This is a genomic window from Cryobacterium sp. TMT2-10, from assembly GCF_004403075.1.
Lineage (GTDB): Bacteria > Actinomycetota > Actinomycetes > Actinomycetales > Microbacteriaceae > Cryobacterium > Cryobacterium shii.
Genome location: NZ_SOGW01000105.1, coordinates 1 through 56,138, shown reverse-complemented (window position 1 = coordinate 56,138; position 56,138 = coordinate 1). Strand labels below are relative to the sequence as shown.

Annotated in this window: 51 protein-coding genes and 2 pseudogenes; 29 read left to right on the top strand and 24 right to left on the bottom strand. The window is 63.2% G+C overall.

Annotated features, from left to right (window positions below):
* Positions 1-1,735 (top strand): ATP-dependent RecD-like DNA helicase (locus tag E3T37_RS12840; RefSeq protein WP_166806108.1); only part of this gene is annotated, 1,735 nt, incomplete at its 5' end.
* A 345-nt stretch (positions 1,736-2,080) separates the two neighbouring features.
* Here E3T37_RS12840 and E3T37_RS12835 read toward each other — a convergent pair.
* Positions 2,081-3,338 (bottom strand): annotated as a pseudogene (locus tag E3T37_RS12835) (IS110 family transposase).
* 205 nt (positions 3,339-3,543) lie between these two features.
* Here E3T37_RS12835 and E3T37_RS12830 point away from each other — a divergent pair.
* Positions 3,544-4,101, top strand: coding sequence for a hypothetical protein (locus E3T37_RS12830; protein ID WP_134367384.1), 558 nt, complete (start codon positions 3,544-3,546; stop codon positions 4,099-4,101).
* Positions 4,102-4,323: 222 nt separating this feature from the next.
* Here the strand turns inward: E3T37_RS12830 and E3T37_RS17865 are convergent, their stop codons facing one another.
* A complete protein-coding gene (locus E3T37_RS17865; RefSeq protein WP_134367382.1) occupies positions 4,324-4,701 on the bottom strand; it encodes a DUF2690 domain-containing protein in 378 nt (125 codons plus the stop codon).
* 833 nt (positions 4,702-5,534) lie between these two features.
* On the opposite strand from E3T37_RS17865, the gene E3T37_RS12820 reads away from it, so the two are divergent.
* Positions 5,535-5,927 carry a hypothetical protein gene (locus tag E3T37_RS12820; protein ID WP_134367380.1) on the top strand — a complete coding sequence of 131 codons (393 nt, stop codon included), beginning with the start codon at positions 5,535-5,537 and terminating at the stop codon, positions 5,925-5,927.
* A 56-nt stretch (positions 5,928-5,983) separates the two neighbouring features.
* Positions 5,984-7,030, top strand: coding sequence for a YhcG family protein (locus E3T37_RS12815; RefSeq protein ID WP_134367378.1), 1,047 nt, complete (start codon positions 5,984-5,986; stop codon positions 7,028-7,030).
* Positions 7,031-7,566: 536 nt separating this feature from the next.
* On the opposite strand, the gene E3T37_RS12810 is transcribed toward E3T37_RS12815, so the two are convergent.
* Positions 7,567-8,124, bottom strand: coding sequence for a hypothetical protein (locus tag E3T37_RS12810; RefSeq protein ID WP_134367376.1), 558 nt, complete (start codon positions 8,122-8,124; stop codon positions 7,567-7,569).
* Positions 8,125-8,173: 49 nt separating this feature from the next.
* Positions 8,174-8,584, bottom strand: a complete 411-nt coding sequence (locus E3T37_RS12805) for a hypothetical protein (protein ID WP_134367374.1) — start codon at positions 8,582-8,584, stop codon at positions 8,174-8,176.
* A 557-nt stretch (positions 8,585-9,141) separates the two neighbouring features.
* Here E3T37_RS12805 and E3T37_RS12800 point away from each other — a divergent pair.
* On the top strand, positions 9,142-9,594 hold the full coding sequence (locus tag E3T37_RS12800) for a hypothetical protein (protein ID WP_134367372.1): 453 nt from the start codon (positions 9,142-9,144) through the stop codon (positions 9,592-9,594).
* 83 nt (positions 9,595-9,677) lie between these two features.
* Here the strand turns inward: E3T37_RS12800 and E3T37_RS12795 are convergent, their stop codons facing one another.
* The 3 genes from E3T37_RS12795 to E3T37_RS12785 all read right to left on the bottom strand — a co-directional run bounded on the left by E3T37_RS12795 (position 9,678) and on the right by E3T37_RS12785 (position 10,916).
* Positions 9,678-10,175 carry a hypothetical protein gene (locus tag E3T37_RS12795; protein WP_134367370.1) on the bottom strand — a complete coding sequence of 166 codons (498 nt, stop codon included), beginning with the start codon at positions 10,173-10,175 and terminating at the stop codon, positions 9,678-9,680.
* Complete coding sequence (locus E3T37_RS12790; RefSeq protein WP_134367368.1) at positions 10,172-10,372, bottom strand: hypothetical protein; 201 nt, start codon at positions 10,370-10,372, stop codon at positions 10,172-10,174. Before E3T37_RS12790 ends, E3T37_RS12795 begins: the two co-directional genes overlap by 4 nt.
* Positions 10,373-10,511: 139 nt before the next feature.
* The gene (locus E3T37_RS12785) at positions 10,512-10,916 is read right to left on the bottom strand and encodes a hypothetical protein (protein ID WP_134363889.1); all 405 of its coding nucleotides are present in this window, start codon (positions 10,914-10,916) and stop codon (positions 10,512-10,514) included.
* 229 nt (positions 10,917-11,145) lie between these two features.
* On the opposite strand from E3T37_RS12785, the gene E3T37_RS16910 reads away from it, so the two are divergent.
* Positions 11,146-11,289 (top strand): hypothetical protein, encoded by a 144-nt coding sequence (locus tag E3T37_RS16910; protein WP_166806107.1) that lies wholly within the window; start codon positions 11,146-11,148, stop codon positions 11,287-11,289.
* Between the two features lie 765 nt (positions 11,290-12,054).
* On the top strand, positions 12,055-13,299 hold the full coding sequence (locus E3T37_RS12780) for an IS256 family transposase (protein ID WP_134367366.1): 1,245 nt from the start codon (positions 12,055-12,057) through the stop codon (positions 13,297-13,299).
* A gap of 323 nt (positions 13,300-13,622) precedes the next feature.
* Here E3T37_RS12780 and E3T37_RS12775 read toward each other — a convergent pair whose 3' ends face one another.
* From E3T37_RS12775 to E3T37_RS12730, 10 genes are all read right to left on the bottom strand, one after another.
* Positions 13,623-14,141, bottom strand: a complete 519-nt coding sequence (locus E3T37_RS12775; RefSeq protein ID WP_134367364.1) for a hypothetical protein — start codon at positions 14,139-14,141, stop codon at positions 13,623-13,625.
* 323 nt (positions 14,142-14,464) lie between these two features.
* Complete coding sequence (locus E3T37_RS12770; protein WP_134367362.1) at positions 14,465-14,872, bottom strand: DUF4913 domain-containing protein; 408 nt, start codon at positions 14,870-14,872, stop codon at positions 14,465-14,467.
* Positions 14,865-16,607: a type IV secretory system conjugative DNA transfer family protein gene (locus tag E3T37_RS12765; RefSeq protein WP_134367360.1), complete on the bottom strand. Its 1,743-nt coding sequence runs from the start codon at positions 16,605-16,607 to the stop codon at positions 14,865-14,867. Before E3T37_RS12765 ends, E3T37_RS12770 begins: the two co-directional genes overlap by 8 nt.
* Positions 16,608-16,683: 76 nt before the next feature.
* Positions 16,684-17,757 (bottom strand): hypothetical protein, encoded by a 1,074-nt coding sequence (locus E3T37_RS12760; RefSeq protein ID WP_134367358.1) that lies wholly within the window; start codon positions 17,755-17,757, stop codon positions 16,684-16,686.
* Positions 17,758-17,759: 2 nt separating this feature from the next.
* Positions 17,760-19,319, bottom strand: coding sequence for an ATP/GTP-binding protein (locus E3T37_RS12755; protein WP_134367356.1), 1,560 nt, complete (start codon positions 19,317-19,319; stop codon positions 17,760-17,762).
* Entirely contained in the window at positions 19,316-21,019 is a 1,704-nt protein-coding gene (locus E3T37_RS12750; protein WP_134367354.1) for a hypothetical protein, read from the bottom strand. The genes E3T37_RS12755 and E3T37_RS12750 overlap by 4 nt, the downstream gene beginning before the upstream one ends.
* Positions 21,019-22,170 carry a hypothetical protein gene (locus tag E3T37_RS12745; protein ID WP_134367352.1) on the bottom strand — a complete coding sequence of 384 codons (1,152 nt, stop codon included), beginning with the start codon at positions 22,168-22,170 and terminating at the stop codon, positions 21,019-21,021. Before E3T37_RS12745 ends, E3T37_RS12750 begins: the two co-directional genes overlap by 1 nt.
* Before the next feature lie 257 nt (positions 22,171-22,427).
* Positions 22,428-23,153 carry a hypothetical protein gene (locus tag E3T37_RS12740; protein WP_134367350.1) on the bottom strand — a complete coding sequence of 242 codons (726 nt, stop codon included), beginning with the start codon at positions 23,151-23,153 and terminating at the stop codon, positions 22,428-22,430.
* A gap of 36 nt (positions 23,154-23,189) precedes the next feature.
* Positions 23,190-23,504, bottom strand: a complete 315-nt coding sequence (locus tag E3T37_RS12735; RefSeq protein ID WP_241994574.1) for a hypothetical protein — start codon at positions 23,502-23,504, stop codon at positions 23,190-23,192.
* A gap of 5 nt (positions 23,505-23,509) precedes the next feature.
* Positions 23,510-24,730: a ParA family protein gene (locus E3T37_RS12730; protein WP_134367349.1), complete on the bottom strand. Its 1,221-nt coding sequence runs from the start codon at positions 24,728-24,730 to the stop codon at positions 23,510-23,512.
* Between the two features lie 343 nt (positions 24,731-25,073).
* On the opposite strand from E3T37_RS12730, the gene E3T37_RS12725 reads away from it, so the two are divergent.
* From E3T37_RS12725 to E3T37_RS12690, 9 genes are all read left to right on the top strand, one after another.
* The gene (locus tag E3T37_RS12725; RefSeq protein WP_134367347.1) at positions 25,074-25,376 is read left to right on the top strand and encodes an ArsR family transcriptional regulator; all 303 of its coding nucleotides are present in this window, start codon (positions 25,074-25,076) and stop codon (positions 25,374-25,376) included.
* Positions 25,377-25,503: 127 nt separating this feature from the next.
* On the top strand, positions 25,504-25,827 hold the full coding sequence (locus E3T37_RS17860) for a helix-turn-helix transcriptional regulator (protein ID WP_104170610.1): 324 nt from the start codon (positions 25,504-25,506) through the stop codon (positions 25,825-25,827).
* 58 nt (positions 25,828-25,885) lie between these two features.
* Positions 25,886-26,122, top strand: coding sequence for a hypothetical protein (locus E3T37_RS12715; RefSeq protein WP_104170609.1), 237 nt, complete (start codon positions 25,886-25,888; stop codon positions 26,120-26,122).
* Between the two features lie 225 nt (positions 26,123-26,347).
* Positions 26,348-28,264, top strand: coding sequence for a hypothetical protein (locus tag E3T37_RS12710; protein ID WP_241994573.1), 1,917 nt, complete (start codon positions 26,348-26,350; stop codon positions 28,262-28,264).
* A 456-nt stretch (positions 28,265-28,720) separates the two neighbouring features.
* Positions 28,721-30,127 carry a ParB/RepB/Spo0J family partition protein gene (locus E3T37_RS12705; protein ID WP_134367345.1) on the top strand — a complete coding sequence of 469 codons (1,407 nt, stop codon included), beginning with the start codon at positions 28,721-28,723 and terminating at the stop codon, positions 30,125-30,127.
* A 525-nt stretch (positions 30,128-30,652) separates the two neighbouring features.
* Positions 30,653-31,573 carry a DNA-processing protein DprA gene (dprA, locus tag E3T37_RS12700; protein WP_134367343.1) on the top strand — a complete coding sequence of 307 codons (921 nt, stop codon included), beginning with the start codon at positions 30,653-30,655 and terminating at the stop codon, positions 31,571-31,573.
* A gap of 339 nt (positions 31,574-31,912) precedes the next feature.
* Entirely contained in the window at positions 31,913-32,065 is a 153-nt protein-coding gene (locus E3T37_RS16905; protein WP_166806106.1) for a hypothetical protein, read from the top strand.
* 17 nt (positions 32,066-32,082) lie between these two features.
* On the top strand, positions 32,083-33,018 hold the full coding sequence (locus tag E3T37_RS12695; protein WP_134367341.1) for a DUF3560 domain-containing protein: 936 nt from the start codon (positions 32,083-32,085) through the stop codon (positions 33,016-33,018).
* 375 nt (positions 33,019-33,393) lie between these two features.
* On the top strand, positions 33,394-33,813 hold the full coding sequence (locus E3T37_RS12690) for a DUF3846 domain-containing protein (RefSeq protein WP_134367339.1): 420 nt from the start codon (positions 33,394-33,396) through the stop codon (positions 33,811-33,813).
* Between the two features lie 211 nt (positions 33,814-34,024).
* Here the strand turns inward: E3T37_RS12690 and E3T37_RS12685 are convergent, their stop codons facing one another.
* Positions 34,025-34,891: a hypothetical protein gene (locus E3T37_RS12685; protein ID WP_174776832.1), complete on the bottom strand. Its 867-nt coding sequence runs from the start codon at positions 34,889-34,891 to the stop codon at positions 34,025-34,027.
* 893 nt (positions 34,892-35,784) lie between these two features.
* Between E3T37_RS12685 and E3T37_RS12680 the strand changes: the two genes are divergently transcribed.
* The 5 genes from E3T37_RS12680 to E3T37_RS17430 all read left to right on the top strand — a co-directional run bounded on the left by E3T37_RS12680 (position 35,785) and on the right by E3T37_RS17430 (position 39,556).
* Complete coding sequence (locus tag E3T37_RS12680) at positions 35,785-36,438, top strand: ParA family protein (RefSeq protein ID WP_134367338.1); 654 nt, start codon at positions 35,785-35,787, stop codon at positions 36,436-36,438.
* Complete coding sequence (locus tag E3T37_RS12675) at positions 36,438-36,857, top strand: hypothetical protein (RefSeq protein ID WP_134367336.1); 420 nt, start codon at positions 36,438-36,440, stop codon at positions 36,855-36,857. Before E3T37_RS12680 ends, E3T37_RS12675 begins: the two co-directional genes overlap by 1 nt.
* A 66-nt stretch (positions 36,858-36,923) precedes the next feature.
* The gene (locus tag E3T37_RS12670) at positions 36,924-37,361 is read left to right on the top strand and encodes a hypothetical protein (protein ID WP_134367334.1); all 438 of its coding nucleotides are present in this window, start codon (positions 36,924-36,926) and stop codon (positions 37,359-37,361) included.
* The gene (locus E3T37_RS12665) at positions 37,362-37,748 is read left to right on the top strand and encodes a hypothetical protein (RefSeq protein ID WP_134367332.1); all 387 of its coding nucleotides are present in this window, start codon (positions 37,362-37,364) and stop codon (positions 37,746-37,748) included.
* A 32-nt stretch (positions 37,749-37,780) separates the two neighbouring features.
* Positions 37,781-39,556, top strand: coding sequence for a DNA methyltransferase (locus E3T37_RS17430; RefSeq protein WP_370292520.1), 1,776 nt, complete (start codon positions 37,781-37,783; stop codon positions 39,554-39,556).
* Between the two features lie 56 nt (positions 39,557-39,612).
* Here the strand turns inward: E3T37_RS17430 and E3T37_RS17855 are convergent.
* Positions 39,613-40,074 (bottom strand): annotated as a pseudogene (locus E3T37_RS17855) (competence protein CoiA family protein); the annotation flags it as partial.
* Between the two features lie 417 nt (positions 40,075-40,491).
* Between E3T37_RS17855 and E3T37_RS12645 the strand changes: the two are divergent.
* Complete coding sequence (locus E3T37_RS12645; protein WP_134367325.1) at positions 40,492-40,800, top strand: hypothetical protein; 309 nt, start codon at positions 40,492-40,494, stop codon at positions 40,798-40,800.
* Between the two features lie 141 nt (positions 40,801-40,941).
* Here the strand turns inward: E3T37_RS12645 and E3T37_RS12640 are convergent, their stop codons facing one another.
* On the bottom strand, positions 40,942-42,312 hold the full coding sequence (locus E3T37_RS12640) for a hypothetical protein (RefSeq protein ID WP_134367323.1): 1,371 nt from the start codon (positions 42,310-42,312) through the stop codon (positions 40,942-40,944).
* A gap of 639 nt (positions 42,313-42,951) precedes the next feature.
* Between E3T37_RS12640 and E3T37_RS12635 the strand changes: the two genes are divergently transcribed.
* Both E3T37_RS12635 and E3T37_RS12630 read left to right on the top strand, forming a co-directional pair.
* Positions 42,952-45,102: an NACHT domain-containing NTPase gene (locus tag E3T37_RS12635; RefSeq protein ID WP_198416042.1), complete on the top strand. Its 2,151-nt coding sequence runs from the start codon at positions 42,952-42,954 to the stop codon at positions 45,100-45,102.
* Positions 45,103-45,402: 300 nt separating this feature from the next.
* The gene (locus E3T37_RS12630; RefSeq protein ID WP_134367321.1) at positions 45,403-47,481 is read left to right on the top strand and encodes a restriction endonuclease; all 2,079 of its coding nucleotides are present in this window, start codon (positions 45,403-45,405) and stop codon (positions 47,479-47,481) included.
* 50 nt (positions 47,482-47,531) lie between these two features.
* Here E3T37_RS12630 and E3T37_RS12625 read toward each other — a convergent pair whose 3' ends face one another.
* Both E3T37_RS12625 and E3T37_RS12620 read right to left on the bottom strand, forming a co-directional pair.
* Positions 47,532-48,290, bottom strand: coding sequence for a hypothetical protein (locus tag E3T37_RS12625; protein WP_134367319.1), 759 nt, complete (start codon positions 48,288-48,290; stop codon positions 47,532-47,534).
* Positions 48,291-48,435: 145 nt separating this feature from the next.
* Positions 48,436-48,720 (bottom strand): hypothetical protein, encoded by a 285-nt coding sequence (locus E3T37_RS12620; protein WP_134367317.1) that lies wholly within the window; start codon positions 48,718-48,720, stop codon positions 48,436-48,438.
* A 107-nt stretch (positions 48,721-48,827) separates the two neighbouring features.
* Between E3T37_RS12620 and E3T37_RS12615 the strand changes: the two genes are divergently transcribed.
* Positions 48,828-49,043, top strand: coding sequence for a hypothetical protein (locus tag E3T37_RS12615; protein ID WP_134367315.1), 216 nt, complete (start codon positions 48,828-48,830; stop codon positions 49,041-49,043).
* A gap of 38 nt (positions 49,044-49,081) precedes the next feature.
* Here E3T37_RS12615 and E3T37_RS12610 read toward each other — a convergent pair whose 3' ends face one another.
* Positions 49,082-52,396 carry a DNA polymerase III subunit alpha gene (locus E3T37_RS12610; protein ID WP_134367313.1) on the bottom strand — a complete coding sequence of 1,105 codons (3,315 nt, stop codon included), beginning with the start codon at positions 52,394-52,396 and terminating at the stop codon, positions 49,082-49,084.
* Between the two features lie 477 nt (positions 52,397-52,873).
* Between E3T37_RS12610 and E3T37_RS12605 the strand changes: the two genes are divergently transcribed.
* From E3T37_RS12605 to E3T37_RS12595, 3 genes are read left to right on the top strand one after another with little or no spacing between them, the layout of a single operon-like run.
* Entirely contained in the window at positions 52,874-53,137 is a 264-nt protein-coding gene (locus tag E3T37_RS12605) for a hypothetical protein (RefSeq protein ID WP_134367311.1), read from the top strand.
* Between the two features lie 12 nt (positions 53,138-53,149).
* Positions 53,150-53,686 carry an LPD29 domain-containing protein gene (locus E3T37_RS12600; protein WP_134367309.1) on the top strand — a complete coding sequence of 179 codons (537 nt, stop codon included), beginning with the start codon at positions 53,150-53,152 and terminating at the stop codon, positions 53,684-53,686.
* 16 nt (positions 53,687-53,702) lie between these two features.
* A complete protein-coding gene (locus tag E3T37_RS12595; RefSeq protein ID WP_134367307.1) occupies positions 53,703-53,921 on the top strand; it encodes a hypothetical protein in 219 nt (72 codons plus the stop codon).
* Positions 53,922-54,215: 294 nt separating this feature from the next.
* Here the strand turns inward: E3T37_RS12595 and E3T37_RS12590 are convergent, their stop codons facing one another.
* Complete coding sequence (locus E3T37_RS12590; RefSeq protein WP_134367305.1) at positions 54,216-54,551, bottom strand: hypothetical protein; 336 nt, start codon at positions 54,549-54,551, stop codon at positions 54,216-54,218.
* Positions 54,552-54,850: 299 nt separating this feature from the next.
* Here E3T37_RS12590 and mobF point away from each other — a divergent pair.
* A partial coding sequence (mobF, locus tag E3T37_RS12585) for a MobF family relaxase (protein ID WP_166806105.1) occupies positions 54,851-56,138 on the top strand: 1,288 nt, incomplete at its 3' end.

The window sequence follows — 56,138 nt, the reverse complement described above, 5'->3', positions numbered from 1 at the left end:
CGCGCACGTGCGTCTGATCGGTGACGACCGTCAGCTCGCAGCCGTCGAGTCCGGCGGGGCGCTGCGCCTCCTGGAACGCGAAGTCGGCTCCGTCAAGCTCGAGGAGATCCACCGGTTCACGTCCCCGGCCGAGGCCGAAGCGACAAGGCAGCTCCGCGACCCGGCCACGGTGGGGGACCCTTTCCGCTGGTACGTGGACAACAACCGGGTCACCGGTGGCGGCATCGACCGGATGACCGACCACGTCTTCGCCGCCTGGCAGCACGACGATGAAGCCGGCAAGAACGCCGTCATGCTCGCCCAACAGAACGTGACCGTCACCGACCTCAACACGAGGGCCCAGGCCTACCGGATGGGCTCCGGCCTCGTATCCGGGAAAAAGTCCTCGCAGCTGCGCGACGGGCTGGCCGCCTACCAGGGCGACCGGATCGTGACCCGGTTGAACGACGCCACCCTCCGCACCGGGCGCGGAACCGACCGGGTCAAAAATGGTGACGTCTGGACGGTGGGGAAGGTGCAGGCCGACGGGGCGTTGAGCGTCACCCATGCCGGGCACGGCGGCCGCATCACCCTTCCCGCCGAGTACGTGCAGAACAACGTCGAGCTCGGCTACGCGTCCACCATTCACCGCGCCCAAGGCATGACCGCGGACACCGCCCACGTCCTCGCCGACTCCTCCACCTCCCGCGAGCTCGTCTACGTCGGGTTGACCCGTGGCAAGGAAGCCAACCACCTCTACGTCGAGACCGAAGACGCCCAACCCATGAGCGACGTCCTGGCCACCATCGCCGGCCACAGCGACGGGATGCTCTCCGCCACCGAAACCATCCGCGCCGAACAAGCCCGAGTCGACGACCTGACCACCCTCATCGACCAATACGGCGACGTCGCCGAACGCGCCAACACCATCCGCTTCACCCAACTCGTAGGCCACACCCTGGGCGAGCAGGACGCCGGGAACCTCACCAGCTCCGAGAGCTGGGGAGCCGTCACCGCCGCCCTCACCCGCGCCGAAACCCAGGGCCTTGACCCGGCCCTGGTGCTGCGGGACTCGTGGAACGAACGAGAACGCGGCACCGCCGACGACGTCGGCGCCGTCCTCTCCCACCGGATGGAACGACGCATCGAAACGGCACCCGCCGACCAGGCGCAGACAGCGGCGACCGAGCGTCCGGCGGTGCCGGCGTGGATTGCCGATCGGCGGGTGCTCGACGCCGCCGGCACCGACCCCGCGTGGCGGGACCACCTGGCCGAACGGTACGAGTACCTGGCTGTGCGCCTCGAGGAACGCGGCACGGCGATCGCCGTCGAGCAGCCCGAGTGGGCGCAGCAGCTTGGCGACCTCCCGGATGAAAGCGCCCGCCGGCAGGAGTGGGTGCGCCTCGCTGCCGAAGTCGACGTGTTCCGCGACCGGTACAAGGTCGACCCGGCCCAAACGACGGCCATTCCTGAGGCATACCGTGAGCGCACCGCAGGTGCGGATCTCGCAGCCCGCGTGACAGACATGCGGGATAAGCAGGCTCAGAGCACCTTGCAGAAGACCCCCGAGGCGGGCCGTCAGAAGCCGGTGACCGCGCTCGACGCGATGCGCGCTGCGAACCGGGCCGCGGCGGACCGGCAGCGTGAAGCGCGGCACGCCGCCGGCCTCACCGTCAGGGCACGCCAGGTCACGCGGAGCGACCAGGCCACGCATACCGATGACCCGCGTACTCGCGGTGACGACCGCGAGCGGTAGAAGAGCGAGTACCCGCCAGTTGCGCACTCCTTCGGTAGCGAGGTATCGGAGGCGCAGGCGCAGGCGCTGCCGATTTCGCCGACCGTGTGCGTCGTTTTGGCTCTGCGGAGACGGAAGATGCTGGTCCGTCCCACCCGAGTTCGGCGCTAGATCGACTGAGGTAAGCGGGATCTAGGCGTTCTGCGAAGTTTTCGATTCCGTCCGGCTGCGCTGGGAAACGCGCACTCAGAATCGCCCATACGTGTCTAGGTTCCTCGCGAGCGCATCCTGACAAACGGGGGCTGTCCGAGCAAGTCCGTAGATGCCGGCAAGGCCGTACTCGGGGGGGGTACCCCTATGTTTTTGTCAAGCCGCGAGTTGATCGTCGGTTTGATAGAGGGTGCCGTCGCGCAGCATGGCATAGAGAACGTCGCAGCGTCGTCGGGCGAGGGCGATGAGGGCTTGGTTGTGGCGCTTGCCCTGGGCGATCTTGCGGTCGTAGTAGGCCCGTGAGACCGGGTCGCGCAGGGCGGCGAAGGCCGAGAGGAATAGCGCCCGTTTGGGGACTTTGTTGCCGCGTCGTGAGGGGTGCTTGCCTAGGTGGGATGATCCGGAGCGTCTGGTGACCGGCGCCAGGTCGGCGTAGGAGGCGAGGTGGCCGGCGGTGGCAAACTCTTTGCCGGAGATCTCGGTGATGACTCGGGCGGCGGTCCTCACGCCGACGCCGGGCATGCTCGTGATGATCGGTTCCAGTGGGTTGGCGTCGACGAGCTCGGCGACCTCGACGGCAATTTCGGTGCGTTGGCGGTGGAGCGTGCTGAGCTGCTCGGCGAGGCGCGGCAGCACGGCGCGTGTGGCGTGGGTGCCACCAACGATGACGGTCTGCTCGGAGAGCGCCTGGAAGATTTCCCCGGCCAAGCGGCGGCCCATCCGTGGCGCGAGCTTGATGAGGCGGTTGCCGACCCGGACCCTCCCGGCGGCCGTCAGTGCTGTCGGTGTCGGGTATTTCTGGAGGAGATCCAGGACGGCCGGGTGGTCGAGGTGCGGGCCCAGTACGCGCTCCAACGCTGGGTGGATCTGCATCAGCAGCCCCCGGACCCGGTTGCTGGTGGCAGTCATCTGGCCGACGATGTCATCGTCGAATCCGCACAGCATCGACAGTTCAGCGATCTGCTCGTCTTCAAGGCGGAGCGTGCGCAAAGCGTGCGGGAAGGTGCGGGCAGCTTCGGCGATGATGGCCGCGTCGCGGGCATCCGTTTTCGCTTCGCCAGCGTGCAGATCGGCGATGCGCCGCATCGCCAAACCCGGCAAATACCCGACAAGGATGCCTTCGGCATAGGCGACGGCGACGGGCAGAGCGCCGACTGTTTCGGGCTGGTCGACGACGAGGAGGACCTGCCCGCGGAGCTTGAGCTTCTGGATCACGGCGCGCAATTTGGCTTCGTCATTGGGAAGCGATTTGTCATAAAGGCGTTTCCCGGAGCGGTCGAGAGCGACCGCGTGATGTTCGCTTTTTCCAACGTCAACACCTATGAAAACGTCAACCCCGGCGTAATTCTCAATCATGAGTTTCCCGTCAGCCATGCGGATCGGTTGGCCTGTCCACGGCATCAAGTCTCGGCATCCACGTTACGTTCGACCCAGAAACGAGTTCCAGTCGAGCCCCTATTAGCGATCACCCAATGCCAGTCAGGCCCGGTGACAACACCCCCCGGATCATGAACGACTGGGGGCAGCAACCATGCCGGTTCTAACAGGCCAACACCCTAAGAAGCAAGCTTCAAGGGCTACCTACAAGGTAACGGGGGGGGGGGATCTCAAACATTCAAATGCTTGCACTTTCTCTTCTGAAGGTCCACGATATCGGTGATCGCTTCATCCCGATAAAGGCGAAAGGACATCCCATGAAGTATTTCCGGCCAACGAATGACGATGACAGCACATCAACAAGAACACGTCGTCGCGTTCTCCGCGCCACCGTTGCCTCCTTCCTGGCGATCGCGGGGGCGATCACCGGAAGTGTAATGATTGCAGCGCCTGCAAGCGCCGCGGTTGGCAGTTGTACCTATGTGTTCGGGAGCAATGGCGTCAGTACCTCGGGATATGCACGGGTTTGCCTCGGCAGCGCTTCCACGTATTCGGCTGGAGTCAATGTTCCATTCCAGACACGAAGTAATGCCCCGGACAACGTTTATGTGGTCGCCGCTTTCAACTATGGGAGCTACAACACCGGCTACTCACGCCTCGGTCCAAACTCGCCCTCGACCTACTCCGCCACGAAAAGCACCAATATCAGCGGTTGGGAAGGCGTCAACTTCAAGCTCTGCTACGATAAGCCGTTTCAGACCGACCCGTGTTACGCAGCCAAGGTGATCTGGCGCTATTAGAGCAGCGAGATTAAACGAGGGCCTCGACTCCGGGGGGCGATATAGCTTGCACCTATTCGTTGACGCTCCCGCAGTCGGATGCGGTTCTCACCAGTTCTGACGTGCGGCGCCCTGATCGACGTCTCCGCGAAGCGCCGAGGGTTTGAACATGGAGTTGTGCACCATGCCCAACCCCCGTCACTCGTCATCATCTCTAGGGGTTCAAGGGCTGGTGCATGCCGCTCAGCAGATACGAAGCGGTGCAGTAGCGTTCCATGTCCCGGGCCAGCCGCTTCGTATCGATGCCTGGACGGTGATGCAGGTGCTGCCTGGTGCGTACACCTGGTTGCTCCAGTACACGCTGTCTCCGGGGTTCACATACTTCTCAACAGGCACGGATGGATTCCAGTCGGATGTGATCTTGAGCCATCCGGTCTTCGCGTTGTTCGAGAAGCGCAACCAGTTGGTACCACATTTGGGCGAGTAACGGACGTCAACCCAGGTCGTCGCGTCCACGCCAAAGGTCCTGATTGTTCTGGCATCAGTCGCGCAGCCGGTAGAAACCGGACCGGTGTTGTGATGGCTTGGTGCCGCGTTGGCGGAGGAGACTCCTGCGGTCATGGTGAATAGGGCAGTTAGACCAAAGGCAATCCCCTAGAAGCGTTTCTTGCGGAGAATTCTTTGAGTCTCAAGTCGATCCTTCAACGCACGTCCCTTCCGATCAGGGGCGGTTGTCGCGAGTAGCCTAGGTACGTAATCCCCGTTTGGCAGATTTTTCCCGTTTCACCTGAGAGCACTTTGATGGCGAAAGTATTGAGCGCCGTGAACGCAGAGAACAGGCAAGCTTGTAGCGCGTCTCTGGATTGACGGGCAAGGCCCAGCTGTTCATCACGGGCACCCTTCGATACAGTCCGACGACCCGACGCGGAATCTATCGTCTCTTGCCCAGCCCGGGGAGGCCGCCACCGACCGCGGCGATGGAGTGGTGCGTTCTATCGAGGCATTCGGGGAGCCTTAATGCAATCTCCTTCTCAGAGAGAAGAGCGTTCGCACTACTGTGGGCGATCCGCGCGTACTCGCTGCGCGGCATGAGCTGGACCAATCCGTAGTTTGGCACTTTGCGGTCTGCCGGCCTTCCGGTCGCGAGATGCAACGTATCCCGCCATCCTTGTGTGATTTGAACAGCAGGCCGGCTGTAAGGGCGACGACCTTTTCGCAGGAGAGGCATTGGATTCTTGTTGGCACATTCCATCTAATCGTGTCCTCGTTTAGGGGGGCACTGTGATGTTGCAAGGCGCGCCACCCCGCGGTCCTGTCCCGGCGCTTGGGGGAGGTCGACCGAACCGGCGTATTCGCACCCAATGCGAAGATGTCGGCTACCTACTGACATAATAACCATTATCGGTCATATCGCCCGACAAATTGCCTGTCATAATACCCGGTAGCCTCGGTTCATGATCAATACGTCAACCGAGGATGGTTCTCGTTCTGGTTCTGATCGCGCGGCGCACGAACGCTCCGTGGGTCTGAGCATTGCTGAGATCGCAGCGATGCTGCAGGCGCAGCTGGGCCAGGTGCTGCTGGGCGTGATCGTGGGTAAGAATCCCCGGACGCTGGCTCGCTGGGCACACGCAACGGTGCGGCCGCCGCAGGCGAGTGAAAAGCTCCTCAGAGACACATTTCAGGTGTTCGAGATTCTCAGCTTCGTTCATCCGCCTGAAGTTGCCAGAGCGTGGCTCATGGGCATGCATCCGGAACTGGACGATGCTTCGCCGGCCGAAGCGCTTTCGAATGGACGCTCCCGAGAGGTCATGGCCCTGGCGCGGTCTTACATCGCCGCCAGCTAAGCCTTTCTGTGGTCAGCCGCGACGATCACCGACCACAGCCGGGAGACAATTGGGCCATGGCCCGTGATGATATTGCTCTTCCCGACGGATACCCCGAGTTCCTCGGCTCGCTCAAGCTCCGGGTCCGCGAGGCTCAGGTGCGGGCGCAGCGCACGGTCAACACGCAACTCATCGAGCTGTACTGGTCCATCGGTCGCTCCATCCTCTCCGAGCAGGACAAGCAGGGATGGGGCGCCGGGGTTATGGACCGCCTGGCGCATGATTTGCGCGTGGAATTTCCGAAGATGACCGGCCTGTCCCGCAGCAATCTGTTCTACATGAGGGCCTTCGCGGCGGCTTGGACGGAGGAGCTCCCAATTGTCCAACAGGCTGTTGGACAATTGCCATGGGGTCACATCACAGTCCTCCTCGACAAGCTCGAGGACATCGACACCCGCGCCTGGTACGCCGCGGCAGCCGCAAAGAATGGATGGTCGCGGAATGTTTTGCTCAACCAGATCAAGAACCGCACCCTCGAGAGAACTGGGGCTGCACCCTCGAACTTCAGCGCCGAGCTAGCACCCGCTGATTCCGACCTGGCCCGGCAGATCGCCAAAGACCCCTACGTGTTCGATTTCCTGGAACTGACCGAGGACGCAGCCGAACGCGACCTAGAACAAGCCCTCATGGACCGCATCGTAGATACGCTCCGGGAGCTGGGAAAGGGGTTCGCATTCGTGGGCCGTCAGGTCCACTTCGACGTCGCCGGCGATGACTTCTACCTCGACCTGCTGTTCTTTCACGTCGAGCAACTTCGGTACGTCGTCATCGAGCTGAAGACCGGAAAGTTTCAACCCGAGCATGCCGGCAAACTTGCCTTCTACGTCTCCCTCGTCGACGACAGGCTCCGACGAGACGCCCACGCGCCCACGGTTGGCATCCTCATCTGCGGTGACCGAAACGATCACACAGTCCGCTACGCGCTTGGTCGCTCGGGCTCCCCCATGGCCGTGTCCACCTACACATATGACGCCCTGCCGCCTTCCGAGAAGAACGCACTCCCAGATGTCGACGAACTCACCTCAGCTCTGGGTTGGGATGAAGCACCGCAGCAGCTCGACTAATTCCTCGCGGACAGCGAGCTATGGCGCTGCGGGGGGAAGGAACGAAAAAGCCCCGGCATGTATCGCCTGGGGAAAGACGAGCATGAAGACCGGGGCTAATCGTCGGAGTGGGGGGACTCCGAGGCACAACGCTACCGGAGCGTTACCCGCTGGTAATCAGGCGCGCCCAGCCGATCTGAGCCAGCTCCTTACAACCAATTGGAACGATGCTTGCCCGGCAGGCAGGGTGGTCCATATTTCAGGCCTCGAACTGGTCAGCGTTGGCGGATCCGCCAATATGGTTCCGAGTGCTGTGCCTCCATCGATCGCAGAGAAGTGCTGATGCGTTTCACCCAGCGAAGCGCGAATCCGTTCCGGGCGGGGTAACCGGGACGGCCCTTCGGCGTGAGCGTCGCAGTTCTATCGAGGGGAGGGCGTGAGCGGTTGGGGTCCCCTTTTTGCACACTTTCATGCTGAGAGGTGTTCGCTTTGTGTATCAGTTCTGTTGTCGGTGGGACATAACCATCAGGAGCTGGTTTGAGTCGTGGGTGGGGTCGTCATGTGGTGAGCGCAGTTTCAAGCAGGGCGAATGAGTCGCGGGTGGGGAAGAAGATCCAGTCGCAGGTCTGAGCCGGAGCAACCGTGACCCGAAGTGTCACCGCATCGTGCAACACGGCAACCGTGAGTGCTCTGGCGTTGAAAACAAGCGCCGCATCGTCGGCTGGGTCAATGCTTTGCAGTTCAGACCTATCCAGTCGCGCCGTCATCACGGGCTTCGTGGCGGATCCATCCCAGAAAGTCATGGACTCGGAGTCCAGAGTGAGGACCGCGTACAGGGTGCGCTTGTTCCACGCGGCGCCTTTCAGCGAGATAGGCAAGGTGTCGATGTCAGATTGGAGTCCGATGGTCTTGAAGACCGCGAAGGCTTGGCCCGGATACCTCCCCTCCAGAACACCCAGCAAGCCCTGGGTTGTCCGGGCCAGTCGCCGGTACTGTCGCGCCACGATCATCCCGACCACGCATAACGCGGCGATGAGGCTGCCGAAGAACGCCAGCGCCTTCACGGGATCATCACCCGCAGCCTGCAGGAAGCGGTAAGTCGTCAGCCCCACCATCGCCAGAGCGAACCCGCCCAGTGACATGATGAGGCCCCACCGCAGGGAACTAGCTTTCACGAGACCCCGCCCGGGTCGCCTTGTATGCCAGCACACGATCCCGGCGCACCTGCCGGCTCAGCAATGGTTCCCCCGCCGCCCGCACGACCAGGCCCGTGGATTCGTCCACCTGCTCAAGGTTGGGGTATCCCATCCTGCTGGTCGTGTACCCCGCAGCGAACTCCCTTTTCATCTGCTTCGACATCCAGGAGAGCAACAGGAAGCAAACGAGAGAAACTGCCACCATGACAAGGAACAAGATGCCCGCCACGGTGGTGTCATGCGTTACGACGATGGAGAGAATCGCGACCACCATCACCACGAGCACCACACCGACAAACAACATTGCCACCACAATCAGTCGCCACATCGAAGGGCCTGGCACCCTGGATCGAGTGCGGATCTCGAACGGTTGGCTCACTATCTCCACCTCTGGTACTCCCCGCCTACTGTTGTCACGGTGCCGAGCGTATCGCTCGGAGAGCGTCTTCGATTTCCGACTCCTGGAACCCAGCCGCCTGAAGCGAATCGCGAATCCGCGCATCGGAAAGCTCTTGCCTTCTCCGGGCCCGCTCTGCAGAGCGAGTCAGCCGCCAGTATCTGAATAGCTTGGTTGCCAGGATCACCGCATAGAGCGCAATTCCAAAGACGACCAGTGAGAGCACAGCCCCAGCGAATGCGGTCACAATCTCCACTGCGAGGATCCTTTCTTGAGCTCCGCCCCGGCCACATCAAGTAACTGTTTTGAATAGGTGGGATGCGAGCGGAGGACCCAAAGCGATTCCCCGATGTCCCCCTCGGTAGCCACAGCCTATTGCTGCGGCCCTGCGTACCCAACCCAAGGCTCCGGCTCCGGCTCCGATCCACCATCAAACGCCCGCCCAAGGTTCCCCTTCAGCGGCCGGGCCTGACGTTCGCCCGATACGATGCAGGCAGCTGCGCTGGGCAGCCTGTAACGAGGCTCATTGGGGGGATGGCGTGAAGATTCTTGGTGCGATCTTGATTGGCGTCATTGTTCTTGCTGTGTCTGCGTTCTTCATCGTCAGGTCCCTTGAGGACCGGGTCACTGACGAGCTCGTTTCGCAGGTGTCACTGCTGGCAATCCCCGAGGGCTGGAAGCCGCTGGGCGACATTGTCCGCCGTGAGCAGTTCCCGTGTTTGAGTACTAACCCGTGTCCCAGTATCCACCGGCGTTGGCAGGCGGACGGGGCCGTCACTGTGCAGGATCTGGAACAGATCGCTGCCCCGGCGGGTCTGACGCTTGCTGTGGAGGGACCGTGCCAGCGGCCGGCCAACGTGATCGGGATCGCCTCGTTATGTAGCGGGCGGGCAGTCAAGGGTGGCTATGACTATCAGCTGACGGTGACTAGTGACGCCCCAGGGGAGCCCGAGCAGCTATCGCTGTCCGTGCGTCCGTCCTTGACTCCTTAGGTGCGCCGTTCATTGACCATTGATTGACTCGGCGCGACACGGGTCCCCACGACGGTGCGCTTCGCTCCCGGCGCGTCAGTTTTCTACTCCTTGACGGCGATGTGAAAGCCGGCCTCGCCCCAGAAGGCAGCGAGTTCTCCTTCGCGCGGCAACTCAAGGTCAGAGCAGCCGGAGACCCCACCTCCGATTCGCTGCTGCCAGTAGCAGATGGCGTACTCGCCCGACGGGGCGATGATCCGGAAGTCGCCGTCCTCATCGATGGGAGACACCGTGCCGCCCAGCTCCGAGACATCCGCCTGACTCAGCGTCACCCCCAGGGTGGCCCACTCCCGTGGATCGGCGAGCGGCTCTCCTCCCGTCAGCTGCCAAAAGGGCGCATCCATGACGGCGATCGGGAGGATCGCTAGTCCCCCTCGACCGATCGCATAACCACCCGGCAGCCCTTCCACGTCGGACGTACCCGTCAAGCGCCCGACCAACCCGCCCGATCCGGCAGGATCGGGCCCGCAGGCCGTGAGGAGACCCAGCGCGAGCGCCAACACGCCGCCCGCGATAGCCGCGCGGCCTGCAGCGGGGATCATCGGTAGACCACGTCGAACTCATACGCAGGAAGGTCGTCGCGCCCTGGATAGGCCTCCCAGTCAGCAGTGACCGCGTCCACGTTGTCGGCCAGGTACGTTGTCTTCGGCGAGGAGGAGCAGGAAGTCAGCGTGACTGCGATGGACAGCGCCACGATGTTCGGCGCGCCTGCACCCGCTTTCAAGGCTCGACTTCCCACGGTGACAATGTAGCGCGCAGGCTGAAGTGGCCTCGGGAACGGCGCGTTCCCGACTACGAGCGACGGCCGGGACCAGCCGGAAACCACCAACAGGTCCCACGTCTGTCCCGGAAAGCGTTCCCTTTCGGCGATGCTGGACCTACTGGTCCTTGATGCGGAGGTTCTCGCCTGCTTTGCTCCAGCCCTTTCGATTGGGCATGCCATCCTGAACAACCATGACTTCAAAGCTTGGCGACTTCATGGTCGTCATGTTCGAGCCGCACGCTCCTTGCCAGTCAGTGGCCGTCCTGTAGGCGAGCAGGCACACCGGGTAGTCGCGCCCTCGTGCCAAGTACAGCCGGGTGCCGTCAACGGCATTTACAAACCTCAGGCTGCCGGGGTCGAAATCGTCTAATGCGTAGTCAGGAAGGCCGCTTGGGATGGCATCCTCAGCACTGGGCGTTCTACTCAGGTCGGAGAAGCCATTGGCAGGCGAACAGCCCATCAGGGTGAATACCGTGGCCGACACGACGACCAACCACACAAACGTCCACTTGTCGGCCATATATCTCCCCCAATTTAGGCAAACCTATCGGTTTACGAAATCGGGCCACAAGGGGTTCGACCACCGGACGCGGGAATCGAACGCCGATACTCCGTGAACAACCGGGGTCTCGATATGAAAGACCCTAAGTCGGACGGCCTCTCCGGTACTTGGCCACCATCAGGTAATAAACATGAGATTGTAAGAGAGTCAGGAAAGTATCATTTTCCGAATCTAGAAGGAGACAGTAATGGCGCGAACACCCGGCGCGACGAATAGGACCGCGAGAGAACTCGAAACCGCGGCAGCGCATCTCATGGACAAAGCCAGACTCAAACGCAAGAACGAGAAGCTGACGAAGAAGTTGAGCGAGTCGAAGAAGAAAGCCAAGTAGGCCGAGGCGCTGCGGCACTCGCGTCCCAAAATTAGAAATTGAGTTAGAAGAGAAAATGACCTGATATGGAGGTCGACACCGGTCGGGGTCAGGATCGCTTGACTCCTGACCGGTGTCGATTGCCCGGCTTACGCGAGCTGGATCAGCGGCAGTCCTAGGTCTTTCATTAGCCCGATGAATGCGCCAACAGTGTCGATCAGCCTTCGGATGTCAGGCAGCATGGAAATCACCGTGCGCAGCCACCGGAAGCGAGGCGCAGCGGAAGCACCATTTCCCCGCAGAACGTGGGATTCCTTCCGATCTGAGGTACCGTTAATCGAGTAATACAGTGCCTTGCTTGATCCGTGATCCTTCAAAATAGGTGTGTCCGTCCGTATCGATAAATGAGCGGGTGGTCAGGTAGAGCAATCGGTGGGCAAACCGATTTGTATTGCATTGCTTCGTACACGGCCCAGGATTTCCAAGTCCTGGGCCGTACCAGTTCAACAGTCACATCGGAGCGGAACTGCTTTTCGGGGCTGGTCCCATTTTAGCTGCGGCATTCCCGGTGGGAATTGGAACAGTGCTTCACCGAGAGCAGCCTGCCTCAAAGGACGTGTGGGAGCGCACTTCCTCTCTGCGCGACACTAGATTCGGTCCACACGGTGGTTACGTCCCTGTGAGTGGTGTGGTTTCCGGCTTCTGAGTGTTGCTTCGTCAACGTGAAGAGCCACCGTGGGATGGTCAGTGAGTACCGATCAAAGAACTCACAAAGGACACCACACGATGGCTCTAGACCAGTCTGCCCTGCTTGACCTGCTGGGAGAACTCAAACTCACCGATGTCACCGACCGCATCCGCGTCGCGACCGAAACCCTGTATCAAGAATTGATCGATGCGGAAGCGACCGCGTTCATCGGTGCCGCCCCATTCGAACGCTCCGGCGACCGCACCACCCACCGCAACGGCACCCGGCCGCGGACGTTGAGCACCACGGCCGGGGACCTCGACCTGAAGATCCCGAAGCTGCGCGCCGGGTCGTTCTTTCCCGCGCTGCTGGAGCGTCGCCGCCGGGTCGACCAGGCGTTGTTCGCGGTCGTGATGGAGGCCTACGTTCACGGTGTCTCGACCCGGAAGGTCGACGACCTCGTCAAGGCGCTCGGCGCTGACACGGGGATCTCGAAGTCGGAAGTGTCCCGGATCTGCGCGGGCCTGGACGCCGAAGTCGCCGAGTTCCGCGACCGCACCCTCGCCGCACAAGACTTCCCCTACGTGTTCCTTGACGCGACCTACTGCAAAGCGCGCGTCGGCCACCGGATCGTGTCCCAGGCCATCGTCGTCGCGGTCGGCGTCGCGGCCGACGGACGCCGTGAAGTACTCGGTTTCGACGTTGGTGACAGCGAGAACGAGGGCTTTTGGTCCAGCTTCCTTCGGTCGTTGAAGACTCGAGGTCTGGATGGGGTCAACCTGGTCATGTCTGACGCTCACACCGGGCTGAAGAAGGCCATCGGGACCGTCTTTCAAGGCGCTGGCTGGCAGAGATGCCGGGTGCACTTCATGCGCAACGTCCTCGCCGTGGTGCCGAAGGGATCGCAGGAGATGGTCGCCTCAATCATCCGCACCATCTTCGCCCAACCGGACCGCGAACACATCGAGAAACAGTTCCGTGAGGTGACCACGATGCTCGGCCGCTCGCACCCCAAGGTCGCTGCCATGCTCGTCGACGCGCAACCCGACCTACTCGCCTTCGCCGGGTTTCCGCGGCGACACTGGCGCCAGATCTGGTCGACCAACCCGCTGGAACGGGTCAACAAAGAGATCAAACGCCGCACCGACGTCGTCGGAGTGTTCCCCAACTCCGCGGCCCTGTTGCGCCTGGCCGGGTCGGTGTTGATCGAGCAACACGATGAATGGGAGGCCGGCGAACGACGCTACTTCTCCGAAGCATCAATGCTCGAGCTGGCCACCATGAACAACCCCATCGAAGTCCTCGACGAGGCGGTGATCCTGCCCGAACTCGCTGCCGCCTAAACTGGAACTACTGACCCGCACGGTGACGAGGAATTACACCACCCAGCGGGACGTGACCCACACGGTCCACACGGTCGACATTTCCCGTAGACACACAGTCAAGATTCCCTGTAGAGACGACATAGTCGTGCGCAGTTCGGCACGAATCCGAGCAATTCGTGGCGGTTGTTTCGCACACCGAACTGAGCCACGGGCCAAAGGCGCTGTTCGAACCGGTTTTTTGATTGAACGCACGTGGGCGTGTCGGATCCCAGAAACACCTACTCGCGGCGCGTTTGACTCGGCCGGACACTTCTTGCTTCCGGACAGACAGAGAGCGCTCCTTATCGCGTGGATCGTTCTCGCTCGTTAGCAAGGCGAGCAGCGACCCGACGATCAGTCAGGGTCTCCTCGGCGTAAACGTACTTCTCCGACTCAGTAGGGTCGTCCTGCATATCTGGCACACGCAAACGCCGGGCTGAGGACTCAGGTGTGGAGCACACCATCACCTGCAACGCGCGGTCGCGCTTGTACTGCCTCGACGCCACGGCAAACTCCGAGCCTACGTCGCGGCGGGGTGCTGAGACTTCGAATGACGCTTCCTTCACGGCAGGAGTGATCATTAGTCGAGGATCCGAGAACAGCTTCTCAAGGATGTTTGCTAGGCGCGGCGAGACGAAATTCGCGACCACATTGGAGTCCACCGGCCAATAGCAGCGTAGGTCCCCGGTTCGCTCAACGCCCATCGATTGGAGCCAGCCAATGATGGACACCAAAGGTGTGTCATGCGCCTCGATAATCATGTCGACCAAGTCTTCGTAACTGACGCTAATGACCCTCAGCGGTTCGCCTATCTGTTCCATAGGGCAAGCGTAGAGGTCGACGAGACCATGGCCGGGCGTCGCACAAACGCTGTCCCGACACCGATTTGGGAGCCGAACGGCCGAGCCACAGACCGCCATGCCCTCGAGTTTCTTCGCCCTGACACTCGCGGAGGAAGACGCAGCGGAGCACCAGACGGCCCTACGGCCGTGGACACCAGAGAGACCGTGCGCGGCATCAGAAACAGCTCCATGCACGCTGAGCAATCGTCGATTAATGATTAATTTCTGTCGGGGAACGGTTTCGGCCACGTTGTTGACGTGGCGAGAGCGTCCCCGCGGGACTCTTCGTCGGACCCTTTCGCCTACAGCTCGACGTCGTCAGGAGGCATCGACGCAGGCACGATCCTGGCGGTGGTGTCCTTGCGGCGGTGGAGGTGTCCTTGGTCGGGGTCGCAGTCGCGGAACGGCCCGTTTCCTTTGTCGAAGATGACGGCGGCGTGGCGGTCCCAGTGGTTGATCCACCAGGAGGACACGGCACCGGCGTCGCCGTCCATGACGCTGGCTTCGGCTTGCATGCTGGCCTGCCAGAGGGCTTTGAACCGGGCGACGACCTCGGGGTGTAGCCACCATTGGGTGCACCACGGCGTGGGTTTCGTGCCGACGACCTCGACGGTGGCGAGGTGACCGGTCAGCCAGTCGAGGAACATTTGGCGGACGTCGACCGCGTCCTCTTCAGGGCCGGTCGAGTCGTAGTCGTCGTGCTCAGCCATTGGCTGCTACCTCCGCTGCAGTGGTGTCGTCGGGAACCGCGACCGGTGCCGGCCTGGGGTTCGGTGTCCTGGGTGGGGTGCGGTTGATGGTGGTGGTGAGGGTTTTGTCGCGGAACCAGGGGACGGTGTTGACCATGACGGGTCGGCATTTGGAGCTGAAGACGATGGCGCGCCATTCGGGGAGGGAGCCGAGGGCGGCGATGTCGAGGGTGTTGACCTTGCGGGTGTTGGTGGAGGTGGATTGGTGGCCGTCTTTGCCGGTGGAGCTGCCGTAGGTGATTTCATCGTGTTCGCCAATGAGGGCCGCCAGCGAGCGGAGGTAGTCGTCGTCGCCGGATCCGCCGCCAAAGACCCGGGTGGCGGCGGCGTCCCAGAGGGTCTGCCAGCCGTCTTTCCCGAACGCGTCGATCGCTTGGGCCCGGGATTGGAAGTAGGAGTTCAGGATGATGCCCATCGACCCGTAGAACGAATACACGGAGGGCAGTTCGGGCCAGCGGACGATGTTCGCGCACTCGTCGAGCTCCATCACCAGCGGGACCGGGAGCCGGCCGCCGTTTCGCTGCGCAGCGGTCTCGGCGGTTTTGCAGATGGCGCGGATGAGGGCGGTGAGGATGGCGCCGCCGGATCCTTCCCCGTCTTTGGAGAGGAGCACGAGGGTGTCGGTGCTGGTGATGAACCCGGCCGGGTCGAACCGGCGAACCCCGGACGTGTCGGTCCAGGCGAGCAGATCGTCGTCGGCGAGGGCCGACGCCATCCGCTGCGCGGTGGCGTAGACGCTGCCCTTGGTCTTGTCCGGCCAGCTCAAGATCCCCTCGATCGTGGAGGAGGGCCCGGTTTTCCCGTGGCGGGCGAGGATCTGCTGCACGTCGTACCCCTCAGCCCGGGCAATCCACGCGAACACCTGAGAGAGGGGTTCGTGCTCGAGGGCGGCGGCGTAGAAGAAGTACGCGAGCATGTCCCGCCCGGCGGTATCGAACTGGGAATCGCCGCCCCGGTCGGAGGCTTTCCGGGTGGAGGCTTCGAAGATCGCGGCGAGTTCCCGGGCGTCCGCGGCGCTGTGAATGTAGTCGAGGGGGTTGAACACGAAGTCGGGCTGCGGGTCGAGGCGGTAGATGCGGTTGGGGTCGAAGATGAATTCCTGGCCGTGGCTGGCGCGGCCGGCGAGGGTTTCGCGGACGCCGTCGACTTTGTTGGAGGTCATGATGGCGGCGCCGGGGGCTTCGAGCATGTGCCGAATGACGAGGGCGGATGTTTTGCCGCGGCCGGTGCCGAACACGTACACGCCGAGGTCGCGCCACCCCTGATACACCCACCCGTTCCGGCGCCCGACGAGGCGGCCGACCCGCTCCCCTGCCGGCAGGTTCACCGCGGCCGGGTGCAGCTGCGCGGCTTCCTTCGCCCGCAGCTTCTCCCGCAGCACCGCGGATTGCCGGGTGGTGGCCATGTGCCGCAGCGCCACGTTGTTGCGCTTGGTCGACGCCCATTGGGCTTGCTTGGCCAGGATGAACGCGAACAGGCCCACGGCGAGGACCAGGGCCACCACGCTGGTCCAGGTTGCCGCGGGCGGCCACGGTGCGTCCCGGAACAGGAAATCCCCGGCGAGGGCGGCGGGGTTCCACGGATAGGTCGTGCCGGTGGGGGTGATCATCGCGCCGACGTGCACGGCTACGAGCAGTCCGAGGGCGGCGAGGAGGGCGAGGAGGCCGGTCATGATGCGGGCTTTCCAGTCGATCATCTGGTTCTCCTTGCCCCCGAGAAAACGGGTGCCTGTCTGGTTGTCGAGGCGGCGCAGTGCGCACGGGATTCGGGCATCAGTTGGCGAGTTTCATGGGGTCGGTGGTGTTGGGGTCGACGGCGATGTGGACGTGGTTGCAGTCGTCGCGGAATTGCTTCATCGACAGGTCCAGGGTCACGCCGGCGTCGGCGCGGCACTGGTTCTGGCCGGCGCCGGACCCGGCGGGCATGACCGGGCTGAGCGCCTTCAGGAGCTTCAGGGCGTTGGCGTCGGCGCCGGTGGTGGGCATCCGGTCGAAGGAGTAGAAGTCGACGGCGTGGCCGCCGCCGTTCGCGGAGTGCGGGGAGGAGAGGCCTGAGCCGAGGATCTGGCCGGTGCAGGCCCGGTTGATGTCCGAGATCCCGACTGCGTCGAACATGTTCGTGGCCATGGTGATGACTTGCAAAATGCGGGTGTCGATGCCGCAATTCGGGCGGGTTTCGCCGTCGGCGATCCACCGGATCTCGCGCAGGTGATCCGGCGACAAACCCGTGATCGCTCCCGCGTCGATCTTGACCACCAAAGCAGCCGCCAACACCCGGGCGTCACTGCCAACGCCGGCCGCACACGCCGCGTCCCCGGTCGTGAGAGCCGTCACGACCTCTTGCGCCTGGTCGTAGTAGGTCGTGTAGTGGTTCGGGTCGGCGTTGATCTGCACGGCGTGCGCCGCCTGGGTGGGCGCCAGCGTCTCCCAGTTCGGCACGGTGACGAGGCGCTGGAAGAAGAACCCCGCAGCTTGGGCGGGATTCATGCGCTCGGCCAGGGTGCCCCAGGTGTCGCGTTGTTGGAACAGGCCGCGGGAGTCGGGGCCGACGGTGTCGCCGTAGGTGAGGTTGCGGAGCGTGGATTCGCCCATGGCGGTCATGACGGCAATGGTTTGCCCGTGCACGTTGACGCCGGCGGTGGCGCCGGCGTTCATGATCAGGGCGGCGTTGACGAGCTGGTCGCCCTGGTACCCGGCGACCGGTGTGCGGTCGGCGGCGCCCTGCGGGTTCGCAGCGACCGCGGCGCAGGCCCCGGTGCCGGGGCCGCCGCCGGTGACGAGCAGCAGCCCGGTGAAGAGGACCACGAGCAGGAGCACCAGCCCGGTGCCGAGTATGCCTTTCTGCACGGCTAGGAGGTGGCGTTGCCGGCGGCCATGGCGGAGTCGGTGTTGGTGACTTCCACTTCCCAGTCCGAGCGGATGTGGCGGATGTGGGTTTCCGGGTTGGACCCGTACTTGAACACGCAGTGCCCCGGATTCAAGCCCATGAGCGTGGCGGCGGTGTCAGGGGCGAAGTTGAAGGTTTCTTGCGCCCAGCGGGCGTCTTCGGGGCGGTCTTGGCGGAACGCGTACACGGTTTGGGCTTCTTGGACGACGGTGTAGCCGGGGCTCTCTGGCGGGATGTCGGTGCCTTTGTGCATGACGAAGACGTTGGAGATGCCCAGGGATCGGGAGAGTTTCTGGTTCGACTTCACCAGCTGGGCGGAGGGGCCGCCGATCATGTGCCAGCCCTCTTCGTAGATCACGTTCGTCACGAACCCGCGCTCCTCACGCAGCCGCCCCATCAGCCACATGTTCCCGATCGCCATCACCGTCGGGATCGCAGGGCCGGAGTCGGGGAGCTGGGAAATGTCGAACGTGGTGAGCTTGTGAGAGAGGTCGACGCGGCGGCTGGTTTCGCCGTCGAAGACGCCCGCGTAGGTTTCGAGGAGGTTCTGCAGGCCGAACCTAATCGACAGGCCCGCCTGGTGGAACCGCTCCGACGCCTCCCCCGACAGCCCTTGATCTGTTGGCACCAACCCGAGGAACGGCATCAGATCTGTGGTGGTCGCGGCCCGGCGGGTGTCCTGGAACTTCTCAAACAACAGTTGCAGGGCGTACCGGGTGGCTTTCTCTTCCCACTCCGTCGCGGCGGTGTCGCCCCGGGCGATGCGGGCGACAGCGTTGATCAGCAGCATCTGGCCTTGCAGGCCGGTGCCTTGGGCGATGAGGGGGTCCATCAGGTTGAAGCGGGTGCCGGACCCGTCGGGGTCGAAGCGGAGGGGCTCGGTGCCCATGCGGCGGGTGACGCCGGCGTATTCGCCTTCGCCGCCCTCGTCTTTCTTGTCGAACACCACGGCACGGTGGTTCTTCAGCAGCAGGGGCCGCATGACCATGACCGTTTTGGTGAACGAGGACTTCCCGGAGCCGACGGTGCCGATGATGAGGACGTTGGGTGAGGTCAGTTTCCTGGGGGTCGCGTTGTACGCGGTGGGGGCGTCGTGACTGATCATCGTCGACGAGAGCGTGTCGGTGCCATTGACGACCCCGTCAATCCCGGTCGGCGCCCCAATGATGCCCGTGTTCAGGATCTCAGCCTGCCTGGTCGTGGACGGCGCCCCAGCCAGGCGAGGCGCATACCAACCGCGCGCCGCCGCCCCAGAGGAGGCCCGCAGCACCGACCCGGGCCGCTCGAACGGCGGCACATCCACCGGCCGCCGCGACGACATAGGTGCGTCAGAAACCGCAGCGTCAGAACCCGCAGCGGGTGCGGCTGCGTCTTCTTCGCCCGTGAGAACGGGCGACGTCGCCACCGGGGTGAGGAAGATTTTCAGTCCGGGGACGGTGCCGTACCAGGGCTTCTTCGTAACGGTGCGTTTGCCGTGCGCGGTGTTGGTAGCCGCGGGGGTGGCGGGGTTGGGGTGGGTCATGAGATGGCTTCCTTGTCGGTGCGGCCGGCGAGGCGGTTGATGGCCCGGGTTGCCAGGGTCGCGCCTGCTGGGCGAAGGCCCCGGCCGAGGGGCCAGGTGGTGCCGGAGGCGGCGGATTGGAAGGAGTCTTGCCAGTCGAGGTGCTCAATGCCGAGGCCGGTCGCGCAGGCTTCCTCGAGCTGCCGGGAGGCATGACCGAGGTCTGCCCGGGTGGGGGCGGAGATGGTGACGAAGCCGATCCAATCGACACCGTGGTGGTGGGATCCGGCGGCGAGGTCCGCGGAGCGGCGCTGCGCTGCGGACATGCGGGTGGTGCTGTCGTCGGAGATGAGGCGGCCCTTCTGCTGGTCGGCAAGGACCCCGGCGAGGTCGCGGACGACGTCGGCGCGCGCTTTCGCTTTCGCCTGACCCGCCGGAACCAGGTGCAGGTGGAAGGACACCGACCGGACAAAGGTCAGTTCCCGCCCGATGAGGAGGTCGAGACACCAGAGGGGGCTGCGGCCGGCAACGGCGAGGTTCTCCCCGTGGATGGCCGCGGTGCGGTGCCACCACGTCACCGGCGGCGCGGCAGGTCCGGTCTCGGTCATGACGAGGGAGGTGGGGTCGACGCCGTCGACGATGTGCGCGGAGAACTCGTCACGGGACGCGATCCCGGACAGGAGCGGGTCGACGTTCCGGGTGAGGTCGATGGGCAGGTGCGGGTTCTGCTGGTGCAACATTAGCGCCGTGGTCTGCTTCGCAGTCAGGGCCTGCACGTCGCCCATCCGGGCTTCGTTCAAACCCAGTTCGGTGGCCTGAATCTGCCCGGCCATCAACGCCCGCCACGCGTCGCGGCCCGGACCGTATTTTGCGGCTGCGTCGGTGAATTGCTGGGTGAGGGGCCAGGACACGACCACGTAGTGGCGCTGCACCATCGCATTGGCACTGGACTTCCGGATCACTTCGTCATAGGAGAGCTTCTGCGCCTCAAACGACGCCCGCTGCTCCGCCGTCCAGGTTTCCTGCACCGGTTCCAGGCGGGTCTTCACCCACTGCTGCTGCCGGGCCGAGTCCGGCGGCAGAACCCGGGTGAGGGTTTGCACGTTCCGGATCAGGGAGGAGGGTGCGGCGCGGCGGGCCAGGAACTTGCCCCACGCGTTCGCCGCCCGGGTGAGGGCGGCGGCGGTTTCCATCCCGCGCAGCTGCCCGGAAACTGAGAACGCGACCGACAGGTGCGGTTGCTCACCGATCGGGGCGTGCCAGGCGATGCCGGGCATGTTGGAGGCGTATTGGAGCCAGCCCATGCCGTCGGCGCCGTCCGGGTTCGCCCGCATCTTCACCGCCGCGCGTTCCGCGGCCTGCTTCTCGGTTTTGGTGCCGCGGAGGATGGCTTCTTGGAGCTGGTCCCACGCACCGACCTCGTAGGGCACGAACTCGTCCGTGCCAAGGCGCTTCCGGGCCCGGGCGCGGGCTCGCTTCCGGCGCCGCTCGAGGACGGTGCCGCGGTGGGTGCGGGCGGTGGTCAGCATTGTGATGCCGACCCCGGCGACGGCCACGATCAGGGCGGGCAGGCCGAGGCCGAGGACCATGCCGGCCATGCCGCCGGCGATGAACACGGTGAGGAGGATCATCCGGGTTTTGGAGGCGGTGCCGCCGAAGAAGCCGCGGTGGCCGGACTCGCCGCCGAGGTAACGGATGTGGGACTCCGGGGTATCACTCACTAGACGGAGTCCTTTCCATAATGTTCGTCTTGGTCCTCGACCGGTGACACGGCCGCGTCGGTCACCGAATCGGTGACCTTCTTCGTCGCCTCAAAACCTGCCATGGCGCCGGCGACGATCATCGTGGGGACACCGATCGCAGCCCCGGCACCGGTCGCGGATTCGGCTGCGCCGGCGGCGGCGAGACCGCCTTCGGCAGCGACCGCACCGCCGCCTGCTGCCGCAGCGCCAGCACCGGCAGTGGCCCCGCCAGCGGAGCCCACGGATGCGGCCTCAGAGATCGACGACGTCGCCGCCTCACCCTCACCAGCCGCCGAAGCGCCACCTGCACTGCTGCCTCCGCCGCTGCTGCTCGAGCTGCCTGTGGACGGGGAGCTGCCGCCGCCGGAGCTTTCGGGGCCGTTGTTGCTGTATTTGGCGTCGGCTTGCTGCATGGACTGGGATCCGATGTTCGGTCCCGCGGGGGCGGCGCCGCCGCCACCGGTGGGGATCACGGGGGCGAACTTCGTCAGGGCGACGGGGGCGAGGCCGGCCATGAACAACGCCAGGATCGACACGACCAGGGTCACTGTTTTGGCGAGGCTGGGGGTGTCGGAGAACGCATCGACTTGGGCGCTCATCATGCTGTACGCGATCGCGAGCAGGAAGAACAGCAGCGGGTGGGAGGCCAGGACCCCGAACCAGAGGTACGCGATCTTTGACCCGAACTTTCGTTTCTGGGGGTCCACGATCCACACGAACCCGAGGGGGAAAAGGACGCCGGAGAAGTACAGGGTGATGAGTTGAACGATCAGCATCAGGAGCACAACGAGCAGGCCCAGGATCATGAAGAACATCAGAATCACACCGAGGACGGCGCCGCCGGCGAGGCCGGACCCGTCTTCCTCGGAGAGCATCGTGGAGAACTTGGCCACGATCGTTTCGGAGTTGCTGGTGACGCCCCACGCGATCAAGGAGTCAGATAGGGCGCCGAAGAACTTCACCAGGAACGCGCCGAGCGCGGGACCGAACATTGCCCCCAGGATGAACGCGGGCCCATAGAGGGTGAGGGACTCCCCCAGCTCCCGGCCGGACTGGTGGCCGCGCGCGGTGCGCACGATCTGCGGGATCAACAGGGCCACGAACACGAAGATCGCCAAGGCAAACGACACCTGGTACGCCTGAATGAACCAATCCGCCGTCAGATCTGGAAGCGTCGCATGCGTCAACGCCGGCAACACCGTATCGGAAAGGCCCTTAGCCGCTCCCTGCAACAGCTTGAAGGAGTTCCCGGCCGGGTCGGACCAAAAGTCCGCCACACCCGCAGCTGTATTCACGGCGTTGTTGACGCCGCCGACAGCACCCGAGACTCCATCAGCGACATCTTCTACGCCGCAAACGAAGAAGTTGCTGTTGCAATCTGCGGCCATCAGCAGCCGCCGGTGTAGCGCGTGCCGCCCGCGGCGAGTTTCGCCTGATCGGGAGTGCCGGCGCTCTGGATGTGCCACGCGTTGTCCTCCCAGACCAACGTCTGGGAGATGACTGCCGTCTTGGTCGGGCTGAGTTCGCCGTTGACCACGTACCCCGCCGCGATGTTCACTTCGACTTCGTCAGCACTGGATCCCTCCGAGATCATCCACAGACCGTTTGTGGTGGACAAGTGGAATGGGGTGTTCGCTGGGACTTGCCCGGAGGTAATGTCGGTGTTGGCCATCGCCGAGTAACCGGCGGCAAGGTCGCTAAATTCCTCATTGGCCGTGGACGACATGATCGCTGCACTCACTGTGTTCGCGTCGGCTGTATTTGCTGCTGGGTTCGGGGATTGCCACAGCCACCGATAGAACGTGGTGGCGAGCTCCACCGCTCCGTAACTTGTGTGTTTGGCGTCTGCCTGGGCGGCCAGGACCATGTTGACGTTGCGGTCCTGTCCGCCGAGGCACCCTGTGGGTGCGACGTCGTCCCCGATATCTCCGGTGCCGGTGCTGCCGGTTGGAGTTGGCGTTGGGGTGGCTGTCGCGGTGCTTGGTGCGGCGTTCGGTGCGGCGGTAGGGCGGGTGGCGGTGTAGGCGATGCCTCCGCTGATGGCGACGACGAGGGCGGCGGCCCCGATGACGATGGGCCAGCGGCTACGGCCGGATGCTGTGACCATTCGCATGGTGGGACTCCTTGGGGTGCGCGTTGGTGGTGTGGGTTAGCCGGCGAAGGAGAGGACGGCGCCGACGATGATGGCGAGGCCGGCGAGGGCGGCGAGGGAGATGCCGGCCCAGACGGCTTTCCGGCGTCCTTGGGCGTGGGCTTGTGGGTTGGGGTTGGTGTCTCCGGAGGCTCCGGCCATGGCGACGATTCCGAAGATCAGGTAACCGATGGAGACGAGGATGCCGATGGCCCAGAGGGCGGCGATAAGTTTTTGCCAGAGTGCGGTGAATTCGGCGCCGCCGAAGGAGAAGTCGGGCAGGATCCCGTCGAGGGGGTTCTCGATCGCCGCGTGGAGCAGGAGGTCGTGCATGGGGGTTAGGCCTTCCGGTTCTGTGTGGGTGCGGCGGAGACCGCGGTTTGCAGGGACCGGACCACGCTGGCGGCTGCTGCCACGAACGCGTCCCGGGTTGCAGGATTGAGGCGGGTGAGAGTGAGTTGTCCGCGTTCGGCAATGTGGGAGTCGTAAGGGATCTCGTGCAGGGCGGACACGCCCGCCTGGCTCAGGAGCCGTGCGACTTCTTCTCGGACGGTGTCGTTCTCGGGGCGGCCGTCGGTGAGGCGGATGGCGATGGCCCGGTTGGCAAGCTCCGCGGAGGGCCCGCCCTCTGCCCGGAGCTCCTCGAGGAGCTGGATGGCTTCGAGGACGGAGTCGCCAGCGTTCATCACGGGGATCACGAGGACGTCGGAGACGGACACGGCGCCGCGGAATGCGGAGGAGGTGGGGACGTTGCCGGAGTCCATGACGCGAATGGAGTAGAAGTCGTCGATGACGTTGGAGACGGCAACAACGGATTCTCCGGTGAGGCGGTCCCGGCGGCCGGTAGATCCGATCACGGACGCGAAGGATGTTTGAGGGGCGGTGTATCCGGCGAGGCGGCCGGCGGTTTGGACGTGGTCGACGTCGCGGACCAGTTCGCCGAGGCCGAGGAGGGGGTTGCCCTCGGCGCGGAAGTTCAGGGCGCCGGGGTCGTCGGAGACTTCGAGGATCGCAACCGATCCGCCGCGGATCGCGGCCAGCACTCCCCCGAGGAGCAGGGCGGTGGGAGTCTTGCCCGTTCCGCCCTTGGGGTTGTTCACCAGGACCGAGACCGCACGCGTCCAGGTCGCCTGCCGCACCGTGGTCTCGTGAGCGGCCTGCAGTTCCGTCCGGAGCCTCTCCCCCAGCTCGGCTGCGCCCGGTCCGACCGGCAGTCCCAGGCGGGCCAGAGCGCCACGGAACCCCGTGGTGGCCTTGGTCGGGGGGCTCGACGCGGACGCGAGGCCAGCGGCCGAGCCGCCAAAGAGGACAGAGGTGCTGGCTAGGTCGGTGGGCGTTTCGGACGGCACCGACGGGGCTTCCTGCATCGCAGGGGCCTCCCCCGGGGCGGGCGCGGAGGCTGGTGCTTCGAGGACTGGGCGGCGAGCGGACGCGGTGTTGTTGGCCTTGCGTCGTGGGGGCGCGGGGATCGTGTGGAGGGTGTCTTCCTCGATGTAGTCCCCGGCGCGGTCAGCCGCTCCAAAGACCTCGCTGGGGGCGGTGCGACCGGTGTCACTCATGGGCGGTATGTCCTCTCGAATTTCCACTAACTGGCACAGGGAATTAGGGAACCCCCGAGGCCTCGACTAGTCTCTCGTCTTTTTTCTCTTGTACCCTCCTGAACGGGGGGTGTGTTCCGTCTTTGCGTCTGGTTATACGTGCCTGAATCACTGGGGGCGTGGGTCGAATGGCCTGATCGCACGGAGCTTCGAACGTAACGTCGGCCACCGACATCTGCGGGTCGGTGCAGCTTGCACAGGTAAATAGATGCGTTTGCATTAACTCGAGTGCGGTCGTGGCGCACGTGCGAGAGGGGTGATCCACGCCAGAATTGATTGCATGGCCCGTGACGACAATTTGATGATGAAACATGCACCTGACCGGGTGGCATTGTTCCAGGAACTGTTTTCCGCGCCCTCCCGTGTCCTGGTGCTCCGCGCCCTGCTCCGGAAGCCACTCAGCTATGCCGAGTTGTTCGACGTCATCGGTGACACCATGAGTCGGCCCGCGGTGCATGCTGCCCTGATCGATCTCCGGGGTATGGGCTATATCGAGGACGATGCCCCCGATGGGGTCGTGCGCCGGCCTCAGGGGACGAAGTTCACCGCGCGGCGGGACCTCGTCACCCGCGACTTCGGGCAGGTCCTCGAGTTCGTCCTGGGCTGACAACTCCCCCCTCGCGCGAGAGCATCGGGCCAGCGTGGTGCTCGACTTCGTCATAAGCTAATCATATAATGATTAGGGTTGACTGAGTCAACGATGGAAGAGGGCGGAGGTCGGGCAGAATGGCAGGATGCCCCGCTACGTGCGTCCCCCTCACGATGAACTCGTGGAGGCTGCGATCGACGCATTTGGAAATCGGGCTCGAGTGGCAATCCTCAAGCACATCCGCGAAAACGGGCCATGCACCCGCGCCGATGTCGCAACAGCGCTCAGCATCGCCCCGCCGACGGCGTCAAACCACCTGGCTGCCCTTGAGACTGCGGGACTCATCGAGTCCACTCCCCCGCGAAGCGAAGCCAGAAGCGGCCAGTGGGTGCGCTACACAGTCATCCCGGAACGCGTCACGGAGCTCTACGTCGCTCTTGGCGAATTCCTCGGACAGTCAAGACTTTAATCAAGCCGCTCCCGCGCGTCGCGCGCTCTTGAATGGGTTTAACGACAAGATCGTTTCCATGGCCGTTGCAAAGGGAAGCAGGATTCGTCGGGACCACACCCCCACGGTGTTGTTCCAAACACGAGTCGACCCCGCGATCCGCGCGGAAGTCAATCAAGCCGCAGCCGCAAGCGGCGTGTCCACCGGTATCTACCTGGAAGCGTTGTTGCGCCTAACTCTCGCGGACCAGGGCCAACTGCCTGTCCTCGACCTCATTCGCGACCCCAAAGAGGAGTTGCTCATCCCAGCCGCTTAAACGAAAGAGCCCGTCGCTTTCGCGACGGGCTACTGCAAGTTTCGTAGCTCAAACCCTCTGTGCTTGCCGGCCCGAGGTTCGAGCTAATCCAGATCAACAGCCCTCACGGGAGGTTTCTCTATGTCCCAGAGCATAGCGCACGTACTCCAGAATGCACCCGGAATTGTGTCCGGCGTGTCTGGCGTGTCCACTGAAGCGTGGACAGCCTGGGCTTTGACGCGCCGGATGAGTCCGCGTGATCAGGTGCGCGTGATGAAGCGGGACGCGTACGGGCGGTTGGACGAGAACAGTTACCCCCTGATCCACCGGGTTGGACCTACTGAGCCCACGACACCGTGGGCGATGAACCTGGCCGATGAGACCGGGTTGTTCCGGGTGCTGTGCTTTGACTTCGACGGTAAGGACAAGCACGGCGTCGACGCGGAGCTGATGGAGGAAGCCGTCGACGAGTGCGATGTTCTCTCCCGCACCCTGGATGCGCTCTCGATCGAGCACGTCGTGTGCCAGTCCTCGGGGACGGGTGGCCGCCACATCTGGCTCGCCCTCCAGGGCGGAGCCCCGAAACTCGCCGTCGCCCCGGTGGCCAGTGCTGCGCGAGCGAATTTCCGCCGCTTGGACCACGGCATGCTCCTCAACGCTGTCACGGGTGCCGCGCGGCCGCCGTTGTCCCCGCACCGTGATGGCAGCTACTCCACGGTCCTCCGCGGCAACCTGAACAGCTTGATCGTCCCGTCGACCACGCTCGCGGACCTGGCTGCTCTGGCCGCGGTGCTTGAGGCGCGGAAGCCGTCTCTCCGCTCTGAAGACAGCGCCCCGTCAGGGCCCATCACTGCACACCACCAGGCGCATCGGCGCCTGAGCACTGCCGGCACCGCCCATATGGCCACTATCGATGGCGGCAGCAACCCGAGCTGGACCGGGTTCATGTGCCTGCTCTCGGCCGCGAACGCGGGCTGGCAGCTGGTCGACGTCGAGCATGCCATCAAGACCGCACCGGGGATGGAGCACTTCCGGACGAAGAACACCGGCCGCGGCGACCGCCGCCCCCGGGCCGCCGCCGAAGCCCGGGCCCGGTTGGGTCGGCAGTGGGACAAGGCACAGCAGTACGCGGCCCTCCAGCGCCCGCTGCCGGCGGTGCGGGAGCCGCAGGACCTGTCGGAGCTGGACGCTATCGTGACCGACGTCGAAGCCCTCCTCACCCGCTTCCTGGTCAGCCCGGGCCGGTGGGGCCGCACCGAGGCGTCCTCGAACCAGCAGACCATTCTCCGCGCCCTGGCCTACCTGACCCTGCAGACCGGCAAACGCACGGTCGCCGCCGCCATCCGGGACCTGGGACCGATGGGCGGCCTCGGCCGCACCACCGCAGCCGACGCCCTCACCGCCCTCGCCAAGGCCGGATACGTCGAACGCGTCAGTGCGAGCGACGACGGCAACGCCGCCGAATGGCGCCTAGCCTCCACGTTATCCACAGGTCCCAGTACAGTCCGGTCACAACCACTTAATAACCCCCGCCCCCCGCCCGGAATCCCGTCGTCTCCAGGTCGTTCTGCAGCTGAGCTTTTTAACACCCGCGCCCATCTCGTGGCTCTGCTCGAGGAACAACTCACCGACCAACGCCATGACCTCTTCACCCGCCGTGGCCTGGGACACCTCGCCGGCAAGCTCTACGCCCTGCTGCGCCAGCACCCGTCCCTCACCATTGACTCCGCAGCTCGTCTCCTGGGTGTTACGGCCCGGCACACTGCCACGATCTTCAGTCGCCTCCGTCGTCACAAGCTCCTCGTCGTTCACCGTGATGGGTGGGCGAGGTCGAAGCAGGATCTTCGGAACCAGGCAGCCCTGCAGCTCAACGTGTTGGGGACACTGCTGGCTCGAGCTGAGCGGTATCGGATCGAGCGGGAGGTGTGGGCGTGGTGGCAAGCCGAACTGACCACGATGATGACCACGCCCAGGTCTCGGCCGCGGCGCCCGCATGTGTCGAGCCGGCCGTTGTTTGAGGCGAGTACGCCGGGTGAGAGGGTGTGGCCGCGGTATCCGCGGGCCAGCACCAACCTGGCCGATCACCGTTCCGCGCTCGAGCTGGTGGGCGCGGGGCTGCTCAACCCGGAGAACCGGTGGCAGTACCTGGGCGAGGCAGCGTAGCCGCGACCCTGCCCTGAGGCTGTTGGGCTGTTGGGGATGCTTGGCGGTGGTGGGGAGGGCCCCCGGATTCAGCGTAGGTATCTAACATCTTCACCAGTCACGGAGGCCCTCCCCCGGCACGGTAGCGCGATGGTGGCCATCGTGGGGATAGTGCGTTTCATCCGGTGCCCCGCCGGCCGTTGGAACCGTGCTGGTTTCACGCGTGGCCTTGTGGGAGGACAACCCACCTGCGGTGAGCCCTGCGGGCCTGGGAACCGCTGCGCGGTCGGCTTCTTTCAATTTTTTTATCTGTCTGGCCGTTTCACCGTAGTTCGCTTTCGTGCCTGCGTTGCGGGCTTTCGCGGCATATCCTCGCTGCGCTGCGGTATTCCACGACCCTGCACTTTGGCACTCCCGCTCTCTATCGATTTCTCTTGCCAGACAGGCAAAAAAATCAGTTGATGGAGAGAGAACCCAATGACTAACACCACCGCCACCGTAGGCACCATCGAGCACATCGACCCCAACCTCATCGTCGTGGAAGCGAACGTGCGCTCCGAGGCTGCGCTGGGCCGCGAGTTCGTGGCCAGCATCAAGGCAAACGGTGTTCTGACGCCGATCCTCGCCCGCTGCGACGACCAGGGCAACATCATCGTCCGCGCCGGTCAGCGCCGCACCCTCGCCGCCCGTGAAGCCGGACTGGCCACCATCCCTGCCTACATCGTCCAGTCTGACGAAACGACCGTCGAGCGAATCGTGCAGCAGATGGCCGAGAACGACCACCGCGAAGCCGTCACCGACGCCGACCGGGTCGCCGCGTTCCAGCAGCTCGCGTTCGAGGGTCTGACCCCCGCCGTGATCGCCAAGCGACTGGGCAGCAAGCCCGCCACAGTCAATGCAGGAATCGCTGTCGCAGAGAACGCCGTCGCAGCATCCGCCATCGTCAGCCACTCCCTGACTCTTGACCAGGCAGCCACACTGATCGAGTTCGAAGGCGACGACGAAACCGTGTCCGGGCTCATCGACATAGCAACCACAGCCCCGGAGAAGTTCGCCCACGCAGCACAACGCGCCCGCGACGAGGCCCGGATCGAATCGATCAAGGCCACCGCGACCGCCGACCTGATCGAGCGCGGCTACGAAATCCTTGATCGGGACCGTGGATCCTACGAAACCGACTACGTCAGCATCAGCTACCTGAGCACCGCAGACGGCGATCAGGTCACCGTGGAGCACCTCACCGAGGCTGTGGGCCGGGCCGCGTACGTGTACGCCTACGCCAGCAGCGACACAGCCTTCGTGCGCTACTACCTGAAAGACCCCAAGGCTGCCGGATTCCGAAAGTCCAGCGGAAGCGGAGCCACCAGCGGCCCGATGACCGACGACGAGAAGGCCGAACGCAAAACCCTCATCGCCCATAACAAGGCGTGGGCCAGCGCCGAGGTCGTGCGCCGAGAATGGCTCGCCGAGTTCCTCAGCCGCAAGACCCTGCCCAAGGACACTGCCAAAGCCATCGCACTAGGCCTGACCGTGCACCACAGTGTTGTCGGCAAAGCCAACCAGAACGGCAACGTACTCGCCCACACCCTCCTCGGATTGGAGCGGGCCAACTACTGGTCCGCTGACAAGCTCTCCGCACTGGTGGAGCACTCCCCCACCAAGGCGCAGCACGTCACGCTGACCATCGTGCTGGCAGGCATCGAGGACAGCACCAGCAAGGAAACGTGGCGCTACCCGGACGCCCACAACGCCCGCTACTTCGAGCAGTTGGCCGCATGGGGCTACAACCTCAGCGAGGTCGAACAGATCGTGATCGACACAGTCGCCGAGAAGTCAGCCACCAAGACAGCCGAGGCCAACGCCGCCACGCTCACACAGGACTAACCTCGCCCCAAGACCCGGCGTGACAGTCCCCCACTGTCACGCCGGGCCTCTTCTGTTCCCAGACTCCGGCACGGAAGCCAGAGCCTAAAAACAACCAGGCACCCGTCCCTTCGGGCCGTGAAGGAACAGCGGCGCAGCCGCCGTACCCATCCCCCAGGGGAGCCGCTACGCGGCACGGAGATATCAGAGTGAGATCACTCTGAAACCACGACGGCCACGCCGCCACAAACCCCTAAGAGGAGCCGCTGCGCGGCACAGAGATATCAGAGTGATATCACTCTGAAAGCACGAGGGCCAAGCCGTCAGAAGCTATATGGAACCGCTGTGCGGCACTGATTGCCGGGCATTTTTGTCCTTTCTGGCGGTTCACCGTAGCTCCCTCCCGTGCCTGCGTCACCCGCAGTGTCGGACGCGCCCTGCGGGCTTATTTCGCCCGGCACTGCGGGCACTTCGGCACTCCCGGTCGCTATCGATTTCTCTTGCCAGACAGGCCAAAAAAACAGTTGTCCACGAGGAAGAGAACCCATGAACACGCTCGCCAGCATCAGCACCCACGTTCCCACCATCCAGCTATTCACTACCGACGCAGCTGCGCGCGGAATCTGGACCATCATCAGCGAGCCCGGAGACAGGGACACCGGTAACCTCATCGCCGCACTCGGCGCGGAAGAAGCCCTGAACGTTCTCCTGCACGGCACCGGCGACGCGGCAGGACTCGACCTGGCCACACTCCGCGCGCGCACCCGGCCCCGCGCCACCGAGGGCAACATTGCCGCAGCTTTCGCGGCCGCAGACACCGGGTCGGCAGAACTGATCACCCCGGACCACCCGCATTGGCCCGCAGGTTTCAACGACCTCGGCACCGCCGCCCCCTACGCGCTCTGGGTCCGAGGTACCACCGAGATCCTGGCCGACCCCCTGAACACAGCCGTCGTCGGGGCTCGAGCCTCCTCCGGGTACGGCGAACACGTCACCATGGAGATCACCGCGGGCCTGGTCAGCCGGGGCCACGTGATCATTTCCGGTGCAGCCTACGGGGTAGACGGAATGGCTCACCGGGCAGCGCTGGCTAGCGGCGGGCGCACCGTCGCGTACCTGGCAGGCGGACTCGACCGGTACTACCCCATGGGCCACGACGCTCTGCTCACCCGGATTGTTGAGACGGGCGCGGTTGCTTCCGAAATTAGCTTCGGGCAGAGCCCGACCCGGTACCGGTTCCTGATGCGAAACCGGTTGATCGCGGCCGCCGCCCGCGCAACTGTCGTCACAGAAGCTGGCTACCGATCGGGATCGTTGAACATCGCAACCCACGCCATGACCATCGCCCGCCCCGTGGGCGCCGTCCCCGGCCCGGTCACGTCCCCGACCAGTGCCGGATGCCACCGCCTGATCCGCGAATTCGGTGCACAGCTCGTCACGAACGCTGAGGAAGCCGCCGCACTCTAGACCGGGAAGCCGGCCAGCTCCCGAGCTGGCCGGCGAGGGGGAGGAATCCCCCTCGCACTCCCCCGCCACGAAATATCACAGTGATATCACTCCGAAACCGCGACGGCCAAGCCGTCACAAGCGATATGGAGCCGCTGTGCGGCACTGATTGCCGGGCATTTTTGTCCTATCTGGCCAATCATCGTAGCTCCCTTCCGTGCCTGCGTCACCCGCAGTGCCGGACGCGCCCTGCGGGCTTATTTCGCCCGGCACTGCGGGCACTTCGGCACTCCCGGTCGCTATCGATTTCTCTTGCCAGACAGGCCAAAAAAACAGTTGTCCACGAAGAGAAGAGAACCCATGGCTGAGTCCGATTGCCCGTACGAGAACACCTACCCGAGGGAGCGCTACGCGGACGGGTGCGCCTGCAGCGGGTGCACCTCGGAAGGTGCCGTACACACCCAGCCCGGAGAAACCTGCACCGCGACCCGCTACGCCGACAGCTTCGCCTAAACGAGGAAACAGAAACCATGCTCACCATCACCCACAGCCACGCCGCCGGAACCATGATCGACGGCACCAGTAAAGGCGACGGAACCGCCGACGTCCTCAAGACCGTTGGTTGGCGTTGGGGGCGCAGCATCAGCGCCTGGTTCGTCCCCCAGTCCCGCGACCGCCTCCCCAAATTCCACACCATCACCCGCACCCAGGAGGCACTGGAAGCGGCCGGATTCCAGGTCGAAACCGACATCGACAGCACGCGACGCACGACCGCCGAGGTTGAAGCCGGAAAGATCGGACGTCAGGCCGACCGGGTCGACGCCCTGGCCGCCACAGCCGACCGCAAGAGCACCGCAAGCGACGACGCGTGGACCCGCGCCCGGAGCGCGCTTGACCGCCTGCCCGAAGGAGGAGAACCGATCAAAGTTGGCCACCACTCCGAAGGCCGCCACCGCAATGCGATCGCCAAAGCAGATAACGCCATGCGTAAATCAGTTGAAGCCAGCGCCGACGCCACCCACGCCCAGGCAAGGGCCGACGCCGCCACCCACACCACCGACGCCCGCTACCGGCCCGTCACCGTGGCCAACCGCATCGACACTCTGGGGGCTGAGCTGCGCAAGTTAGAACGACGCATCATCGCCCCGCGCTACGACGACGCACACGGCTACGTCGACGCCACCGACGCCCAGAAGCAGGCCCGAGCAGACCACCTCGCACCGAACCTCGCCGAGAAGCGCGACCAGATCGCATATTGGGTAGCCGTGCGCGCCGCCCAGATCGAGAGCGGCACGGCCACCGGCTACGACCGCAGCACCGTCAAGAAGGGTGACCGGGTGAAGATCCGCGGCCAGTGGCGCGACGTCGTCCGCGCCAACCCCAAAACCGTCAGCGTCAGCACCGGTTACACGTGGACCGATACCGCCCCGTATGCGGAGATCCAGCAGCACCAGCGGCCCGAATAACTGCCGCGTAGGCCGGCCCGCCCCGGGGCCGGCCGCCGTGAGGGGGATGTTGCCCCCTCACACTCCCCCACCAGGTGAATCCGGCCTGGAAGCCGAACACACACGGAGCCGGCTGCGCCGGCCTGACTTTTTTAAAACATTTCTTCCCTTGGTGGCCAATCATCGTAGTTCGCTTGCGTGCCTGCGTCACCCGCACTCTCGCACGCGGTCGCAAGCTCCCTTATTTCGCACGAGAGTGCGGGCACTGCGGCACTCCCGCTCTCAATCGATTTCTCTTGCCACCAAGGGCAGAAAAACGGTGGACGACAACACAACCACTGCCCACGAGAGAGCTCGGGACCCCGCGCACCTCACCAACCTTGGAGAGAGAACCCCATGACCACCAGCATCCGCAGCGTCAAGATCAACCCGACCGAAACCATCAGCGTCCTGGACGTGAACGAGGCCAGCATCGGGGCGGACATCATCGCCGCCATCGGCTGCCGGATGTTCGACGTCGTCGGCCTGGAGGACGACATCGACCTCTTCGTCGATGATGAAGGACTCATCAACGGGTCAACCCTGAACCTGCCCGCGACCGTGCTCGCCCACCGACTCGGCTCCCGCACGGTCATCTTCGGCACAGCCATCGCCGTCAGCGTCACCGGAGACGGTGAAACCGTCGGCCTCACCGACGCACAGCTCGCCCGAATCCAGGAGTCTTTCGCGCAGAAGCCCGACGCCGGGACCGTCGACACCCTCGTCGATAGCCTGTCCCCGTTCCCCACCGTGGTGAGTATGCTCCGCAACATCTAGCCGCGACTCACCGGCTGGCCCTGACGGGCCAGCCGGTGAGGGGCAACCCCGCGCTACTCCCCCACCGGCGCGGCCACCGAACGCACGGATACGAACTCGAGTGCGTAACACCGGCCTGCGGCCGGCGGCGAGGGGCGAGTCCCCTCGCGCTCCCCCACCACGGCAGCTCGTGGTTCGCCCGGGCTCGTCGACCTGATGAGGGCGGAGAGGTTTACTGCTTCGAGGCTGGTTTCCTGGTTGTGGGCGCGGTGGTTCGTGCTTCGGCGGTGTCGGCGCGGGTGCGCTGTTCGCGGGCGTCTTGGCGTGCCTCGGCTAGTTCGGTGCGGATCTGCTCGTACTGCTGGTCCTGGCTGGTGCGGAGGTCAGCGACCCGCTGATCCCCGTGGACCCGCTCCCGGTCAGCGTCAGCCCGAGCCGCGTCCCGCTCCACACTCACCGTCGCCACCGTGCCGCGCAGAGCACTGACCTCTTCGCGCGACGTTTCACGCTCGGTGCGGAGCTGGTCCACCTGCTCTCGGGCAACGACCAGGTCAGCCTCGGCCCGCTTGGCCCGCTCCGCTTCCTCGTCAGCGCGGGCGACCGCGCCCCGGGCCCGCTCGTCCGCTTCCGCCCGCGCCATGACCGCAGCCTCCGCACGGGCTGTCGCCTCGGTGCGGGCTTGCTCGGTCTCGGTCAAACGCGCCTGGACGCCGGCCAGCTGCTCGCGGAGCTCGACCAGCTCCGCTTGCGCCGCCAAGTCCCGGGCCTCCCCCGCACTCCGGGTCGCGGCCAACTCGACCGTGACCTGCTCCAGCACCAGGGCCTGTTCGGCCAGCTGTTCGTGGGTCTCGGCCAGGGCTGCCTGCTGCTGCTCGGCCAGCTCGGAAGCCTCGACGGCGGCCGCGTCGGCCTCGACCCGCTCCGCTTCCGCCTTCCGCTGCGCCTGCTCCGCCCGCGTCGCCCGCGCCAACGCCGACGCGACCTGCTCGGCTGCCTCGGTCGTGACCGATTCGATCTGGGCCTCGGCCGCGTCGGGATCCGCGACCGTGCGGAGCTCCTCGACCAGCGCATTCAGCTGGGCGCCGAGGTGCTCGACCATCCCCGCGACCTGACCCCGGATCTCACTCGCACGCTGCCTCGCCGCATCAACCGGACGCTTCTCGTCCTCGAGGCCCCGCGCCGGCTCCGCACTCAACCGGCGGCGCGCACGCCACGCAGCGGCCCGGTTGTGGCCCTCGTCATTGCAATACTCCGGCGGCCGCCCCGTCCCAGCCTCCGCAGCCATAGCAGGCCGCTCACACCCCGGGAACCGACACGTACGCTGCTCCACCTGCACCAGATCACTCATAACGTCACACTAACAGAACTAAAAACAAAACACGTAACAAAATAATGAAATACGAAATACGAAAGCAATGCTGGATGAGGTGGCTCTCACACTCACCGTCCGTCCCGGACGGTGAGTGTGAGGACTCATCTCTATGTCAGTAATGCGTGGACACTGCTCATCTCGATGTCAGGGTTGGCGCGGGCGACGCCTGTGGCCGGGGCAACCGCCGGTCGTGTCCTCCACCTGGGCACTCCCCCGCCTCGCGGCCGGCGGTGCCATGGTGGGTACTCATCCACCGCAGCTGGTTGCGTGCTGGAGTATCTAACTTCGTGACTTCGTGACTTCGTGACTTCGTGACTTCGTGACTTCGTGACTCTGCAACTCTGTAACTTCCGAACTCTGTAACGTCCTAACTCCGCTATGTCCGGCCCCTATACATGTTCGGCGGGAACTTCCTCAGATATTGACTTCGTAAGTCTGTAACTTCGTGAGTCTGTTATGTCGGAAGTTCGTTACTCCGGAAGTTTGTAAGTGCAACACGCGCAAGCTGAATGAGTCTGTAGGTTCCGGACTCTGGTACTTTCGAACTAACAGACTTAGTAACAACCGAACTTCGTAACTTACGGAATCTGGAACTTACAGAGTTACAGACTGGAGATCGAATGCGCATTGTCTCAATAGCCAACCAAAAAGGCGGCGCCGGCAAGACAACAACAGTAATGAACCTCGCGAGCGTCTGCGCTGAGAACTCCCGGGTCTTGGTTGTCGACGTGGACCCGCAGGGATCATCCGCGTGGTGGGCCGACAGGGCGGGGGACAGCCTTCCGTTCGATGTCGCCGACGACACTGACCCGAGAAATCTCGCCCGGCTGCGTGAGCTGCCCTACGACGTTGTCTTCGTGGATACCCCAGGTTCTCTTGAAGGCCGAGACGTGCTCTCTACGGTTCTTGGGGAGTCCGACTTTGTTATCCTGCCCACTGAGCCATCTCCGCTCGCTTTTGCTCCGCTGATGGCAACGATTAATGAGGTCGTCCTGCCGGCAGGGGTGAACTATCGGGTTCTGGTCAATCGGGTCGACCCGCGCGTTCCGTCGGACCTGGTTGATGCCCAGGGGCTGTTGGATGGAGCTGGCTTTGCCCGATTCGAAGCGGCAATTCGCGACTACAAGATCCACAAGATGGCTCCCATTGAGGGCCGTGTTGTAACCCAATACGCAGACGGTGACTCCAGAATCGCCAGCAAGGCGCGCGAGGACTACCGACGAGTTGCCCTCGAGCTCGTTTCCTACTGGGCCAACACCAAGGGAGGCAAGTGATGGCGAGGACGAAACTCACCCAGCTGCTTGGCGATCCAAAACCGGAAGCGGTACAGGCAGTCGTTCAGGTGCCCGTTCCGACTGAACCGGCACCAGCACCGGCAACAGAACCCGAGCCTGTTCCTACTCCTGCGCGGGCGACCCGTGTGGTAACTAAGCAGAAAGAACCAATCGGGGCGTCTGACGTCGGGGGAGGCGCCCACTATCTTTCCTTCGTTCGGAAAGAGACACGCCTGCGCGGCGATCAGATGGATGCCCTCGCGGCCAAGGCTCGCCAAATCAACCGCAACAAGACAGACGGCGGGGAGCGCATCACAGACAACACGCTCATTCGCATAGCCGTAGACCTGCTGTTGGCCAGGGCCGACAAGCTCGCTGGAAGTACAGAGGATCAACTTCGTAACTCTGTAAGTTCGTAACTTCGTAGGCCGGCATCAATCTCCCCAGCCCTTCAATCAGATGTTTATCTGATGTACTGTGTCGATATGAGTACTGCGACTTTCACTGACCTTCTGCGCAAGCCCAAGGAGGTTCTGGCCCACATCGACGAGGGCCAGGTTCGGATCACGCGCCGTGACGGTGACGATCTCGTGATCCTTCGCGGTCACGATCTCGATGTCCTCGAGAACGGTGTAGCGCTCTCGAGTCGTCTGATCCGTGCGATCGGCCGGAACAAGGGCGACGTCGCGGCGGCGCTGACCGACCTGTTCGCGTGGACGGGGGAGTTCACCCCGGGGGAGCTGAGCGCGTACGCGGCCGAGATCGAGCAGCTGCTCTATGCCGCCAGTGAGCTGGGAACGTTTGAGCGGCTGCTGCGCGCGCAGCAGGAGTGGAAGGAAACGGCCCTGGCTTACGCGATGGGTATGCGACCTGTCGAGCCCATCGAGCTGCCGGCTGCTCCTGTCCGCGTTAATCGCCCGTAGATGGCGGGGAAACGCGGCACCCCGGTTCCGCGACCTGTAAAAGGCACCGAGTACGAAATCTTCTTTGGCAGTGTCGCTGCCGAACGCGGGTGGACTGATCTGAAGTCCACCGCGAAGAATGCCCTGGCGGACGCCTTCGACTATCTCACCGCACATCCCGCGAAGTACGACCCTGATCGCTGCTACAGACTGCGAGGAGATCTCGAGACAGTCCTTATCGACGGTGTAGCCCTCCCGCAGTGGCAGTACAAAGTGACCGATGGTGCTCGCCTCTGGTACGCCGTCGATGAGCCCAACGTCAAGGCGAAGAAGCCAGGACGCGTGTACATCACGAAAGCGGCCACCGGACACCCCAATGAAACGGACTCGAAGAAGAACTTCCGATAGCGGTCCAAGAAGCCCCACAACCAGCGGTCCGGATGCTGCGCCGAGATTCGGTTTTGGCCTGGGCTTGGGTACTGACAACCTGTCCGGCAGGGGCGAGGGGACACGGTACGGTCGTCATAAATGCTGAAACGACCAGGGACTATTATTCGCGGAACCGGTCGGCAAAAAGAAAGGTCGGTGTCGGGGTGGCGACAAGGTCTCTGAACGAGATTCGCAAGCGTGCGGGAAAGTTCGTGTCCGAGTGGAAGGATGAACCAGGCGAGGAGCGGCAGCAGGCGCAGTCGTTCGTCCGTGACCTCCTCGGCGTGTACGGCATCACGGAGACGAAAGCCGCCTCCTACGAACGGCGGGCGAAGAGGTCCTCGACTGGTAACGGCGGTTACATCGACGCTCTTGTCCCTGGTCTGTGTCTCGTGGAGATGAAGTCCGCCGGCAAGAACCTCGAGGAAGCTGAACGGCAAGCGTTGGACTACATCGACGATCTCACCGACGCGGAAGCCCCACGGTGGGTAATCACGAGCGACTTCCGGCAGTTTCGAATCCTCGACCTTCACGATCGGACAGAGGGTGCTGTCCAGGAGTTTGCGTTGACCGGCCTGCCAGTGAAGGCGGAAGCCCTGGCGTTCCTCGCCGGTTACCAAACTCGTTCGTTCGGATCCGTGGAGCAAGAGGCCGCATCTATCAAGGCGGCGCGCGTCATGGCCTCTCTGTACGAGACGCTTGAGAAATCCGGCTACCCCGACCATGAGGCGTCAGTCTTCCTCGTCCGGATACTGTTCTGCATGTATGCCGACGACTCGGGTCTCTGGGATCGCGACCTGTTCACGGAATTCATCGAGGACCGGACTAGGGACGACGGCTCCGACCTCGGCCCGCAGATTGCGATGTTCTTCCAAGTGCTTAATCAGAAGATCAAACCTGGGCATCTCGATGAAGCTCTGCAGAAACTTCCGTATGCCAACGGCGGCGTTTTCGCGGAGACCATCAGCATCCCTGCGTTCGACTCCGAGATGCGTTCCAAGCTCCTCGACGCGTGCCGGTTCAACTGGGCTGACATCAGCCCGGCTATCTTCGGGTCGTTGTTCCAGGCAGTGAAGGACAAGAAATCTCGACGCCAGCTTGGTGAGCATTACACGACCGAGACGAACATCCTCAAGACCCTCGGCCCACTATTCCTCGACGACCTCAAAACCCGATTCGCAGATGAGCAGCACAGCGTCCAGGGGCTGAAGAAATTTCGTGCCCACCTCGGTCAGATACGCCTTATCGACCCAGCAGCGGGATGCGGAAACTTCCTCCTTCTGAGCTACCGGGAGCTCCGAGCGCTCGATCTCGCTGTCCTCATTCGTCTCCGGGAACTGGGCGACACCACCGAAGTTCCGACGATGTTTTTCACCCGCGACGACCTCGTCGTCCGGCCAGAGCATTTCTTCGGAATTGAAATCGAGGAATGGCCGGCCCGAATCGCTTCGACCGCGCTGCACCTCGCTGACCATCAAGCGAACCAGGCGATGTCCCTTGAGCTCGGCATGGCGCCGGATTCCCTTCCGCTTGGCACTATTGACACAATCCACGTTGGCAACGCGCTTCGTACGAACTGGCGGGACATTCTTAATCCGACTGTGAACACAATCGTCGTCGGCAACCCGCCGTTCAAGGGACACCGCGGACGAGAAGCGGAGCAGGCCGCTGACCTCCGTACAGTCTGGGGTCGTGAAGATATTGGACGACTCGACCAGCTGAGCACCAACTCATGCGTAGGACTGAGGACAACCTGGTCCTCGGTGCCGCGAACGCGGGTCAGCTGATCCCCATGATGGCCGAATAGCCAAACGTCGAGGATCTTCTGATCCCGGTACGATTCGTGTCGCTTCAGCCAGATCGCGGGCTCAAGGTACGAGTACTGGATTTCGATCGCGATCCGGTCGCCGTTCAGGGCCGTGGCCATGATGTCCGCGACGCGGTCCCGATTCTTGTTCGACGGCTCTTCCTCACGCACAATTACTTGTGGATACCGACGGCGTAGCCAATCCGCAATGTGACCTTTCGCTTCGATATGGAAGAGCGACTCAGGTCCGTGGTCGTCGGTTCGCACCAGATGTTTGAAGCCGTCTCGCGCACGGACTCCTCGATTCACAGTTGTGAGCGCCGGCGATTCGCAACCATCAACCGGGCAGAGAAGGTTCTCTTTCGCCCAGCTTCGAATGGTCGCGGCCGTGCCATTTACGAGTTCAAAGAGTGTCGCATCGCCTTGGCGTCGCCGAGCGTAGATGAGTCGCGTTTCCCCTTCTTGGAATTCGGCTAACGTCGCCCGACCATGCGCCATGGGATCAGGGTACTGGGAGGCAGTGGGCCTGGGCGATCGAGTGCGGCGGATTGACCAGTAGGTGCGGGTGTCTGCATCTCACTGGCGACTATTTCTCGCGAGCGTTGCTTGCCGATCTGCGGGAAAACGGGGCGTTTCCTCCGAACGGGTTCAATCGGTCGAACGGGACCAACGACTATAAGTTCCTGCTTGATCTGTTCAATCAGCGGCACGAATTCACTGAGAACGAAAACCGTAAGGTTTGGGTACTGCTGAACAGAACGATCAGGAACTTTGTCATGAATGACGAGCGCCGGGGGTAGTCGCTTGGGTACCGACAGGTCACTGCCGCTGCTCGTTAGAATCGCCCGCAACAGCGACAAGCTGGTCGCCCGACGGTGGCCATGACTTTTCGTTCACATGGCGTACGGTTCGAAGATGAGACTCGAAATATCTACAAGCTCCCGTGCCACATGGATTTGGGCAAAAGATGTGGCCGAAGCCGAGAGTCTCCGTGAAATTCTTACCGCGGCCCACTGCAGTTTCGCGGACCCCACTGGCAAGAATGCTGAACCGCGAATTCTTGATCTTGATATCGGAATCGATGCAGCTGAGGGACTCATTGCTCTAGAGCTGGCTGGCTACTCGTTTCAATGGCACCCCACACAGCACGAATTGAATCGTGAGCCCACTTTGCTCGGACTGACCATTGGGTTCGGGCAAATCGGGCAAACATCGATGCAGTAATTGCGCGCATCCCCGTGGTGTAGATATTCCTTTCATACCTCCGGGCTGAGGTCTGAAACGCTCTTCTCTGACCAGCCATGCCATGCTGTTGGTGCCGTGATTCGCGTGAGGAAGGAATCCTCGATCTTCGGCTTCGCGCCATTAGGTCGCTTGTGAGGTGAGTCCCTTCTGGAGAAGACCGAGGATCTCGTGATGATCAGCTGCGGTCTTCAATTGCGCATGGATGTACTGGGGCCGCCCGCTAACGATCGTGTTCGATGGTGTGGCGGGATACTCCTTGATATTGAGTCCTTGGACGTAGACGCTCAGGTGGTCACCGTGGACGGTGACATCGCAGAGCTTGCGCTTGCCGTAATACTTCAGGCCGCGCACTCGCGAGCGACGTGATACCTCGGGACCGAGGGCGAGAATGCTCGCGTCGAGGTCTTCCCAGAGCGGGAGCAGCGCCGCACTCATCCGGTCGGTGTGAGTTTCGACTGGTACCTCTTCCTGCTCAGGCAGGTTGTTGGCGATGTCGACCAAGCTTTCGCCAGCTTCGTTGACCCAGTAGGCGGGTCCCTGGAGAGCGACGACGATCTTGCCTGCTCCCTTCTCGAGGATGAGTCGGGCTAGCCCGGTCGGAGAGTATGGCTGGTCGTCGGCCTGCCAGACCAATGGGGACGAAGAGTCTTCCTGCCAGGTTGCGTACCCGCGTCCGGGCTCGTCTGCAAACCACTCTTCGAGCGTGGCCAGAATTTCCGGAGTTGAATGGAACCGAAACCGTTCGCCTTGTTCGAGTACTTCGGCGCCAATCAAACGCGCGACGGTGTTGGCTTCGCGCTGCCTGTTGTGTTTGCCGGTTTTCGCTTTCTGCGCCTCGTTGACTTCTGGGGAGAGAACGAATTCTTCAATCCCAGGCGGCGGGTAGTGCTGCGAGACGGTGACGAGAACATCATTGGAAGTTTGATACGCCTGGAAAACCAATAGCTTGATGTCGAGTCCCAGCTGCTGGTGCAGGAAGACGACGGTCGCCGTGACGGTTTGGGGGAAATCGGTCGCCATGAGAACGATCTTCGGCAGCCGAAGCGAGTCCTCGGTGATTTCGGCCCAAGCGTCGAGCTCGGCTGCCGCGTCGCTCGCGGATACCTCTTGACCAGAGGTCTGAGTGCGATAGCGCGCGTGGACCCTATCAAGGTCGTCTCGAGTGAACCGCGAGACTAGCGCCGCGTACTTGAGCGCTTGCATCTCGACGGTGTCGGGGGCTTTGTCTCGTTTGAGCTCCACCACAAGGAGATGACCGTCACCGTCCAGCGCCAGGACGTCGAGACGGTCGTGTTCCTTTACCCCCATGTGACCTGTCCAGCTGCCGAACTCAAACGCCACAATCTTGATGGAGGAGCCAAGGACCTCTGGATGTGCGATGACCCATTCCTGGAGGTGCTGTCTTTCCCGCAGGCCGGCTTGGGCTAGACCTATCGGTGTTGCAGCGATGGCTGTCGCCCCCTTGACGGTGAAAACGAGCTCGCCGTTCATCACACTCCCTTATTCAGATATTCAGACCTGAGAAGCAGTCTCACACAACGCGGCCAGGCGGCGTGCTTCACCGATCTACCCGCGCAGGACCAGCGGCCAGCACTGTCGACTTTCTCCCACTTAGCGGGCCGCTGGCGCGACGGCCAGCTTCCTCGCTCGGTTCTTGGGCGCCTCTTTACTATCGATGAGTACCGATATCGGGCGAAGAGGTTGTGCGACGTAGATATGGGACTCGCCACGCCGCGAAATTCCGGCGATCCGCAAAGGCGAAAAATGAGAGTCGTGAGACGCCTTAAATCCCTAGGGATATGAGACTCAGAATTCGTCCCCATTCACTCGCCGCAGCCCTCCTTCGATGAGGCCAGCAACAGGACTACTCGAAGAGTGCACTGCCATGGTTCACCAATCAGCGGGTCGCTTATCGTTGAACTCGCTTCGGATCACGGAAGCCGATAGAAATGAGGCGGCCTTGTCACTGATGATCTGGCTGCGATTGAGGGGGACAAAGTGTCAATCACGCCATTCGAGTCTGGGCCAGACTTCGAGCTGAGGGGTCTAGCGCTCGCGCGCGCACTTCATGACCCAATGGGTGTTCAGGGAGCCGTCATGTTCCGGGGGCGGGAGCGAGACGGTCTCTTCGTGAACCATGAAGAGATTCACACCTACGAATTCACGACCCTCGGCAAGAAAGACAAGGCAATTCACGATGGCGAGAAGCTCGCCGAGCTCCTCGCTGCGGTGGGTGGGACCTCGGACAACGCGCTTAAGTCAAGAACGGGCTGGTTTGTAACTAGGGACGAGCCAACGGCGGAGCAGAGATCCGCCGTTGCGGCTATTGCCAAGTCCCGCGGCGAGCGAATTCACGCCATAAGCATTGCCGTCTTGCACCAACGAATCTGCAACTCCGAGATGTACTTGCAGGCTCGAGGCAACGCTCCCTTTGGCAGTATCAGCTACAAATCCAAGCTCGATGGGACTGCTCGGAATGTCCCCGTAGAACTCGTCGGCCCTGGAGCAAACGGCTCCATCACTCTCGGGGCCATGACAAACCGCCTGCAGCAAGGTGGCCGGGCCCTTCTGGTGGGGAACTATGGCGTGGGCAAGAGCCACACTCTACGCGAGCTGTACGGACAGCTCAGAAAGTCACACTTCAAAAGTGGAAAGTTGACGCCTTTCCCAGTCCACATCAACTTGCGCGACTGCGCCGGACTCAGAACTCCCGCCGAAATCCTGCGGCGACATGCTGAAGAAATCGGTTTTGAGCACGCCGACGGTCTTATCTCGGCATGGCGGGCTGGTTCGTGCGTACTCCTCCTGGACGGGTTCGACGAGATAGTTCCCAGCAGGTGGCTCGGCGGAGCTGTTGACCTTCGTACCGTGCGCTGGGAAGCTCTGAGCCCCATTAGGCGATTGGTCAGCGAGACGCCTGCGCATGCCAGCATTATCGTCGCCGGGCGGTCGCACTATTTTTCCGGTCAACCGGAAATGGTGTCGGCCCTTGGCTTTTCGATGCTCGATCAATTCAGTGTGCCGGACTTCGACGAGGCTCAACTTCATGAATTCCTTCGACAAGCAGGTGTCGAATGGTCGGTCCCCGACTGGGTTCCCATGCGGCCCTTGCTTCTCGGCTACCTGATCTCCATTGACGCCAGTAACGCAGAGGGCGTCGCCGGCTCGGTTTCACGATCAGATGGTTGGCGACGCTTCATAGATGCAATTTGCGAAAGAGAAGCACAGATGTTTTCGGCCGTACGCCCCGAAACGATCAGGAACATCGTCTCGCGCGTAGCAACCCTCGCGCGATCCAGCACAGACGTAACCGGTCCAATCGACATGGATATGCTGCGCTCAGCATTCGTGGCCGTGAACGGGCGACAACCTGACGAAGAGGGTGTCCAACTGTTGTTACGACTGCCCGGCCTTGCCGTGGCTGACCCAAACAACGAATCGGAAATCCGCAAATTTGCCGATCGAGACATGGCAGACACGGCGTACGGTCTCGACTTAGCCGCCTACGCGGTCGATCCATTTGAGGAACTTCATCCTCTTGGATCGGTGGCATCTTGGGCCTCGGCAGCCAGTGATTTGGCGATAGAGGTAGCAGCCGGAGTTCTTCTCGACCTCGATCTCTCGATCGGGACGACACTCGCGGCCCTAGCCGCGCGGGAAAAAGCAGATCAATTTGACGCTGTCATGGCCGATCTCATTCGGTTGGCAGTGGAATTGCCCTGGGATGGCAGGAAGCTAACGAAGCCCTACCTGGTGTCCGGCGTCTACTTCGAGCAGCTGGTACTCAGCGACCACCCTATGTTCCGGTCGAGCACTCTCCAGAATTGCGTTATCGAGCGCCTAGATCTGAGCGGCCTCGACGAACAAAGCTCCGTTCCCCACTTCGAGAAGGCGCTCATTGGGTTTGTCGACGGTGTTGCATCCCTGCCGGACTGGTTGGCTCCGCACTTTGCAAACTGTGAAATTGATCGGTTCAGTGTCGCCACGCAGACGACAGCAGGAATCATGACCCTCAGCATTGACCGTGAGTCCCGGATTGCCCTGTCGATCCTGAAGAAAATCTTTGGCCAGCGGGGCTCAGCTCGAAAGGAAGGCGCCCTAAGCCGGGGGCTCAGCCTCAATGATCGGCCAATGGTTCCCGGCGTCGTCGAAGAACTCATTTCTCAAGGTTGGATTTTCCGGTCTTCGTCAGGGCACGAGACCTTGTACGCGGGGGTGAAAGACAGACGGCGAGATGCCAACCGAGTGCTGGACTCGCCGACCGACTTCAAACTGCATTAGTCGGAACGTCCGGATCGAATTCAAGGTGTTTCTTACACCTAAACGGGATGCGAGACGTCTCAAGCCGCCGATTCGGCGCCGTGCACGAAACCCCAGAATCTCGACCTGAGGCGATTCTCGTGTCGTTTTCCGTACTCGAAGGCGCGAATTGCCGCATGCGTTTGCGGAACGGAGGGTAAGCGGTTGACGCTCTTCGGCGGCTTTTTGTGGCCTGGTCGGAGACTCAGCTGATCTCAGATTCGGACGATTGTGGGTCGGATTCCGGCTCTGCCAGAGCAGTTGGGTCGGTAGCCTTCGAATGTGACTACCCAGATGAGGACCATGGACGAAACCTCATGCCTGTTGCCGTTCATCGATCCGATTGGCGACTACGACGAAATCCAGTTTTCGCCGGAAGGCAGGGTGTCCTATCTTCGAAGCGGGAAACGGCACCGCCTTGACGGCCCCGCGCGTTCCGGTGGAGGCATGGAGTGGTGGTATTGGGATGGCATGCCCCACCGGGATGATGGGCCCGCCCGTATCACCAAGCATTACCGAGGAACTGCAGACACGTATCGTCACATCCCGCCACGGCGTGCGGGAGCTGAGAGCCCGTTGGGCAAGTGGCAGTTGGCTGAGTTCTGGTACACCCATGGTCTTCTGAATCGTTTTGACGGTCCGGCAATCCGGTGGGAGGACGGCACCGAGGAATGGTTCTCCCAGAACCGGCGACACAGAGTTGGCGGTCCCGCTGTGATCGGATCCGACGGCCTTCGGGAGTGGCACCAAGTCGTTCCTGGGCGCGGGACAGAATCCTGTTACACCCCGTCGTTCTATGTGATCCAAAACAACAATGAATTCTTCCGCGAATATGGACCCTCAGTTGTCCTGGGTAATGGGACGCGCTACTGGGGCAGCGGGTCTGTCGGCGGTTACGACGGGCGAATGCCGAGCTCAGGTCCGTGGATTGAGTATCGCGATGGGTCCGTGGATTTCATCCAGAATGGTTCAGTGCGGAATCGCGACGCCGATCATCCCTTCACCGTTACCCTGCGCCGTGACGGTCGTCACTATGTGGCCTCGGAATTTTCAAACTCATCGGGCCCCTGGTTCGACGGTGCTTCCTTCCTGCCATTTATGGACGGTACCGAATTCTTCGAAGACACCTGGCGGCGAGCAAATCTCGAAGACCGCCGGCTCCACTCGGCCTGGGCCGTCGATCAATGGGAACGAGTACAAGGGAATGTCAGTCACGACGACGAGGACCAGATTGCACGCTGGCTAGAGAGGTTCAAGCAAACAGTGGACGAGGAACGAGAAGAAGCGCGAATACTGCGTGACGATATGCACGGCTACCTCAGGGTGGCTCTTCGGCGGCTCGACGGAGTGACCGAGCCGAGCTTGGATGACCTTCAAGATTTAATGACGATGGCCGGGCTGCCATTAACGGGAGTCGTTGCACAGCTCACTCCTGAATCGCGACTTCTACGAGCTGTCGTCACAGCTCCATCGCTTGACGAGGCAATTTCGCGTGTCATGATGCCGACCCATTTCAGTGGCCCTCTTCCGAAACCCAAGCAGCGCGCGCCAAAGATCGTGAATGAACTGTATGTGAATGGCATTGCGGAGTTGGCTCTAGCTGCCTTGGCGGCCATTGTCGTGTGTGACGGGGTCGAACTGGCTGACACTGTTTTGCTCAACGTAATGGTCGATGAGGTTGACCGAGCGACCGGTCATGAGAAGCGGTTCTGCGTGCTGAGTATCCAGGTAGAGCGAGAGGTGTTTGAAGGGCTCAACCTCGACCGGGTAGACCCGTTGGAATGTGTGAAAGCCCTCGGCGCAGTCGTTCCACGCGGAACGAATGATCTTGTGCCGGTGCGCCCCATCATCGCTTTTGACAAGGAGGACGCCCGCATTGTCGCTGCGGTTGATATTGCATCGCGCCTGGACTCTCGCCCGAACCTTATGGACCTCACGCCGAACGAGTTTGAGTCGCTAATCCAGAATCTGTTTACAAAGATCGGCCTCGACACACATCAAACGCAGGCGTCGCGCGATGGCGGCGTTGACGCCATCGCGTACGACTCCAGACCCATTTTCGGAGGGAAGATAATCATTCAGGCAAAACGTTACAAGAACACAGTGGGCGTGTCCGCGGTTCGTGACCTTTACGGCACCGTCATGAATGAGGGCGCTAGCAAAGGGCTGCTCATAACGACGTCCGGGTACGGGAAATCAAGCTTTGAATTCGCCAAGAACAAGCCTCTGGAGCTTCTTGAAGGTGGCCATCTGCTGCACCTACTGAAAGAGCATATGGACATGGACGCCGTCATCGTTCCCCCGATCACGTGGGTGGATCCGGTTGTAGATATAGAGGCCCCTCATCTGGAGTGGAAGTAGCACACTGCGGTGCCCGCCGACTACCTCGTGCTAGACGTCGGTCGGACCCGCTAACTGCGCCCCACTGAAGCGCCGATCGGTGTTTGATCAAGCTCCGAGGGCAGTATCTCCAAGTCATGACCAAATTGGCCGACGAGGCCTTTGATCAAAGACAGGTACCAAGGCGGGGCGTCGGGCGCGACGACCAGGGCATCGACCAAGATGCTGAGATCGACGTCGATGCCATAACCGGGAGGATCCGTCTTGTCCACACGCACCATCGCGCTCTGATCCTGCGTCCTCGCCCAAAGCGACGGGCCGCCTGAATCATCGGACCACAGTACGAGCCGAGCTTCACGTTCGTGATCAAACTGCCGGCGCTTGTACATAAAGGAAGTTCCGACATTCTGGACCATATTGAATGTCCTTTTGTCGTATTCGATGTACTTCACAAGCCCACCATGGATCGGGTACTGCGACGTTATGGAGTCGGTAAGCCGTCCCCAAGTCGATCTAATCGCGACTCCTTGAGAACCGTGCTGGTAGAGATCCCACATCCCAGCGGATTCGAACTTCGATACGTACCAGCAGTTCAGGTAATGCGTTTGACGGGCGTTGAACATGCTCATCAATCTGGCGTCAACTCTGGCGTGAACGTCGTGGCCAGCAACGGCGCCTTCCCACTTGTCTTTCATCATCGATGACTGACTGAAGTACAGCTGACGCGTCTGAATTACTGAGATGAATCGAGGCAGATCCAAGTAACGCCAGACCGTATCATTGGGATCCGGTTGGTTCTCGTAGCCTGGGTGGCCTTCGTCCATGAACATGATGGAAGTCAACCAGAGATCAGCCAGCGCGACGCATCTCGCTGACAAGCCCCGAACAGCCACCCGATCTGGTGGTACTGGGGCCGCCCTCGCCCCCAGCTACCATTCAGGGGTGGAGCATCTGTAGCCGCCGGTCAACGAGGATCTACTGGGTCGTGCCAGGCACCGCTGCGTTGTCCCAGAACCGGATCGCTGCGTAGGTTTTCCCGTCTACGATCTGAGCGAAGCAATTCCAATCGTGAACCACGTCAGCCTTGAAAGAAAGCGTGGTCGTGCCGCTGATGTCGTACGCCGCGGAGTTGGGGCGATTTTGAATCGACAGCGCGTCAGCGGTCACGGTGTCGGGTGTCTTGATGTCGTCACGCAGCTTGCTTAGGACGGCCTCACTCTCGCAGGCATCTTCCGCAGCGTGCGGCTCTGCGTCCGACATGACTTACCAACACGTGGCTAGGTGTGCCGCATGAGGCGGTTGGGAAGGTCGAAGCAGGCCCATGGCAGGATGTCGGTGTGAGCGTGACCTCTGGATACGGTGAGTTCATGAGCATTCAATCCGACCTACTCGCTGCCATGAAGGTATTTTCCGCCCGCCTCGACGACGCAACAGAGACCTTTGCACTGACGAACGCGCCGAATAACCTGCCCGGAGCCACCGCGTACATGTCCACCCAACTCATCCTGCTAACTGATATGAACGCTGCGCTCTGCAACGCAGTCGTTGACCTCGCCAACGAAGTAGAGAGTCTCAAGAAATAGCAGCCGCAACTATTTGTCATCTCTCGCTGCAGAGCAGGTCACGCCCTCCGCCTCCACATTTGGATGACGTTGTCCGCGGCCTCCGCCTCGACAACCACCCGCTCCCGTTCACGCTCCGCAGCCTGACGCGTCCGGACCTTCCCTGCTACGTCGAGCAGGTCCCACATTTGCTCGCCGGTCACTGAGACCCCGCGGGCGCCGGTGCGCCGGGTTCGGCCGCGGATCAGGGCGTAGTGGGTGCGGAACACGGGTGCCCCGATCGAGGCTTGCGCGTCGTGGAAGAACACCACATTGGACACGGGCCCGCTGCCGTCGTCGAGGGAGAGGAAGACGACGCGTTTGCCGCTGCGCATTGGGGGTGTGTGGGTGGCGCGGCGGACCCCGGCGACGAGCACTTCGGTGCCGCCCGGCAGGTTCACGAGCTCTGAGGCGGGGGTGACGCCGAGTTCTTTGAAGAGTGGGTAGAACCGGGTCATTTGGTGCTGTCTGACGGCGAGGCCGAGGTCTCGGAGTTCCACGTCTGTTTGGGTGCGGCCGCGGAGGTCAAGGGCGGTGACTGCCCGGTAGAAGTCGGGCAGCGGCAGATCAATGTCGAAGGCGAGCTGGTCGGGGCCGACGGGCAGGGCCTTGCCGCCGAGGCCTTGGATGTGGGCGAGGAGGTCGCCGCGGCGGGCCCGGTCGTAGCCGATGAACGAGTCCAGGGCGCCGACCCGGGCCAGGGCTTCGAACGTGCGCCGGCGCGGGTGCACCCGGTCCCGGAAGTCCTGCAACGAGGAGAACGGTTGATGCTCCGCGATCCGCTGCCGCTCCACCGCACTGGACCCGGCGAGTTCGGGCAGGGCCAGACGGATAGCGAGCTGCCCGTCGCCCAGCTGCTCGACCCGGTAGTCCAACGCGGACTTCTGCACGTCGAGGCCGAGGACGGGAACGCCCAGGTTGCGGGCTTCGGCGACGATCAGGTCTTTCGGCCACATGCCCGGGTCGTGGGTGAGGAGCCCGGCGAAGAACGTCGCCGGGTGATGCGTTTTCAGCCAGGCACTCTCATAGGTGGTCCGGGCGAATGCCGCACCGTGCGCTTTGGCGAACCCGAAACTGCCGAACCCGGACAGCACCTTCCATGCCCGGTCGATGACCGGCGCGGGGAACCCGCGGGTGGCGGCCTGCTTTCGCACGTACGCTTCGATCTCGGCGAGGTCGCCGGATTTGCCGAGGTGCCGGCGGAACACATCGGCCTTGCCCATCCCACAGCCGGTCAGCTCGTCAAAGAGCCGCATCACCTGTTCGTGGAAGACAACGACACCGTTGGTTTCGGCGAGGAACGGTTTGAACCGGGGGTGCATGTGGTCGGGTGCGACTTCCCCGTGCCGCGCCTTCAGGTACTGGAGGGGCATGTTGGCTTGCATCGGTCCGGGGCGGAACAGGCTGATCTCCACGGTCAGGTCGTTGAACACTGCCGGTTGCAGCTTCCCGATCAGCTCCATCTGCCCGGGCGACTCCAATTGGAAGACGCCGAGGGTGCGGGTGGTGCGGAGCATCTCGTAGGTGGGCGCGTCGTCCAGGGGCACGCGGTCCAGGTCGATGGTCTCGCCGGTGAGTCGCCGGTGCTCCTCGATCGCAAAGGCCATCGCCGACTGCATCCGGACGCCGAGGATGTCGAGCTTGATGAGTCCCATGGGGTCCATGTCGTGCTTGTCGTACTGCGACATCGGCAGCCCCATCCCCGAGCGTTGCACCGGCGTCCGGTCGAGGAGGGAAGTGTCGGAGAGGATGACGCCGCACGGGTGCACGCTGATGTGGCGGGGGAGCCGGTCGAGCTTCGCGGTCAGGTCCACCAGCTGGTCCAGCTGCTGCGACTCGCGCACCTGTTGGGAGAGTTCCGCGAGTTCCGGTTTCTCCTCGAGGGCCCGGCGGAAGTCGCGGGCGTTGAACCGCCACATCTGCTTGGCGATCGCCGCGACCTGGTCCTCCGGCATGCCCAGGGCGAGCCCGGCGTCCCGGACGGCGCCCCGGCCCCGGTACGCGTTGGTCATCGACATCAGCGACACCCGGTCGGCGCCGAAGACCTGGAACACTTCCCGGTAGATGTCGTGGCGCCGGGCGGATTCGACGTCAATATCGATGTCGGGGAGGGTTTGGCGTTCGGGGGAGAGGAACCGTTCCCAGATGAGGCCGTTTTCGATTGGTTCGACCGAGGAGGTGCGAAGCGCGTAGTTGAGGACGGAGCCGACACCGGAACCCCGTGCCTGTACCCGGACGCCCATGCCCCGGATCAGGTCGGCAACGCGGGCGACGGTCAGGAAGTAGGTGGCGAACCCGAGGTGCTCGACCGTCTCCATCTCATGCGCGAGCTCCAAGTGCGCGGCACGGGCGAGTGTGGTGCCGGCGTAGCGGTCGTCGATGCCATGCCGGGCCCGCCGCCAGAGCTCAGCGACCGGGTCGCCGACCACTCCGATGATCGAGGCTTCCGGCATTCGTGGTGTGCCGAGTCCGATGTCCTCGGCTGGGTCGAGGGCGCATCGGTCTGCCAGCTCGTGTGTGGTGCGCAGGAGTTGGTCGAGGGCGTCGGGGTTTCGGGCGCCGGCGTCGACGACCATGCGTGCGGCCTGGCGCATGTGCGACCCGTCTTTCAGCCAGGCTTGTCCGTTTGCCTGCGGTTCCTCGAGTTGGGCGAGTGGGGTGAGGAGGCGGGTGGCGTCGGCGAGGTCCGCGGTCGTCGCGTCAGTTGGCTCGCCGTAGCGGACGGCGTTGGAGAGGATGGCGGGGGTGCCGGTGTCCTCGGCGAGGCCGAGCATCCGGGTGGCCGCGGCCACGGAACCGCGTTGCCCGGTCTGTGCGAGATGGCAGACGACTTCGAGGGTGACCGAGCCGATCGGCATGACGCGGAGCCACGCGCGCAACCCAGCGACCGACTCTGCGCTGTCCCGGCGTTCTACCGCGAGCCCCACATCAGAGAGCGGCCCGAGGAGCACAGTGAGGGTGCGTCCCTCCGCCCAGGTGGCGAGACGGCGCCGGTCGATGCTCGGCACCCGGCCTGCCTCGTGCGCGGAACTCACGGCCCGGCAGAGCGCGGCGTACCCGCGGCCATCCGCGCCGTGTGCGAGCAGGGTCACCCGGCCGAGGGGCCGGTGCTCATCATCGTGGACGGCCAGGTCCGCGCCGAGGCCCGCCCGGATCCCCGCGGCCGCGCACGCCCGCACGTGCTTGACCGCCCCGTACAGCCCGTCCCGGTCGGTCAGGGCGAGGAAGTCAGCGCCGCCGGCCGCCGCCTGGTCAACGAGGGCTTCGGGCATGGTCACGCCGTAATGCGGGGAGTATGCGGAGGCAACGTGAAGGTGCGGAAAGCTCTGTTCCATCCGTACCTCCAACCCCTGCTATCGAACGTTTATTCGATATAGGGAGTGTAGGTCGGGGCTCTGACACTGACAAGGTCTTCCCACGACAGACGGAGGTTATGGGCGCGTCATCTACGTCGCCTGAGCCGATACCGAAGAGGTTGAGGTGATCGGCGGACACCGACGCGGTGACGACACGGACTCTGCACGGCGGCGTCGCTGGTTCGAAGCGTCTGGTGCGAAAACGCAGATGAACGAGGAGTCCTGGTGCCCGACTGTGTAGGTCGGCGCACGTGAACTTTGTTGCTTTTCGTCTGAGGGATTGTTCACTGCGTGCTGCCGGCGTCAAGCCGTCGTCACAGTTTCAGCAAAAACTTCTTCCCCCGCTGCGCTCCTCCATAACTTTTGGCCTGCAACCGTTCCTTGGGGCTTGACCCCGACAGCACTCCATGAGGGCGGAAAAACCGCCGAAAGGCAAAAAAATTTGGAGGAGAGAAAATGCTTGAACAGATCCAGACCCCCACACATCCGATCACTCCCGCGGACGTCGAGCGGAAGATCTTCCACCTCACCAGCTCGATCCGCAGGCGCGAACGCACCCTGCATTGGGACGGATACGCCACACCCCACACTCCCGAGCACCCCGCAGTCGCGGCCGCGCGCACCGCCGACCAGCTCGCCCGGATTGACGAAGTCCAGACCCGGCTAGCCCTCTGGGTAGCGATCCAGGCCGAGCAGGCCACCACCGCGCTGAGCAATTAGGGAGATTCGAACATGACGGATTACATCAGCACCAAGGACACCGCCAAGTTGGTTCGGGTGGCGCTCAAGAACGCGTTTCCCGGCGTGAAATTCAGCGTTCGGATGAGTACCGGCACCGCGTCCGCATGGATGAACGTGTCATGGAGCGACGGACCCACCGACCGCGAGGTGAGCGCGGTCACCAGCCAGTACGAGGGCCGCAAGTTCAACGGCATGACCGACGGGTACGACGACCAAGGGTCCGCACTCGTCGCGTTCGACGGCGAGGACATGCCCCGGGTCGTGCGGTACTCCTGCGACGGGATCAACACCCACCGCGACTACACGGCCGCCGGATACCGGGTCGCGCAGCACCTCATCAGCACCGACAGCGACCACAAAGACCTCGTCGCATTCACCCCCGAGGGCGAACCCCTCAACAATGCCGCCGTGCCCCACGGGATCTACGTCGCCGGGCACTTCCACGATTACATCTACAGCCCCGTGCACATCGCCCAGGTCATCCTGCACCGAGTCAACCTCTGCACCGTCACCGCGCCCACCCGATAGACCAGGACAACCAGCAATGAACACAACCACCATTGACACCGCAGCAGCTGCGCGATTCGTCGACGTGTTCGCGGCCGCAGACTTCGCGGGCGACGTGGGCCCGCGGATGAGCTGCACCGAAGTCGACGCCCTCGTCGGGATGCTCCGCGCCCTCGGAGCCGACACCGCCGCCGACACCTGGGTATCCGCACACGCCGAAGAAGACCAAGAAGAAGACAGCCACCACCAAGCCTGATCAACCAAACGCCCCCCTTGACGACGATCAAGGGGGGCGTTTGGACAACCCAGAAACACACCACCCGGAGCAATTACAGACGACGGTTGCGGCCGATTCTGATGCGAGGACGGCGTCGGTAGGAGCGGCGCCGTCCCGGAACCTGGCAACGATGAGGCATCGGGCGGACTCTGCGCGCACACAAGTAGGCGGACCGCTCAGCATTCTCCGGCGAGCCTCCAGCGGGACCGACAGGACCTAGCCACTCCAGCGAAGAGAACCAAAACCAGACAGGTTAGCGGCCGCTTCGAGAGCTCAATGGCTTGAGAGCGCAGGAGCCTTCTTGACGTCGCGCAGCGCCAGACCGAGGCGGCCGGCTACTTCTGCCTTGGGGGTTCCTAGCTCGAGCATGGAGGCGATGACGGCCGCCGCTGACGCGCGGGCGGCCGTGCTCTGCTGCGCTGCGCGTTCCTGGATGGCGGCGATTTCCGCCTGAGCTGTCGCGTCGATCTCGTCGAGCGAGTCAGTGGCGACGAAGTAGTCGGTGGCGAGCTGCTCGAGCGTGTCTTCCTTCGCGCGGAACTCTGCCGCCTTCTCACGTGCGCGAGAGCGGGCGGCAGTCTGCTTCGCAGACTTACGTACATCGGCCATTGGTGTACCCCTTTCGTGGGTGAAGCATCAATTATGCGGGAGTCCAGCGCGCATGATCGTCCCCCACAGCCAAGGCAGGAGAGGGCACCAGCTTTCGTGCGAAGGCGCGCGTTCTGTTGCGCGTTCTGCACTGCCTGCTCCGTCAACTCGATAGCCCCTATCTACAGTCACCCGCCAACCTCAGCCTCAACTTCCAACCATCCCAATCTTCGATCGTGACAACCCTGCATCCTCATTCTTCGTACAAGTATTTGTCACACCTCTGGCATTAGTAATAGACGAGGTAAAGTGAGCGGGTGATGACTATGCATATCCTCTCTGCGGGAGACGGGTATGTGTACTACACCAACGAGGTCGCGACCGGTGATGCGAAGCGTGAGAGCGGCCGTGAGCTGGGCGATTACTACACCGAGGATGGCAACCCTCAAGGTGTCTGGGTCGGCGGGGGACTGGCCGCACTCGGCGTTTCCGGGGTCGTCACGGAGGAGCAGATGAAGGCCCTCTACGGTGAGGGTCTACACCCCGACGCCGAACGCATCATCGCTGACGCTCAGGCGCAAGGCAAGACCGTGGCTGAGGCCACGAAGGCCGCCAAGCTCGGCCGCTCCTACTACGGCTACAGCACCGACGGCACAGACCTGTCCGCGAAGATCACCGCCGGCTACACCGACTTCACCAACGTGAACGGGCGCGAGCCCGGCGTCGCCGACCGCCGCGCGATTCGTGCGCGCGAGGGCGACCTGGCGTTCCGCGACGCGAAAGGCCGGCCCCCAGCGGACAAGGACGAGCTGGGCCGGTTCATCACCGCGGCGACGCGTCCGACGCAGCAAGCGGTCGCCGGATTCGACCTGGTGTTCTCGCCCGCGAAGAGCGTCTCCGTACTCTGGGGCCTCGGCGACGAGGACACCCGGAAGACGATTGAAGATGCCCAGGCGGTCGCGATCCTGGACACCGTGTCGTACCTCGAGCGGGAAGCGATCGCGACCCGTGCAGGAACGAACGGCGTCGCACAGATCGACGTCGAGGGCGGCCTCGTGGCGACGCGATTCCGTCACTACGACTCCCGCAATGGTGACCCGCAGTTGCACGATCACCTGGTCGTGGCGAACAAGGTCAAGGGTGTCGATGGCAAGTGGCGCACGATCGATTCCAAGCTCCTCCACCGCCAGGGCGTGGCCGCGTCCGAGTTCTACAACCAACGCGTCATGGACGAAGTCACCACCCGGCTGGGCTTGTCAACGGAGCTGCGGGAAGTTACCCCGGGCAAGCGGCCCGTGGTCGAGATCGCCGGTGTTGACGAGCGCCTCACGGGGGCGTTCTCGACCCGGTCCGCGGACATCAAGAAGGTCGTCGGCCAGCTCGAGAAGGACTACCGGGCCACCCACGGGCGCAGCCCGGACGCGGTCGCCCGGATCAAGCTCGCCCAGCAGGCCACCCTCGAGACCCGCCCCGCGAAAGCCCACGCCCGCTCCCTCGCCGGCCTCCGCGCCGAGTGGGCCACGAAGGCCGCCGAACGCGTCGGCACCGCCACCGTCACCAACCTCCTCAAGGATGCCCGCGCCGCGGCGCCGGCCACGAGTGGCAGGG

Bases quoted from the DNA above. Each gene is read 5' to 3' on its own strand.
- E3T37_RS12740 (WP_134367350.1), bottom strand. From the start codon at position 23,153: ATGCGAATGGTCACAGCATCCGGCCGTAGCCGCTGGCCCATCGTCATC.
- E3T37_RS12820 (WP_134367380.1), top strand. From the start codon at position 5,535: ATGATCAATACGTCAACCGAGGATGGTTCTCGTTCTGGTTCTGATCGC.
- E3T37_RS17430 (WP_370292520.1), top strand. From the start codon at position 37,781: ATGCTGCGCCGAGATTCGGTTTTGGCCTGGGCTTGGGTACTGACAACC.
- E3T37_RS17865 (WP_134367382.1), bottom strand. From the start codon at position 4,701: ATGACCGCAGGAGTCTCCTCCGCCAACGCGGCACCAAGCCATCACAAC.
- dprA (WP_134367343.1), top strand. From the start codon at position 30,653: ATGAACACGCTCGCCAGCATCAGCACCCACGTTCCCACCATCCAGCTA.
- E3T37_RS12770 (WP_134367362.1), bottom strand. From the start codon at position 14,872: ATGGCTGAGCACGACGACTACGACTCGACCGGCCCTGAAGAGGACGCG.
- E3T37_RS12715 (WP_104170609.1), top strand. From the start codon at position 25,886: ATGGCCGTTGCAAAGGGAAGCAGGATTCGTCGGGACCACACCCCCACG.
- E3T37_RS12705 (WP_134367345.1), top strand. From the start codon at position 28,721: ATGACTAACACCACCGCCACCGTAGGCACCATCGAGCACATCGACCCC.
- E3T37_RS12620 (WP_134367317.1), bottom strand. From the start codon at position 48,720: ATGTCGGACGCAGAGCCGCACGCTGCGGAAGATGCCTGCGAGAGTGAG.
- E3T37_RS12605 (WP_134367311.1), top strand. From the start codon at position 52,874: ATGCTTGAACAGATCCAGACCCCCACACATCCGATCACTCCCGCGGAC.
- E3T37_RS12685 (WP_174776832.1), bottom strand. From the start codon at position 34,891: ATGGTCGAGCACCTCGGCGCCCAGCTGAATGCGCTGGTCGAGGAGCTC.
- E3T37_RS17860 (WP_104170610.1), top strand. From the start codon at position 25,504: ATGCCCCGCTACGTGCGTCCCCCTCACGATGAACTCGTGGAGGCTGCG.
- E3T37_RS12665 (WP_134367332.1), top strand. From the start codon at position 37,362: ATGGCGGGGAAACGCGGCACCCCGGTTCCGCGACCTGTAAAAGGCACC.
- E3T37_RS12730 (WP_134367349.1), bottom strand. From the start codon at position 24,730: ATGAGTGACACCGGTCGCACCGCCCCCAGCGAGGTCTTTGGAGCGGCT.
- E3T37_RS12725 (WP_134367347.1), top strand. From the start codon at position 25,074: ATGAAACATGCACCTGACCGGGTGGCATTGTTCCAGGAACTGTTTTCC.
- E3T37_RS12830 (WP_134367384.1), top strand. From the start codon at position 3,544: ATGCTTGCACTTTCTCTTCTGAAGGTCCACGATATCGGTGATCGCTTC.
- E3T37_RS12625 (WP_134367319.1), bottom strand. From the start codon at position 48,290: ATGTTCATGGACGAAGGCCACCCAGGCTACGAGAACCAACCGGATCCC.
- E3T37_RS12695 (WP_134367341.1), top strand. From the start codon at position 32,083: ATGCTCACCATCACCCACAGCCACGCCGCCGGAACCATGATCGACGGC.
- E3T37_RS12680 (WP_134367338.1), top strand. From the start codon at position 35,785: ATGCGCATTGTCTCAATAGCCAACCAAAAAGGCGGCGCCGGCAAGACA.
- E3T37_RS12590 (WP_134367305.1), bottom strand. From the start codon at position 54,551: ATGGCCGATGTACGTAAGTCTGCGAAGCAGACTGCCGCCCGCTCTCGC.
- E3T37_RS12755 (WP_134367356.1), bottom strand. From the start codon at position 19,319: ATGACCCACCCCAACCCCGCCACCCCCGCGGCTACCAACACCGCGCAC.
- E3T37_RS12785 (WP_134363889.1), bottom strand. From the start codon at position 10,916: ATGGCCGACAAGTGGACGTTTGTGTGGTTGGTCGTCGTGTCGGCCACG.
- E3T37_RS12765 (WP_134367360.1), bottom strand. From the start codon at position 16,607: ATGATCGACTGGAAAGCCCGCATCATGACCGGCCTCCTCGCCCTCCTC.
- E3T37_RS12615 (WP_134367315.1), top strand. From the start codon at position 48,828: ATGAGCATTCAATCCGACCTACTCGCTGCCATGAAGGTATTTTCCGCC.
- E3T37_RS12645 (WP_134367325.1), top strand. From the start codon at position 40,492: ATGAGACTCGAAATATCTACAAGCTCCCGTGCCACATGGATTTGGGCA.
- E3T37_RS12810 (WP_134367376.1), bottom strand. From the start codon at position 8,124: ATGGTGGGGCTGACGACTTACCGCTTCCTGCAGGCTGCGGGTGATGAT.
- E3T37_RS12600 (WP_134367309.1), top strand. From the start codon at position 53,150: ATGACGGATTACATCAGCACCAAGGACACCGCCAAGTTGGTTCGGGTG.
- E3T37_RS12780 (WP_134367366.1), top strand. From the start codon at position 12,055: ATGGCTCTAGACCAGTCTGCCCTGCTTGACCTGCTGGGAGAACTCAAA.
- E3T37_RS12775 (WP_134367364.1), bottom strand. From the start codon at position 14,141: ATGGAACAGATAGGCGAACCGCTGAGGGTCATTAGCGTCAGTTACGAA.
- E3T37_RS12670 (WP_134367334.1), top strand. From the start codon at position 36,924: ATGAGTACTGCGACTTTCACTGACCTTCTGCGCAAGCCCAAGGAGGTT.
- E3T37_RS12795 (WP_134367370.1), bottom strand. From the start codon at position 10,175: ATGATCCCCGCTGCAGGCCGCGCGGCTATCGCGGGCGGCGTGTTGGCG.
- E3T37_RS16905 (WP_166806106.1), top strand. From the start codon at position 31,913: ATGGCTGAGTCCGATTGCCCGTACGAGAACACCTACCCGAGGGAGCGC.
- E3T37_RS12710 (WP_241994573.1), top strand. From the start codon at position 26,348: ATGAGTCCGCGTGATCAGGTGCGCGTGATGAAGCGGGACGCGTACGGG.
- E3T37_RS16910 (WP_166806107.1), top strand. From the start codon at position 11,146: ATGGCGCGAACACCCGGCGCGACGAATAGGACCGCGAGAGAACTCGAA.
- E3T37_RS12735 (WP_241994574.1), bottom strand. From the start codon at position 23,504: ATGCACGACCTCCTGCTCCACGCGGCGATCGAGAACCCCCTCGACGGG.
- E3T37_RS12640 (WP_134367323.1), bottom strand. From the start codon at position 42,312: ATGAACGGCGAGCTCGTTTTCACCGTCAAGGGGGCGACAGCCATCGCT.
- E3T37_RS12595 (WP_134367307.1), top strand. From the start codon at position 53,703: ATGAACACAACCACCATTGACACCGCAGCAGCTGCGCGATTCGTCGAC.
- E3T37_RS12815 (WP_134367378.1), top strand. From the start codon at position 5,984: ATGGCCCGTGATGATATTGCTCTTCCCGACGGATACCCCGAGTTCCTC.
- E3T37_RS12610 (WP_134367313.1), bottom strand. From the start codon at position 52,396: ATGGAACAGAGCTTTCCGCACCTTCACGTTGCCTCCGCATACTCCCCG.
- E3T37_RS12690 (WP_134367339.1), top strand. From the start codon at position 33,394: ATGACCACCAGCATCCGCAGCGTCAAGATCAACCCGACCGAAACCATC.
- E3T37_RS12675 (WP_134367336.1), top strand. From the start codon at position 36,438: ATGGCGAGGACGAAACTCACCCAGCTGCTTGGCGATCCAAAACCGGAA.